We start from the raw sequence: 54,533 nt of genomic DNA on the forward strand, positions 1-54,533 counted from the left end.
CGATCTGGCTGTGCTCCACCCAGTTCTGGTGCATGCCGAACGTGGTCCGGACGCCGGTCGCGACCAGGACGACAGCGCCGAGCGCGGCGATGACGACCGAGTCGAGGTGGGCGGTGGCCGCCACCGGGATCGCGGCCGAGCCGGTGAGGGCGACGACTTCCACGACGCCGTACCGCAGCCGGTCTCGCCGGGCGCCCTTCTTGTACCACCGCCACTTCGCGACGACCGTCATCGGCAAGGCTTGGCCGTCGCGTTCGGCGGTGACCATCCAATGCTTGCCGAGATTCCGCATTCCGAACCTCCCGGACCGAGCCGACACCTGGCGGGTGCCGACCTTATCGGCACAGGGGAGACGCGAAAGGAGGTACTCGCCGGGGCGAGCCGCGCGGCCCGCCCCGCCGCTGAAGCCGGGGCGGGCGGAACCCGCCCCGGCCGGACGTCAGTAGCCGAGCGCCTCGTTCACGGCCTTGGCCGACGGCGGCACGGTCGCCTTCGGGCCGATGTGGTTCTCGACCGCGTCGAGGGTCTTGAGGCCGTCGCCGGTGATCAGGAGCACCGTCTCGGCGTCCGGGTCCAGCTTGCCGGTCTCGACCAGCTTCTTCGCCGTCGCGACGGTGACCCCGCCCGCGGTCTCGGTGAAGATGCCTTCGGTGCGGGCCAGCAGCCGGATGCCTTCGACGACCTCTTCGTCGGTGACGTCCTCGATCGCGCCGCCGGTGCGGTTGACGATGTCGAGCACGTAGGGGCCGTCGGCCGGGTTGCCGATCGCCAGCGATTTGGCGATCGTGTCCGGCTTCACCGGCTGGACCACGTCCAGGCCGGCGCGGAACGCGGCCGAGACCGGCGAGCAGCCGGTGGCCTGGGCGCCGAACACCTTGTACGGGCTGGCGTCCACGAGACCGAGCTGGCCCAGCTCGCGGAAACCCTTGTCCACCTTGGTCAGCTGCGAACCGGAGGCGATCGGCACGACGATCTGCGGCGGGATGCGCCAGCCCAGCTGCTCGGCGACCTCGAAGGCCAGCGTCTTCGAGCCTTCCGAGTAGTACGGCCGGACGTTCACGTTCACGAACGCCCACTTCGGGTGCTCACCGGCGAGCTCGGTGGCGAGGCGGTTGACGTCGTCGTAGTTGCCGTCGACGGCGATGAGGTCGCCGTCGTAGACCGCGGTGGTGAGGATCTTGGCGCGCTCGAGGGTCTTCGGGATCAGCACGACCGACCGCCAGCCCGCGCGGGCCGCGGCGGCGGCCGTCGCGTTGGCCAGGTTGCCGGTCGACGGACAGGCGAGCACTTCGAACCCGAACTCGCGGGCCGCGGCCAGCGCGACGGCGACGACGCGGTCCTTGAACGAGTGCGTCGGGTTGCCGGTGTCGTCCTTGACCCAGAGGCGCTTGAGGCCGAGCTCCTTGGCGAGGCGGTCGGCGCGGATGAGCCGGGTCGCGCCGGGCTCGGTGTTCGGGATCTCTTCGACGTTGGACGGCACCGGGAGGAGCTTCTTGTAGCGCCAGATGTTCTTGGGGCCGGCCTCGATGTCTTCACGGCGGACGCGGCCGAAGTCGTAGGCGACCTCGAGCGGCGAGAAGTCCTCGGCGGAGACGAACTCCGGGGCGAGCGGCTGCCGGTGGCCCTCTTCCTTCGACACCAGTTCGACGGCCGGACCGAGATCCGGGGTCTTCGTGGTGGAGGTCGTTCCGAGGGTGGCGGTCATCGCGAGGTTCCTTTCCTCATCTGCCCCGCCGAAGCGGGCCGGAATTGGCACCGTGGTCGTCAGCTACCCCGCGATCGCGGGATGACAGGCTGTACGCCGGTTGCCGGGGCTTCGTCGGGCCGTTCCCTCTGCCCCTCTGGATGAGCGGTATTCAGTTGTCGGCGCGCGCCGTTCAGCGCGCCGCCTCGCTGACACCGTACGACATGGCGCTCGCGCCGTGCCATGCCGGCCGCTCGACATCACCGGAGCGGGCGCACGGCACCGCGAGTGAGAGGATTCCCCCGTGACCGTCCAAGCCACCGCCCCGGCCCCGCTGCACCTGGTCCTGGGTGAGGAAGAACTGCTGATCGAGCGCGCCGTCCGCGAGGCGCTCACCGCGTCCCGCGCGATCGACGCCACGGCCGAGCTGACCCGGGTCCGGGTGTCGGATCTCACAGCCCCCGAGCTGGCCGAACTCGTCAGCCCGTCGCTGTTCAGCGAAGGTCGCGTGATCGTCCTGGAGTCGGCGCAGGACATCTCGCAGGAGCTGGCCGACGCCGTGGCGTCCTACCTGAAGGACCCGGCGGACGGGATCGTCCTGGTCGTCGTGCACACCGGCGGTGGCCGCAGCAAGGCGGGCAAGACGCTGCCGGCGGTGCTGAAGAAGGCCGGCGCCGAAATCACCGAGTGCCCGAAGCTGACCAAGCCCGCCGAGCGGGAGCAATTCATCCGCCACGAGGTGCGCCGGGTGGGCGGCAAGATCGACGCGGCCGGGGTTGCCGCGCTCCTCGAGGCCGTGGGCTCCGACCTGCGGGAACTCTCCTCGGCGGCGACGCAGCTGGTGGCGGACGCCGGCGGGACCGTCGACGCGGACGCGGTCCACCGCTACCACCGCGGCCGGGCCGACGTCACCGGGTTCGCGGTGGCGGAGAAGGCGGTCAGCGGCGACCGCTCGGCGGCGCTGGAGTCGCTGCGCTGGGCGATGCAGCTGGGCGTCCCGCACGTGTTGGTCGCGGACGCACTGGCCGACGCGGTCCGCACGATCGCCCGGGTCTCGGGCGCGGGCCGGGGCAACCCGAACCAGCTGGCGGGCGAGCTGGGCATGCCGCCGTGGAAGATCCGCAAGGCGCAGGGCCAGGTCCGGGGCTGGAACCAGGACGGCCTGGCGACGGCGATGCGCGTGGTGGCGAGGCTGAACGCCGAGGTCAAGGGTGTGGCGGCGGACCCGGGTTACGCACTGGAGCGCGCGGTCCTCCAGGTGGCGGCCGCCAAGGGCGAACGCTGAGGTCCGTGCTGCCGCCGGCGAGGACCTTGCGGTTCCTGCCCCGAGGGCGACCGCCGATCTCGGCGAGTTCTCCGCCGGAGCCGGCGACAGCCGCGAACGGCCGCCCCGGAACATGAAGAAAGCCCCGGCCGAAGCCGGGGCTTTCCCAGAAATCAACCAGCTCAGAGCGCGTTGACGCGCTTCGCCAGCGCCGACTTCTTGTTGGCGGCCTGGTTGGCGTGGATGACGCCCTTCGAGACGGCCTTGTCCAGCTTCTGGGCGGCGTCGCGCTGCAGCTCGGCGGCCTTGGCCTTGTCGCCGGCCTCGGCGGCCTCGCGGACCTTGCGGATCGCGGTCTTCACCGAGGACCGGATCGCCTGGTTGCGCTGACGCGCCTTCTCGTTCGTCGTGATGCGCTTGATCTGCGACTTGATGTTGGCCATAGGGCAACTCCTGTTTCACTCGGTGAGATTCGCCGCCGCGCTGAATTGGCCCCACTCGCGAAGAGCGGGCTTCCTCCATGACGGAATGCCGCACGGGCAGCGAGCGACAACTCTAACAGCCCAGCTCGGACGGCCCGCGACCGCGTCCGGCGAACACCGATCACCAGGGGTACGGTCGACAACGGTAGTGCCTAGGGTTCCGTCGCCGGTCCGCGCACCTCGCTCTCCACAACCAGGACCGGCGGGTCTGGTCCGAGCGGCACCATCGGCGGGTCCGGGTGGCCTGCCGTTCATCTGACGGGGCAAAAGCCTGGAGGACCCGGTTTTCGCGCGTGCGAAAACCCGTAAGGGGTCCCATGAACACCACCGCGCTGTCCTTCGTCCTCGTCGCCGCCGTCGTGCACGCCGCGTGGAACCTCGCCGCGAAGCGCATCTCCTCCGGGGGCACGCAGTTCGTCTGGCTCTACTACACGGTTTCCGCCGTCGTCCTGCTGCCCGTGACGGTCGTGCTGCTGGTCGTCGAGCCGGAACGTCCACAGTGGAGCTGGCTGCTGGCCGCCGCGGGCACGTCGGTGCTGCACGTCGCCTACGGCGTCGTCCTGCAGCGCGGGTACCGCGTCGGCGACCTCTCCGTCGTCTACCCCGTCGCGCGGGGCACCGGGCCGCTGCTGTCGGTGCTGGCGGCCGTCCTGGTGCTCGGCGAACGACCCGGTTGGCTGGGGCTGCTCGGCGCGTTCCTGGTGATCACCGGGGTGCTGGTGATCAGCACCGGCCGCACCGGCGCCGCGCACGACCCGGCCGCCGCGAAGGCACGGCGCGCGGGCATCTTCTACGGCCTCCTGACCGGCGCCACGATCGCCGGCTACACGCTCTGGGACGCGAACTCGGTGACCGGCATCGGCATGCCGCCGGTCGTCTACTTCGGCCTCGGGTCGGTGCTCCAGAGCGTCCTGCTCGTGCCCGGCGCGCTGGCCGGCCGCGACGAGGTGGCCCGGATCTGGCGCGAGCAGCGTCGTGAGGTGCTGATCGTCGCGCTGCTGTCGCCGCTGGCCTACATCCTCGTGCTGTTCGCCCTCACGATGGCGCCGGTCAGCCTGGTCGCGCCCGCCCGGGAGCTGAGCATCGTGCTCGGCGGGCTGGCCGCCTGGCTGGTGCTGGGCGAACGCGACGCCGTCCGGCGGCTGGCCGGCTCGGTGATCGTGCTGTCCGGAATCGCCGCGATTGCGGCCGCCTGAGCGCGTCCGGTAGGGATGGTCGGATGGAAGTCCTGAAGAGCCGGCTGCTGATCCGCCCGCGCGACGTCGGCGCCGCCACGGCGTTCTACCGCGACACCCTCGGCCTGGCCGTGGAGCGTGAGTTCCCCGGCGGCACCGTGTTCTTCCTCGGGCACGGCTCCCTGGAGGTCTCCGGCGCGGGGGAGACGGGCTCGTCGCCTGACCTGGTGCTCTGGCTGCAGGTCCGGGACCTGGCCGGCGTCATGGCCGAGCTGAAGGCGAAGGGCCTGGAGCCGGTGCGGGACGCCCAGCGCGAGCCCTGGGGCCTCGACGAGGCCTGGATCGCCGACCCGGACGGCACGCGCATCGTGCTGGTCGAGGTGCCCGAGGGCCACCCGATCCGCACGGACACCCGCTAGGCGGGCTTGACGGCGCGCAGCTGCGCGGCCAGCGCGGCGAAGCCGGGCGGGTCCCAGGTCCAGGTCTGCAGGTCGGCGAAGCCCGCGGCGGCGGCTTCGTCGGCCAGGACGTGCCTGCTCACGGGCAGCCACTTCTCGTGCGCGGACAGCAGCAGCCGCCCGCCGGGGCGCAGCACCCGGACCAGCTCGGCGAACCCGGCCGCGCGGTCGTCCCAGAGCATGACGTTGTTCACGGTCAGGACCACGTCGACGGACCCGTCGGGCTCGCCGGTGTGCGCCGCCGACCCCTCACGCAGCTCGACGCGGTCGCCGCAGCGCTCCTGGCAGAGCCCGAGCATCTCGGGCGAGGGGTCGACGCCGATGGTGCGCCCGGCCAGCCGCGCGGCGGCGTCCAGGCCGACGCCGGGGCCGGGCCCGACGACCAGGACGGTCTCGTCCGGCTCGATCTTCGCCAGGTCGACGACGCGGTGTTCGGTGGCGGCGTTGCCGCGCGCCATCACCCAGCCGCCGAGGCGGCCGAGGGGTCCGGAGGGGTGACCGAAGGCACGGTCGAGGACGCGGCCGAAGCCACCTGGATCCGGCTGGGGAGGGGGTGCCGGCTGGTGCGAAGTGCTCATACTTCGAGGGCACCACGGATCAGATCGGCTCGCATCGGGGATGACCCCCACCCGCACCCGGAGCGCCGTGGGAGCATAGAGGTGGCCATCCCCGACTTTCCGAGGACTCATTCGAGTGACAGCGCTCAACAAGTTCGCCGACACGACCTTCACGCCTCCGGAGCTCATCCGGAACTTCTGCATCATCGCGCACATCGACCACGGCAAGTCCACCCTGGCCGATCGCATGCTGCAGCTCACCGGCGTCGTGGAAGAGCGGGCCATGCGCGCTCAGTACCTCGACCGGATGGACATCGAACGCGAGCGCGGGATCACGATCAAGGCGCAGAACGTGCGCCTGCCCTGGCAGGTCGAGGGCAAGGACCACGTCCTGCACATGATCGACACCCCGGGCCACGTGGACTTCACCTACGAGGTGTCCCGGGCGCTGGAGGCGTGCGAAGGCGCGATCCTGCTGGTCGACGCGGCGCAGGGGATCGAGGCCCAGACGCTGGCCAACCTGTACCTCGCCCTCGAGAACAACCTCCAGATCATCCCGGTGCTCAACAAGATCGACCTGCCCTCGGCCGACCCCGACAAGTACGCGGGTGAGCTGGCCCACATCATCGGCTGCGAGCCGGACGACGTGCTGCGGGTCTCGGCCAAGACCGGCATCGGCGTCGGCGCGCTGCTCGACGAGGTCGTGAAGTCGGTCCCGGCGCCGGAGGGCGACGCCGACGCGCCGGCCCGCGCGATGATCTTCGACTCGGTGTACGACACCTACCGCGGCGTCGTCACCTACATCCGGGTCGTCGACGGCAAGATCACGCCGCGCGAGCGCATCAAGATGATGTCCACCGGCGCCACGCACGAGCTCCTCGAGGTCGGGATCATCTCGCCGGAGCCCAAGCCCAGCAAGGGGCTCGGCGTCGGCGAGGTGGGCTACCTGATCACCGGCGTGAAGGACGTCCGGCAGTCGAAGGTCGGCGACACCGTGACGTCGGAGCGCAACGGCGCCAAGGACGCGCTGGCGGGCTACCGCGAACCGAAGCCGATGGTCTACTCCGGACTGTATCCGGTGGACGGTTCGGACTACCCCGAGCTGCGCGAGGCCCTGGACAAGCTGCAACTCAACGACGCCGCGCTCGACTACGAGCCGGAGACGTCGGTGGCGCTGGGCTTCGGCTTCCGCTGCGGCTTCCTCGGCCTGCTGCACCTGGAGATCACGCGCGACCGGCTCGAGCGCGAATTCGGCCTCGACTTGATCTCCACCGCGCCCAACGTGGTCTACGACGTCGTCTTGGACGACGGCAAGGAAATCCACGTCACCAACCCGTCGGACTGGCCCACCGGCAGCAAGATCGACAAGGTGCTGGAGCCGCTCAGCAAGGTCAGCGTCCTGGCGCCGTCGGAGTTCATCGGCACGATCATGGAGCTGTGCCAGAACAAGCGCGGCCAGCTGCTCGGCATGGACTACCTGTCCGAGGACCGGGTCGAGCTGCGCTACAACATGCCGCTGGGCGAAATCATCTTCGACTTCTTCGACACGCTGAAGTCGCGTACGCGCGGCTATGCGTCGCTGGACTACGAAGAGGCCGGCACGCAGGCGGCGGACCTGGTCAAGGTGGACATCCTGCTGCAGGGCGAGGGCGTGGACGCGTTCTCCGCGATCGTGCACAAGGACGACGCCTACAACTACGGCAACCGCATGGTGAACCGGCTTCGCGAACTGATCCCGCGGCAGAACTTCGAGGTACCGATCCAGGCGGCCATCGGCGCGCGGATCATCGCCCGCGAAACGATCCGCGCGATCCGCAAGGACGTGCTGGCGAAGTGTTACGGCGGTGACATTTCGCGGAAGCGCAAGCTGCTGGAGAAGCAGAAGGAAGGCAAGAAGCGGATGAAGACCGTCGGCCGGGTCGAGGTCCCGCAGGAGGCCTTCGTCGCCGCACTGTCCACTGAGGACTCGGGCAAGAACAAGAAGTAAAGTGTTCCACTGATGTGACAGCGGCGCCCATATTCACGCCACCGCGTGAATATAGGCGCCGAACCCGTGTTCGATCTGGTTTCTGTCGGTGCTCTCTGGTTTCCTCTGGTGCGAAGAGCGAAAGGAGAGCACCATGACGGTCATGGCAGACATCGAGCTTCCCACCGATTCGGGCCCGCTGACGGTGCGCGACCTCGAGGGGATGCCTGACGATGGCCGACGTTACGAACTCATCGACGGGGTGCTCATCGTGAGCCCCGCGCCCGGTCGAAGACACCAGAAGATCGTGATGAAACTCGCGAGAGCCCTCGAGGACGCGTGCCCGGCAGAGTACGACGTACTCGTCGCGCCGTTCGCAGTGCACTCGGGGGACAAGATCGAGCTTCAGCCGGACGTCCTGGCCGGCTTGGACGAGGACTTCACGGACAAGGATCTCCCGGCGCCCCCGGTGCTGGCGGTCGAAGTGCTGTCGCCTAGCACGGCGATCTACGACCTGAACCTCAAGAAGGCGGCCTACGAGCGGCTTGGGACGGGCAGCTACTGGGTGATCGACCCGGAGGAGCCTGCGCTCACGATGTTCGAACTCGACGAGGACGGCTGCTACCAGCAGGTGGCCAAGGCCGCAGGCGACGAGGTCCTCGAGGTCGAGCGGCCGTTCCCGGTGCGGATCGTGCCGCGGGAGCTGCTGGGCCGGCTCCGCTGACCGTGGTCACCGGATGCGGGGCGTGCCACGGAGCTGGGCGTGCAGCTGCCGGTGGCGGAGTTCCTTCCGCACCCGGTCGACCACCGCGTCGAACAACGCCGGGTCGAGGATCGCCGTCTGGTCGAACTGCCGTCGCTGAGGCGGTGCGGGCGTGAGCCGGCCGCGGGGTGCGTACCGCTGCACCGAACTCTCGACGCCTTCGCCGGTGACCAGGTCGACCCAGAGCGCGTCGCGCAGGTAGCCGTCGCCGAACCGGGCCGAACGGCGGGTCGAGACGTCGGCGATCTGCGACCACGGGATCAGCCGCGTGCTGAGCGTGCCCGCGGGCACGCGGAGGCCTTCTTCGCCGACTGTGAGGTCGCGGAGACCCGCGAAGCCGCGCTTGAGCGCGCGGGCTCGCGAGAGGCGGAAGGCCACGACGGCGAGGAGCACGGTCGCCGCGTAACCGCCGCCGATCAGCCACGGCGAGAGGCCGCGCACCAGACCGGCGGCGAGTGCCGCGCCGAAGCCGGCGTCGGCGACGAGGAGCACGCCGATCAGCACCTTGACCGGCGTGGTGACGCGGGCGGGGGACTCGGACAACGGGTCGACTCCTGGGGCCGGGCGGGTCAGGGGTTGCCGATGATCCGGTCGGCCGTCACGAACACCGCGACCCGCCGCTCTTCGGCCATCACGCGGTCGTACTCGGCCCAGTCGTCGTGGGTGCCGGTGGCGGCGACGAAGACGTCGCGCAGGAGCTTCGGCAGGCCCGCAGGATCGAAGGCGGGGTCGGGGTCGTCCGGCCCGACGAGGCGGGTGGCGCCGGTGACGGAGACCCAGTTCCAGCCGCGCCGGAAGGTCACGGTGGCGTGCCCGGCCCGCCGCAGCAGCGCGAGCTTGTGCGCCCGCCCGACGGCGACGTACGCGACGCCGGGCGCACCGGTCACCGGGTCGTCGAAGACCCCGGCGTTGACGACGGAGGAGTGCACGGTGCCGTCACCCCGCGTGGTGGCGACGGTGGCCAGGCCGTTCTCCTGCAGCGACAGCGCGCGAACCTGCTCGAGATCAACGGTCATGGCCCCAACCTAACCCGCCGGGCGAACCGCGTGGTCCGGTTTCACCGGGTGAAGTGCGGTGCTGACCGTCCGCACAGCCCGGCCGGCCCCACGCGAAGGCAGACCCGGGTAAAGGGAAGCGCCTCCCGAAGCCAGGGGCAGCGCGGCTGAGGCGCCGTGGTCCAGGTAGGCCGGACGTCTTGAATGACTCATTCCTGTCGTGGGACGAGGTGAATGGGTCATTCACGGCACCGCGGCCGCGTGACCACGGCGGCCGGCGCGCTGGAGCCGGGCCCACGTGATGGCAGGCCCGGCCGGCGACGTCAGCAGGCGCCGTTGTCCGTCCACACTCCCCACTGGCCTGTCGTTCCCGGCTCCTCGCCCTGCGTCCACCAGCCCGCCGTCCACTTGTGGCCGTTGTGCGACACCACGTTCCCGCCCGTGTACACCTGCGACGCGGTCCAGGCCGGGGCCGTGCACGTGCCCGGGTTGGTCGTCCCGCCCGTGTCCCACGCGACCTGCGAAGACCGGTAGAAGCCGATCGACTGCGCCACCCAGCGCGGGGCCTGGGCGCCCAAGCGGGTGCGGAACGTCGTCCAGTCGTGCGTCGACCAGGGCGACCAGCCCAGCTCGGCGTGCGCCGCCAACCGGGGGAATGCCAGGTAGTCGATGTCCGAGGGCGTCACCACCGTTTCCGACCACAGCGGCGACTCCACTCCGCGGACCGCGGACTCGCCCACCCCCGACAGGTACGCACCCGGGTTCCAGCCGTACGCGTCCTGGACCTCGATGTATCCCGCCCACGACAGGCCGATCGGGCTGGAGCTGTTGTACTTCATGTCCAGGTACGCCTTGTTCGCCGGCGACAGGATCACCTTGCTGCCGCGGGAAACCGCCGCCGACACGCCCGCGTCCGATGTGGACGTTCCCCAGAACTGCGGCGACGCCGAGGCCGGCAGCGTGGCCTTCGCGATGTCGTGCCAGCCCACCACGGACTTGCCCGTCGCCGCCACCAGGGGGAGCACCTTGTTCACGAACGTCACGTAGTCCGCCGCCGACGTCGATTGGGCTTCGTCGCCGCCGATGTGGAGGTACGGGCCCGGGGTCAAGGCCGCCAGCTCGCGCAGGACGTCGGCGATGAACGTGTACGTGATGTCCTTCGAGATGCACAGCGAGCTGTAGCCGACCGCCGTGTCGGTGCGCAGCGCCGGCGCCACCCCGGTGCAGTTCAGTTCCGCGTACGACGCCAGCGCCGCGTTCACGTGCCCCGGCATGTCGATCTCCGGGATGACCGTGATGTGCCGCGAAGCCGCGTAGTTCACGATGTCCGTGTACTGCGCCTTCGTGTAGTAGCCGCCCGCGCCGCCGCCGACCTGCGTGCTGCCGCCGTAGGTCGTCAGGCGGGGCCAGCTGTCGATCTGGATGCGCCAGCCCTGGTCGTCGGCCAGGTGCAGGTGCAGGGCGTTGATCTTGTACTGGGCGAGCTGGTCGAGGTACCGCTTGACCGTCGAGACCGGGTGGAAGTGCCGGGCGACGTCGAGCATCGCGCCGCGGTAGCCGAAGCGCGGGTAGTCCACGATCGTCGCGCCCGGGACGGTCCACGGGCCCGTCTGGGGAGACGGGCTTTCGATCCGGCCCGGCAGCATCTGCCGCAGCGTCTGGACGCCGGCGAAGAGCCCGTCGGCCGTCTGGGCGCGCACGGTGACCGAGGACGCCGTCGACACGAGCTGGTAGCCCTGCGCGCCGACGGAAGCGGGCGCACCGCTCAGCAGCAGCGCGATGCTGTCGGCGGGCACGGACGCCGGCGCGTCCGACACCGGCAGCGCGAAGCCGGTCGACGGCCGCAGCACGCCGGCCAGGTAGTCGCCGACCTGCTTGGCCGGCGCCGAACCGGCTTCGGTGACGATCTTCGTCGTCGAGACCAGCGGGAAGGTGACTCCGGCCGCCGGGGTCACCGAGGCCGGCACCGGCACGATCGACTGCAGGGCCGGGGTGGCCGCCGCGGCCGGCGCCAGCTGGGCGGCGGTCGTGCCGGCGCCGATCAGCGCCAGCACGGCGAGCGCGCGGCCGAGACGCCGCGCGAGGGGAGTCTTCACCGGGGACCTCCTGGCGGGAAGGGCGCGACATCGCCGTCGCACCTGCCCGGATCGTCGCATCTCTGCCGACGATGGTCTAGACCAAGGCGGGTGGTTAAGCTCGCGCCGTGCCGCGGGACTTCGAGCCGGGATCGCCGTTCGCGCTGCTTTCCGGCGGCGAGACGGCCGTCTGGTACGCGTACATGAAGGTGCACCTCCGCCTGGAGTACGAGCTGAACCGGCAGCTGCGGGCGGACAGTGGCATCTCGCTCGCCGACTACCACGTGCTGGTGGCCCTGACGAGCGAGGCCAGCGGCCGGATGCGGGTCACCGACCTCGCGATCCGCATCGGCTGGGAGCGCAGCCGGCTTTCGCACCACCTGAAGCGGATGCGCGAGCGCGGCCTGGTGGAAACCGGCGCCAGCGCCGAGGACCGCCGGGCCGTCGACGTGGTGCTGTCCGAGGCCGGCTGGGAGACGCTGCGCCAGGCCGCGCCGGACCACGTCGAGTTCGTGCGCAAGGCCTTCCTGGACGCGCTCGAGCCCGGCGAGCTGGCGCGGCTGGCGACTTCGCTCGAGCGGGTCTACGACGCGCTCGTCGAGCACGGCAGCCTGCCCCGGCCGGCGGACCACCCCTGACCCAGTTGCGTGATGTTTCACGTAATGTGGTGGTCGGTCCGCTCGAGAAAAGGGGTGCGCGATGGCGACGGTGGCCGAGCTGATGGAAGCCAACCTGCTCCGGGTCTTCAACGAACGTGACGACGATCGACGCGCGAAGGCGATCGCCGCGACCTACGCGGCCGACGTCACGTTCGCCGATCCCGAAGGGGTGGCGACCGGGCACACCGAGCTCGACGCCAAGGCCAAGGGCCTGCTGGACCAGTCGCCGGGGTTCGTCTTCTCGGCCGCCGGTCCGGTGCTGGTCAACCACGATCTGGGCCACCTGGCCTGGGCGTTCGGCCCGGAGGGCGCGCCACCGGTCGCGCGGGGGATCGATGTCGCCCTCGTCGAGGACGGGCGCATCAAGAAGCTCTACACCATGCTGCTGCCGGACTGAGGCCGTTAGGGTCGGGGTATGTTCGACGAGCTGACGTTCCCGGTCATCGCCGCCCCGATGGCGGGCGGCCCGACCACCCCCGAACTGGTCGCCGCGGTCACCGAGGCCGGCGGCTTCGGCTTCCTCTCCGCGGGCATGCTCACCCCCGCGGCGCTCGCCGCGCAGATCGAGCGCACGCGCGAGCTGACCGGCCGCGAGTTCGGCGTCAACCTCTTCGTGCCGCAGCCCGACACCGGGGCCGACATCAGCGCGCACCGCGAGCGGCTCGAGGTGTTCGCCCGCGAATACGACGTCGAGCTCGGTGAGCCGAAGTGGGACGACGACGCGTACCCCGCGAAGCTGGACGTCGTGCTCGAGAAGCGGGTTCCCGTGGTGTCGTTCACCTTCGGGCCGCCCTCGCCGTCGGACGTGCTGCGCCTCAAGGAGGCCGGCAGCGCGGTCGTCGTCACCGTGACCACCCCGGAGGCCGCGCAGCGGGCCGCGGACCTCGGCGCCGACGCGCTCGTCCTGCAGGGCTTCGAAGCGGGCGGGCACCGATCCCTGTTCACCGACGACGCGGACCGGCCCGGCGGCGGCGCGGAATACGGCGTCCTCGCGCTGCTGCGGCTCGTCGCCGCCCGCGTCGACCTGCCGCTGATCGCGGCCGGCGGCCTGGTGCACGGCGCGGACGTCGCCGCCGTGCTCGCCGCCGGAGCCGTCGCCGCCCAGCTGGGCACGGTCTTCCTGCGCGCCGACGAAGCCGGGACGTCCGAAGCCCACCGCAAGGCTCTCGCCCTCGCCGAGCGCGAGACGGCGTTCACGCGCGCCTTCAGCGGCCGCCCGGCGCGCGGGCTGGTCAACAAGTTCATGGACGCGCTGTCCGAAGGCGCGCCGGCGGCCTATCCGCAGCTGAACAGCCTCGCCGGGCCGGTGCGCAAGGCGGCGGCGAAGGCCGGCGACCCGGAAGCGATTTCACTCTGGGCGGGCCAGACCTACCCGCTCGCCTACGACGCGTCGGCCGCCGTCATCCTCGAGCGGCTGAAGGTCGAGGCGCGCGACGCGGCCGCACGCCTCGACCGCATCCGCTAGTCCGTCTTGTCGGCCTCGACGCCGGTGCCGGGCGTGCGGTTCAGCAGCGAGTGCCGCCGGCTGTAGAGGAAGTAGATGACCAGGCCGATGACGAACCAGACGGCGAACCGGAGCCAGGTCGCCGGCTGCAGGAACGTGATCAGCCAGATCGAGAACACGATGCCGATCGCGGGCACCACCGGCATGCCGGGCGTCTTGAACGTCCGGGGCAGGTCCGGCTGCTTGTAGCGCAGCACGATCACCGCGACGCAGACGACGACGAACGCGAGCAGGATGCCGATGTTCGTCAGCTCCGCGGCCTCGCCGATCGGCAGTACGCCGGCGATGATCGCCGACGCGGCCCCGAGGATCCACGTCATCCGGCTCGGCACCTGGCGCTTCGCGTTCGTCTTGCCGAACCACGACGGGAGCAGGCCGTCGCGGCTCATCGAGTAGCCGATGCGGGTGGCGCCCATCAGGAACGTGAACAGCACGGTGAGGATGCCGACGATGGCGCCGATCGCGATCACCGTGGCCAGTCCGGAGAGGCCGACCGACTTGAACGCCGTCGAGAAGCCGCTCTTCGGGTCGATCTCGGTGTACTTCTGCATCCCGGTCAGCACCAGGCAGGCCAGCACGTACAGCACCATCGAGATGGCCAGCGAGTAGAGGATGGCCTTCGGCATGTGCCGCTGCGCGTCCTTGGACTCCTCCGCGGCGGTGCTCATGGCGTCATAACCGAAGACCGCGAAGAAGACTGTCGCCGCGCCGGTCACCGCGCCGCCGAAGCCGGCCGGGGCGAACGGCGTGTAGTTGCCGGTCTTGACGTAGAAGAAGCCGACCAGGATGACCACCAGCACGATCAGGACCTTGATCCCGACCATCGCCGTCTCGAACCGGGCGGCGGCGCGGATGCCGCGGTTGAGCAGGTACGCGATCAGCAGGCACAGCAGCATGGCGAACAGGTCGACCTTGTGGCCCGGCCCGGTGCCGGGCGCGCCGAGCATCCAGGCGGGCAGGTCGAGGCCGAGCTGGCCGAGCAGGAAGCTGAAGTAGCCGGAGATGCCGATGGCCACGACCGACACGATCGCCGTGTACTCCAGCAGCAGGTCCCAGCCGATGAACCAGCCGACGACCTCGCCGAGCACCGCGTACCCGTACGTGTAGGCCGAACCGGCCTTCGGGATCAGGCCGGCGAACTCGGCGTAGGAGAACGCGGCCGCGGCGCTCGCGACGCCGGCGATGAGGAACGAGATCAGCACGGCCGGGCCGACGCCCGGGATGCCGGCCGCGTCGTCGCCGTGCGCGACACTCCCGGCGAGGGCGAAGATCCCGGCGCCGATGATGCCGCCGACACCGATGGCGGTCAGCTGCCACAGGCCGAGTGTGCGGTTGAGGCCGCCTTCGCCCTTGTCCTGGATCTGGTCGATCGGCTTGCGCCGGAAGATGCCGGAGCTGCTGCCCAGGCCTCCTGGAGCGGACATCATCGTCTCCCGAACGGTCGGTGGAGGGTCCGGGTCACGGACCCAACGCCGGAACCTACCGCCAACTCCGCGTGAAGACAGTGTGAGCCGCTCAGCCCGCCGCGGTGTCTTCGCTCACGGCCTCCGACGCCGTCGCCACGGCGCGCTTGGCCTGGGTGGTCCGGACCGCGCTCGCCGCGAAGTAGGAGAGCAGCTCCGCGATCTCCACCGGGTCGTCCAGCTGCGGGCAGTGCCCCCAGTCTTCGCGGACGAGCAGGCGGCTGTGCGGCACGAGCGTGTGCAGCTGCCGCCCGGACGCCGCGGTGACGAGCTTGTCCTTGCCGCACGCGACGACCAGCAGCGGCACCTTCACCGAGTCGAGGCGGTAGGCGTCGGCGAGCTCGGCGACGAGCTGGCGGGCCTGCTCGAGCCGGCTCTTGGTCGCGCGGTAGTCCGGGAACAGCGCGGTGAAGCGCTGCACCTGGGTCGCGTCCGCCGCGCCCGAGTTCGCGTAGAGGAGCCGCGGGACGAGCTGCTCGGCGACCTTGCGCACGAGGAAGCCCGGCACCGGGACCGGCAGGGACGAGTACAGCCGCAGCGGCAGCGGGTAGCGCGCCACGGTCCGGATCAGCCACGAGTCGACGAACCCGGGCGCGGCGATCGACACGACGCCGGAGATCGGCGACCTGCTGTTCTGGGCCGCCCGCAAGCTCATGGTGCCGCCGAGGGAGTTGCCGGCCAGCACGACCGAGCCGAGCACGGCCTGCTCGCGGACGACGGCGGCGGTGAACGCGTCGAGCTGCGGCAGCATCGGGCCGGGCCGCAGCGGCTGCGCGTCCCCGAACCCCGGCAGATCCACCGCGACCGCCGGGATCCCGGCGGCCGCGAGCTGCTCCAGGGCGGGGCGCCACGTGTCGGCGCTGTCGCAGTAACCGTGCAGCAGCACCAGGCGCGGTGCGCTCGGCCGGACGTGGGGCGTGGCCGCGCGGCGGCGCAGAGAACGACGGGGGAGCTCCGGGTCCGGGAGGACGTCCCCGACCTCCAGGACCCGGGTGCGGACACCGGCGTAGCGCCGGAAGGAGACCCGGATCGGGTCCGGGTCACTGCTGGACCGGCCGCCCGGTCCAGCCGAGTCGGGCCGCTTCGTCGCGGTCATGACTACAGATTACCTTGCGACTATTGGGTTTTGGTCGATTTCAGGTGCTAACGACCAGATCTCGAACTGAGTACGTTGGAGATTCACCAGATGCCGGGCTGGGCGGAACGAGACGATCCGCCCAGCTCAGCGGGGTTCTAACGGGTGAAGACGATCTTGCCGGCAGTGTCGCCTTCGAGCATCGCCCGGAACCCCTTAGGGGCCTCGGCGAAGGGCAGTTCGGCGCCGATCTGCGGCCGCACCCCGGTCAGATCGAGGTAGGCGAGCAGATCCGCGAGCTCGTCGCGGGTGCCCATGGTCGACCCGGCGACGCGCAGCTGGAGGAAGAAGACGCGCTGCAGCTCCGCGTTCGCGTCCGGGCCGCTGGTCGAGCCGGAGACCACGATGATCCCGCCCGGCTTGAGCGATTTGACCGAATGCGACCAGGTCGCCTTGCCGACGGTCTCGAACACGGCGTCGACGCGCTCGGGCAGCCGTGCGCCCGACTCGAACGTCTGGTGCGCGCCGAGGCTCGAGGCGAGCGCGCGCTTCTCCTCGGTGCGGCCGGTCACCCAGACCCGGAACCCGGCCGCACGGCCGAGCTGCACCAGCGCCGTCGAGACGCCGCCGGAGGCGCCCTGCACGAGCATCGTCTGGCCGGGCCGCAGCCCCGACTTCACGAAGAGCATCCGGTAGGCGGTCAGCCAGGCCGTGCCCATGGTCGCGGCCTCGGCGAAGCTGAGCGCGGCGGGCTTCGGGACGACGTTGCGGGCCGGCACGACGACCTGGTCGGCGAAGGTGCCCTGGTGCTTCTCGGTGAGCAGCGTCCGCTTCGGGTCGAGGGTGTCGTCACCCTGCCAGCCCGGCGCGTTGATCACGGAGTGGAGCACGACCTCGGAGCCGTCGTCGAGGGTCCCGGCACCGTCGCAGCCGAGGATCATCGGGAACTGGTCGGGCTTGATCCCGACCCCGCGCAGCGTCCAGAGGTCGTGCATGTTGAGGCTGGCCGCCTTGACGTGCACGCGGACCCAGCCGTCCGGCACGTCGGGTTCGGGTCGCTCGCCGACGACGAGCGAGTCCAGGGGGCTGTCGGCGTTGGGTTCCTGCGCGTACACGGCGAACATGCTTGGCAACGTACCGCCCCTGAGGCGCGGGGGCAGCGGAGCGCGCGTAGGCTCACACCGTGTTCAACGGGCTTGCCGACTGGTGGGACGGGGTTGAGCTCTGGCTCGCCCAGGCCTGGTTCCCGGTCCAGTTCGTGCTGGTCATGGTGGTCGTCGTGCCGCTGTGCCTGGCCGCCGCGTGGGTGCTCGACAAGCTCGTCGGGCTGTTCGCCCGCAGGCTTGCTCCGGGGCGTGACGACGACCGCTCCGACACCCCGTCCTAGGCTGGCGCACCATGTTCAACCGTAGGCGGATCACCGCCGCCCTGATCGGCCTCCTCGTCCTGGTGCTGGGAGGCTGGCTGGTCAAGGACGCCGTCGGCGGCGACTCGCCCGCGTCCCCCACCTCGAGCAGCTCGGCGAGCGCGCCCCCGAAGGGCTCCGCGGCCGTCCCCGGCACGGACTCCGGGCTGCCGGTCAAGGCGCTGTCGACCTTGCCGCCGCAGGCCGGCGACACGTGGAAGCTGATCGAAAAGGGCGGCCCGTACCCGTACCCGCGCAACGACGACGTCGTGTTCGAGAACCGCGAAAAGCGGTTGCCCGGCAAGAAGTCCGGCTACTACCACGAGTACACCGTGAAGACCCCGGGCAGCGCCGACCGCGGCGCACGGCGGCTCATCACGGGGCAGGCGCACGAGCTGTACTACACCGGCGACCACTACGGGTCGTTCGTCGTCGTGGACCCGGCCCGATGAGCGCCTCGGAGCAGGTGAAGGCCGCCGCGGAGGCGGCTTTCGCGAGGGGTGCGTACCCGCACCTGGTGAACTCGCACCCGACCGTGGACAAGGCCGGCACGCTCAGCGCGTTCGCCGAGGCACTGTCCTTTCCGGACTACTTCGGCCACAACCTCGACGCGCTGTACGACTGCCTGACCGACCTGTCGTGGCTGCCGCCGGGCGAGCACGTGCTGATCTGGCCGGGGTCGGAGGCGTTGCGCAAGGCCGAGCCCAAGACGTACCTGGCGATCCGCAGCGTCCTCTCGGACGCGCAGCGCGCGCTCGGGCCGAGCGGCCGCAGCGCCGGCTCGTGGCGGCTCACGGTCGTGCTGCCGGACGCCTGAGCGGCGTCCCCGCGCGCTTGACCGTGCGGATGACCGGCGCGCTCTCGAGGGTCTGCACGCCGCGGATCCCGGCGACGCGCTCGGTGAGGTAGCGGTAGAGATCGCGGCCGTCGCGGCAGTTCACCATTGCCGTCAGGTTCGTGGTGCCGGTGGTGGCCACGGCGAACGACGTCTCCGGGTGGCTTGCGAGCGCCGCGCCCGCCTCGGCCAGGTTCACCGGCGACACCGTCAGCCACAGCCGCGTTTCGGAGCGGAAGCCCAGGCGGGCCGGAGAGACGTCGAGGTGGTAGGTCAGCGTGCCGTGCCGCCGCAGCACGTCCATCCGGCGCCGCACGGTCGAGTCGGACCAGCCGGTCGCCGCCGCCAGCGCCGTGTACCCCGCGCGCCCGTCGTGCGCGAGGGCGTCGAGGAGAGCCTGGTCGCCGGCCTCCGGGGCGATGCCGGGGCCTTCGGGCGGCGGCGGGCGCAGCCGCGCGACCTGCTCGGGGGACAGGCAGTGCAGCCCGCTCCAGCCGTCCGGGAGCGCGAACGTGTGCAGCAGTTCGTGCGCGGAGACGGCGGTGACCCGGTTGGCGCGCGGCAGCTTGCGCAGCAGGAGGTCGTCGCGCCCGGCCGTGTCCGGGGCGTGGACGGTGCAGGAGATCTCGGTGCCGCCGGAAAGCAGGTGCACCCATGAGGCGTCGGGCCGATCGGCGAGCGCGTCCGCCACGGCGGCTCCGGCGTCCGGCGTCGTGCGCAGTCTGAGGGTCCACGTCGTGTAGCCGGCGTCGCCGCCGCTGACCGCGCCGGTGACGCGGAGGACGCCCGCGGTCCGCAGCCGCCGGTAGCGCCGGGCGACGGTGTTCTCCGAGACGCCGAGGACCTGGCCGAGCGTGCGCATGGAGGCGCGGCCGTCGACCTGCAGGGCGTGGACGAGCCCGCGGTCGACGTCGTCGAGCGTGACGGTTTCCATGCCTTGAAGCTAGTGGATGACGGTATCCGGCGGTTTTGTCGACTTCTCTGGTGGCCATCGACGCGGCAACCGCACTCTTCGGAGCACACGAAGGGAGTTTCGATGCGCAAGTGGTGGCCGCTGATCGCGGTCTGTCTGGGTTCTTTCCTGTTCCTGCTGGACACCACCGTCGTGACGGTGGCGCTGCCCAGGATCGGTGCCGGCCTGGGAGCGTCGGTCGGGCAGTTGCAGTGGGTGCCCGACATCTACACCCTCGTCTTGGCGGTGCTGATGCTGGCGGCGGGTTCGCTCGCCGACCGGTGGGGACGGCGGCGGGTGTTCCTCGCCGGGCTGGCGGTGTTCGGCCTGGCGTCGCTGGCCTGCGGTTTTTCCTCGGACATCGGGATGCTGATCGCGGCGCGCGGGGCGCAGGCGGTCGGTGGCTCGGCGCTGGCGGTGACCGGGTTCGCCATCCTGGCCGTGTCGTACGAAGGGCGCTCGCGGGCGACCGCAATCAGCGTGTTCTTCGCGGTGAACGGGCTCGGCGCTGCCGCGGGTCCGGTGGTGGGCGGCGTGCTGACCGAGTACTTCGGTTGGGCGGCGATCTTCTTCGTCAACGTGCCGTTGGCGTTGGCGACGGGCGTGTTCGCGCTGGTGGCGGTGCGGCCGGACACTCCCGCGCGCCGGGGTCGGTTCGACGTCGCGGGTGCGGTGTGGTTCGCGGTCGGCGCGGCGAGCCTGGTGCACGGGCTGACCCTGGGCGGTTCAGGACGGTGGACGTCGCCGATGACGGTGGGGGCGCTGGTCGTTTCGGTGGTTGCGTTCGCCGCATTCGGTTTCGTCGAGCGGCGCCCGGAGCCGTTGCTGGACCTGCGGTTGTTCCGCGACGGCGGGTTCACGACACTGGTGGCGTGCGCGGCGGCGTCGACGCTGACCTTCGCGGCGCTGGTCTACGTGTCCTTGTGGCTGCAGACGGATCGCGCGCTCGGTCCGCTGGCGGCAGGACTCGAGCTGGCGCCACTGGCCGTGGCGTCGTTCTTGACTTCGACGTTCTCGGGTCGCATCCTGCCTCGGTTCCCGCCGCGGGTCCTGCTGGGCGCCGGTGTGCTGCTGGGTGCGGCGGGGTGCTTGCTGCAGCTGGGTTTCACGGTGACCGGCGGCCTCGCGGTGACGGGCATCGGCGTGGGGATCGCGGGGCCGGCGACGGGATCGGCGATCGCTGCCGCGGCGCCGCCCGAGCGGGCGGGGATGGCCGCGGGAATCCTGACGACGACCCGGCAGTTCGGGCAGACGCTCGGGGTCGCGGTGCTCGGGATCGCTTACCAGGCTGGGGGTTTGAAGCCGGTGTACGTGGTGGCCGCGGTGTGCGGCGGAGTGACGGGCCTGCTTGCGCTGGTTCCGGGCAAGCAGGCCCGCGTCCCGGCTTGACGCCACCTTGGTGCTCCACCGATGCCCCCACCGCCACCCTCAACGGAAAGGCTTCGGGCCGCAGTGTTGATTCAACGCAACCAAGGCCACCTTGGGGCGCTTCAGTCCTGGGGCACCCAGCTCGGCTTGCGCTTCTGGGCGAAGGCCAGAATCCCCTCCTGGCCTTCCTCGCTCGCGAAGAACTTGGCCGACAGCCCGAGCATCTCCTCGAACCCTTCCGACGGCGTCGCCGGGCGGGGGCGGCTCAGCAGGGCCTTCGTCTCGGCCAGCGCCGTCGGTCCGCCCGCCGCCAGCGCCTTCACGAAGCGGGCCACCTCCGCGTCCAGCTCGGCCGCCGGTACCGCCGAGTTCAGCAGGCCGATCTCCACCGCGCGGCGTGCGTCGAACGTGTCGCCCGTCAGGAACAGTTCGTGCGCCGCCCGGGGGTTCAGCCGCGGGAGGACCGTCAACGAGATCACCGCCGGGACCACGCCGATGCGGACCTCCGAGAACGCGAACGTCGCTTCCGGCACCGCCACCGCGATGTCGCACGCCGCCACCATGCCGATGCCGCCGGCGCGGGCGGGGCCGGCCAGGCGGGCGACCACCGGCTTCGGGCTGGTCCACAGCTGCTCGAGGATCTTCGGGAACTCGTTCACGCCCCGGTCGCCCGCGCCGGCGCCGCGGGCCTCCTTGAGGTCCATCCCCGCGCAGAACACCGGGCCCGTGTGGGTCAGCACGATCACGCGGACGGCGTCGTCCGAAGCGGCCTTCTCCAGCGAGGACGACAGCTCGCGGCGCAGCTGCGCCGACAGCGCGTTGCGGTTGTGCGGGGAGTCCAGGGTGATCGTGGCGGTGCCGCCCACCACGTCGTAGTGCACCAGTTCGTCAGCCATGACCGACACCTTCGCACACTCCCCGCGCGCCACCGGTGTTACGCCGGGCACAGCCAGTCGGGCTCGCCTTCGCGGGCCTCGACGGTGGCCGCGTCCGGGGCCGGGAAGTGCTGCTTCAGCGTGAACGCCTCGGGCGTCGGCCCGTGGCCGCGCAGGTGCTTGATCTTCTCTTCGGCGTCGGCGGGCGTGGGCCGGTACCCGGCGGGCACCCACCAGAGCGCGGTCATCACGTCCTTCACGCGGTGGAACCACTCGCGGCGGCGCTTGAGGATCGCGAGGTGCTCACCGGAGAACGTGAAGGCGGCCAAGGTGTCCACCGACGTCCAGACGGACATGTTGATCAGGAGGCCGGACGTGCCGCGCACGTCCCATTCGAAGGCACGGATCGAGAGCGCGTTGTCGTCCTCGGTCTGCAAGCGCCAGACGAAGCCGGGCGCGGCGTCGGCGAGGGCGTTGACGGGCTCGAGCGCGTCGACGAAACCTTTGAAGGACGGGTCGTCGATCGGTGCTTTCATCCGGGCGATGTTGACTTCTGCGAGTTCGTACCCCATGCGGCCACCCTACGGGCGGAGCCCCGCCCGCAGGGTGGCTCGCGGTCAGCCGATCGTCGTCGTGGTGAAGACCGGGCTGGGGTTGGGGAAGCAGGCGGTCGGGGCGGTGATGTCCCCGATGATGGTGCCCGCCACGGCCTTGAAGGTCAGGCCGGGATCGCTGTAGCTGGTGCCGGACAGCTTGGTCTCGATCGTGCCCGACTGGCCGGCGGTCAGGTGCGCCGTGATGGTCGGCAGCTCGAACGTGGCGCCGCCGGCGATCGGGCCGGGGAAGCTCAGGGTCGCGACGCCGTTCGCGACCGCGATCGTCGGCGCGGTGTCGCCGAGGCCGGAGCCGCCCGCGAGGTCGGCGCCGACGTAGGTGGAGTTCGCCGGGATCGGGAACTTCAGCGCGAACGTGTTGATGTTCTTGACGGTGTTCCCGCTGACCTCGCCCGGCACCTCGTTCGGCGCCGGGTCGATGACGACGTCGAAGGCGCCGCCGGGCGCGACCGTGGCGGGCGCGGTGACGTCGGCGTCCTGGTTGAGCGACACCTGCTGCGGCCCGATGATCGGCGCGTCGGCCTGGCAGTCGAAGGCGATGGTGGTGGCCGCCGAAGCCGGGGCGGCGAGGGCGATCGGAAGGGCTGCGGCCGCGGTCAGGGCAGCCAGCCGGGAAAAGTGAAGCGCTTTCATCTGTATCCACCTACCTGCGGTTTTGGAGGAGAGGAAAGAGAGCCGCGCAGCGCTTAGATAGTTACCGGCAAGTTAACTAGCACGTCAAGGATTTACCGTTCCCATGCGCGCAGCGTCACCAGAATGTGAATGAAACTCATCTTTTAGCGGTGGTGTGATCGCCCGCGCTACGGAGAGTGTCTCAGCCCACGGGACGCTGCACTGGCGCAGGAGGCCGAACGTCAGAACGAACCGGTGGGCGCGCAGCAGTCCGGGCGCTGTTGTCGCGGCCGGGGGCCCGCTCGACCGCTCGAACGCCGGGTTGTGGACCGCGCGTTCGGTGAACTCCTTCGCCCAGGGGGCGCTCGAGCGCTCCACCGAAGTCTCGCGCAGGTGGCCGGGCGAGCCGCAGCCGGTGGTTCCGGCGGCGGGCGGCGGAACGGAGTAGGTGAGGGCGGGCACGAACTCGGCGTCGATCGGGGTGCCCTCGCGGCGACTGGTCTCGTAGTAGTCGAGCGCGGTCCGGAGGCGGCCGTCGTCGTCGGACCAGCCGAGCTTGCGCGCCGCGACGTCGACGGCGCGGAGGAGGTCCGGCAGGTCACCGTCGAACCCGGCCTGGCGGGAGTAGTTCGTCTCGCACGTGATCGTCCCGGGATCCGGGGAACCGAACGAGGTCGGGTGGTCGGCTTCGCACACTTCGCGGACGCGGGCTTCGGTCCACTGGCCGCCCGGGAGCTCGTGGCCCAGCTGTGCGAGCGGGGTCGCGGCCCACCGGTCGTCGATCTCGCGGTTCGCCCGCGCGGCCGCGGACTGCGCGGCGGCCTCGTACTCGGCCGGCGTGTACGACGGCCCGCATACCGTTGCCGCGCTCGCACACACGACGAAACCGCCGCACCGAAGACGAAACGCCCCCACGCCATGGGTTCAGCATGGCACGGACCGCCGGGCTAGGCGTACTGGCGGAGCAGCCCGCTCACCGCGGTGGCGTACCGGCTGATGACGACGTCGGCGACGCGGGGATCGTCGGCCAGTGGCGCCGCGACGAAGGCGCGGGGATCGGCCTCACGCGCCAGCCGCTCGATGCGGTCCGGCAGCAACCCCGGCGCGAGGAACCACGACGCCACGACCAGGTGCCGCGCGCCCCGCGAGCGCAACCGGGCCGCGGCCGCGGGGATGTCCGGCTGGGTCGCGGACGCGAACGCTTCACTCACCGGGACACCCAGCCGCTCTTCCCAGCGGGCGGCGAGAGAGGCGACGACAGCGTTCGCCGAAGCGTTGGACGAGCCGACCGCGCTCAGAAGCACGCCCGTTCCGCCCCGGCGAGGCGCGGCCGCCAGCCGGTCGAGCGCCACCGCCTCCAGACCCGGGTCCGCGCCCAGGACGTCCGACACCTCCACGCGGAAGCCCGAGCACGAATCCGTCACCGAGCCGACCAGCGCCGGCAGGTCGACCCGGGCGTGGAACGCGCTCCCGAGCAGCAACGGCACCACGACCGCCGTCCGGTGGCCGGCCTCGTACAACGATCGCAGTACATCGGTCACGTTCGGCGAAGAGAGGTCCAGAAAGGACTCGTGCACCGAGAGTCCCGGCGCCTGGGCGCGCACGACGTCGACGAGCGCCCGCACGGTCGCGGCCGAGCGGGGGTCACGACTGCCGTGCGCGACGGCGACCAGGGGCGGCGTCACGAGAAGCGCTCACCCACCAGGCCCGCGGCGAGGGTGTCGCCGTCCTTCGGGTCGATGACCAGGAACGCGCCGGTGCGCGGGCTGACGCCGTAGTCGTCGACGCCCAGCTCTTCGGCCAGGGTCAAGGTGACCAGCCCGATGTCGTTGAGCTCCAACGAGGGCGGCGAGGCCACACTGGACAGCTTCTGCTCGTCGAACCGCGCGTGGAGCTCGCCGACGAGCGCCTGCACCGTGCGGGCGCCGTGCTTGACGAGCACGCGCGCGCCCGGCTTGAGCGGCTTCGACGACAGCCAGCACAGCGTGCCGGTGATCTCGTCGGTGATCCGCGGCGGCGCGTCCGCGGCGGCGATGAGGTCACCGCGGGAGATGTCGATGTCGTCGGCGAGCAGCAGTGTCACCGAAGTCCCGGAGCCGGCTTCTTCGAGGGGCCCGTCGGCGGTGTCGATGCGCTCGACGCGGCTGCGGATACCTTGGGGCAGCACGACGATCTCGTCACCCGCGCGGACCGTGCCCGCGGCGATCTGGCCGGCGTAACCGCGGTAGTCCGGGTACTCCGGCGTGCGCGGCCGGATCACGTACTGCACCGGGAACCGCAGCGCCTGGTCGTGCGGGTCGGGCGCGACCGGCACGTCCTCGAGGTGTTCCAGCAGGCTGGGGCCGCTGTACCACGGCGTGCGCGAAGAGCGCGTCGCGACGTTGTCGCCCTCCAGCGCCGAAACCGGGATCGCGAGCACCGAACCCCGTGCGTAGCCGAGGGATTCCGCGTGCGCGGCGAACTCTTCGGCGATCACCGTGAACGTCGCCTCGTCGTAGCCGACCAGGTCGATCTTGTTCACCGCGAGCACCAGCTGCGGCACGCCGAGCAGGGCCAGCACGGCCGCGTGCCGCCGGGTCTGCTCGATGACGCCCTTGCGCGCGTCGACCAGCAGCACGGCCAGCTGCGCGGTGGACGCGCCGGTCACCGTGTTGCGCGTGTACTGCACGTGCCCCGGGGTGTCCGCCAGCACGAACGACCGCTTCGGCGTCGCGAAGTACCGGTACGCGACGTCGATGGTGATGCCCTGCTCGCGTTCCGAGCGCAGGCCGTCGACGAGGAGCGACAAGTCCGGTGTGGACAGTCCCTTGTCGACGGACGCGCGCGTGACGGCGTCGAGCTGGTCGGCGAGCACCGACTTCGTGTCGTAGAGCAGGCGCCCGACGAGGGTGGACTTCCCGTCGTCCACGCTCCCGGCGGTGGCCAGGCGAAGCAGCGAACTCATCAGAAGTACCCCTCACGCTTGCGGTCTTCCATGGCCGCCTCGGACATCCGGTCGTCGGCGCGGGTGGCGCCGCGTTCGGTGAGCCGTGACGCCGACACCTCGGCGATGACGTCTTCGACGGTGGTCGCGGTGGACTCGATCGCCCCGGTGCACGAGCCGTCGCCGACGGTCCGGTAGCGGACGGTCAGCTCGCGGACCTCTTCACCGGGGCGCGGGCCGCCCCACGGGCCTTCGGCGAGCCACATCCCGTCGCGCAGGTACACCTCGCGCTGGTGCGCGTAGTAGATCGACGGCAGCTCGACCTTCTCGCGGGCGATGTAGTTCCAGACGTCGGCCTCGGTCCAGTTGGACAGCGGGAAGACGCGGACCTGCTCGCCCGGGCGGTGCCGGCCGTTGTAGAGGTTCCACAGCTCGGGGCGCTGGCGCCGCGGCTCCCACTGGCCGAAGGAGTTGCGGAGGCTGAAGATCCGCTCCTTCGCCCGGGCGCGCTCCTCGTCGCGGCGCCCGCCGCCGAACACGGCGTCGAACTTGTTCTCCGCGATGGTGTCGAGCAACGGCGTGGTCTGCAGCGGGTTGCGCATCCCGTCGGCGCGCTCTTCGAGGCGCCCGTCGTCGATCCAGTCCTGGACCTTCGCCACGACCAGGCGCAGGCCGTGGCGCTCGACGACGCGGTCGCGGAACTCGATGACCTCGTCGAAGTTGTGCCCGGTGTCGACGTGCAGCAGCGGGAACGGCACCGGCGCGGGCCAGAACGCCTTGATCGCCAGGTGCAGCAGCAGGGTCGAGTCCTTGCCGCCGGAGAAGAGGATCACCGGCCGGTCGAACTCGCCCGCCACTTCGCGGAAGATGTGGATGGCTTCGGACTCGAGCGCGGCCAGGTTGTCCTGGGCGGCGTCGGTCGCGGGCTCCAAGGTCGTCATGCGTCCCTTCCTCAGCCGTGCAGTCCGCACTCGGTCTTCGACTGACCCGCCCACCGGCCGCTGCGCGGGTCCTGGCCGGGCTCTACGCGAGCTGTGCAGGGCGCGCAGCCGATCGAGAGGTAACCGATCGAGACCAGCGGGTTCTCCAGGATCCCGTGCTCGGCGATGTAGGCCTTGAACTCGTCGTCGGTCCACGGCGCGATCGGGTTGACCTTCACCAGGCCGTTGCGGTCGTCCCAGGTGACGATCGGGGTGTTCGCCCGCGTCGGCGCGTCCACGCGGCGGACGCCGGTGACCCACGCCGAGTAGTGGGAGAGGGTCTTGCGCAGCGGCACGACCTTGCGCAGGTTGCAGCACAGCGTCGGGTCGCGGTCGTGCAGCTTCTCGCCGTACTCCGCGTCCTGCTCGGCGACGCTCTGCTCGGACTGGGCGTTCACGATCTTCACGCCGGGGTAGACGGCCTCGACCGCGTCGCGCGTACCGATCGTTTCCGGGAAGTGGTAACCGGTCTCCAGGAAGAGAACGTCCACATCGGACTTCACCTTCGTGGCGAGGTCGATCAGCACGGCGTCCTGCATGTTGGACGCGACGATGAAGTCGTCGCCGAACGTTTCGGCGGTCCAGCGCAATGCTTCTTCCGCGCTGGCGTCGGCGAGCTCTTTCGACGCGCGCTCGGCGAGGGTCTTGTAGTCGGCAGTGGCGGTCATCGGGACACCTCCGGAAGGGACAGTCCGAGGAACTTGACCGAGAAAACCCGGCGACAAGCCGAACACAGCCAGCTGCCGTTCTCTTCCGGCCGCAGGTCCTCGTCGCCGCAATAAGGGCAGTAGTACGGCACCGCGCGTTCGGTGGAGGTCACTGGAGGGCGCTTTCCTCGGCGCGCCCGGCCCACTGCGCGAACCGCTCGCCGGGTTCACGCCCGCCGACGTAGTTGCGCACGACGCGCTCGACGTATCCCGTCAGCTCCGACGCGGTCACCTTGTGGCCGCGCAGCTTCCGGCCGAACCCGGCGTCGAGGCCGAGCCCGCCGCCGAGGTGCACCTGGAAGCCTTCGACCTGGTTGCCGTCGGCGTCGGTGACGATCTGGCCCTTGAGGCCGATGTCCGCGGTCTGGATCCGCGCGCAGGAGTTGGGACAGCCGTTGAGGTGCACGGTCACCGGCGTGTCGAGGCCGTCCTGGATGTCCGCGAGGGACTTCTCCAGGTCCGCGACGAGCTGCTGCGCACGGGCCTTCGTCTCGACGATGGCGAGCTTGCAGAACTCCAGCCCGGTGCAGGCCATCACGTTGCGCCGCCACGGCGACGGCTTCGTCTCCAGGCCCAGCTCGGCCAGCTCGGCCTGGAGCGGCGCGACCTGCTCCTCCGGGACGTCCAGCACGACGAGCTTCTGCTGCGGGGTGAGCCGGACCCGGCCCGAGCCGGCCCGCTCGGCGGCCTTGGCCACGGCGACCAGCGTGCCGCCGGAGACGCGGCCGGCGATCGGCGCCGCCCCGACGTAGAACTTGCCGTCGACCTGCGGGTGCACGCCGACGTGGTCGATCGGGACGGCCGGGTCGATCGGCGGCGGCCCGTCGATCAGCTCACGCTTGAGGTATTCGTCCTGCAGCACCTGGCGGAACTTCTCCGCGCCCCAGTCCTTGACCAGGAACTTGATCCGGGCCCGCGAGCGCAGCCGCCGGTAGCCGTAGTCGCGGAAGATCGAGATGACGCCTTCCCAGACGTCCGGCACCTCGTCCAGGGGTACCCAGGCACCGAGCCGCTGCCCGAGCATCGGGTTGGTGGACAGGCCGCCGCCGACCCAGACGTCGAAGCCGGGGCCGTGCTCCGGGTGGTTCACGCCGACGAAGGCGACGTCGTGGATCTCGTGCGCCACGTCGGGCTGGCCGGAGACGGCCGTCTTGAACTTGCGCGGCAGGTTCGCGAACTCCGGCTTGCCGATGTAGCGGCGCTTGATCTCGTCGATCGCCGGGGTGCCGTCGATGATCTCGTCCGCCGCGATGCCCGCGACCGGCGAGCCGAGGATGACGCGCGGGCTGTCGCCGCAGGCCTCCATCGTCGTCATGCCGGCGTTCTCGAGCGTCGCCCAGATCTTCGGCACGTCCTCGATCCGGATCCAGTGGTACTGGATGTTCTGCCGGTCGGTGATGTCGGCGGTGTCGCGCGCGTACGCCTGCGAAATCTCACCGAGCACAGTGAGCTGCCCGGTGCTCAGCACGCCGCCGTCGAGCCGGACCCGCAGCATGAAGTAGCGGTCGTCGAGCTCTTCGGGCTCCAGCGTCGCGGTGCGGCCGCCGTCGATCCCCGGCTTGCGCTGGGTGTAGAGGCCGAACCAGCGGAAGCGGCCGCGCAGGTCGCCCGGGTCGATCGCGTCGAACCCGCGGTGGGCGTAGATGTTCTCGATCCGCGCCCGCACGTTCAACGGGTGGTCGTCCTTCTTCGACCGCTCGTTCGGGTTCAGCGGCTCCCGGTATCCGAGCGCCCACTGCCCTTCCCCGCGCTTCTGCTTGACGCGCGCGGGGCGGGCGGGGGTCTGGGGCGTGGCCATGGCGGCGTCCTCCGAGAGGCTTTCGTGGCAGCGGAGGACCACCGGCTCGCGGGTGTGTCCTCCGGCGCCGGCTGTCCAGAATTCGTGGCAGGTGGTGGCGACGGCAGTCAGCGAGCAGGTACGCAGAGGGCGCTGGCGACCCGCAGGAGGTCGACGTGGCGGCGGGCCACGAGGAGAACACCGGCATGAGTCACGGCGTCAGCGTGCCACGCGTCCACAATGTGGTCCAGGGGTGCCCGGATCGTGGGAGAAGGGTCACTCGCCTGGGAGAATGCGGTCGACCAGCAGGCCCACGACCTGCGCGTCCGAGTACCCGGCGAACGCTTCGGGCAATGTCAACCGCTCGACGGTCAGGCCGGTCAGGGCCAGATAGAGCAGCAGGACCTCGTCGCGTCCGCCGGGCAGGCCGGCGGCTTCGTGGAAGCCCGCGCTGAGCTCGAAGCTCTCCCGCACGGTCGCGGTCAGCGCCGCCGCCAGCCCGGGCCGCCGGTTCGCTTCCAGGCGCAGTTCGAGCAGGGCGAGGTAGGCGCTGCGACGCGTGGTCAGCCGGGTCATCAGGTCGCCGAGCAGGGCGGCGACCCGTCCGGTCGACGGCTCCTCGGCGCGCGGATCGGCCAGCACCTCCGCCGGTGCCGACAGCCGGACGTGCACGCGTTCCCCGGCCTCGGCCAGCAGCTGGTCGCGGTCGCGGAAGTAGTTCGACGTCGTACCCGGTGGCACGCCGGCCTCGGTGTCCACCGCGCGGTAGGTGAGCCCGCGCGCGCCGTCCCGGGCGAGGACCTCGATGGCCGCGTCCGTCAGAGCCGTCCGCCGTTCGGTGTTCTGCCGCACGAATCCTCCTTGCCCGATTCAAACCACTGTGGATAGAGTACTACGGACATAGTGGTTTGACGGAGAGGAACTGGGGATGCAGGTCAAGGGGTTCGGGGCGGGCTACCTGGTCGACGACGTCGCCGCGACCACCCGCTTCTACCGGGACGTGATCGGGCTGCCGGTCACGGTCGAGCTGGACTGGTTCGCCAGCGTCAACGCGGGCGCGCCCGGCTACGAGATCAGCTTCGTCCAGCGCGGCCACGAGTCGGTGCCCGCGGGCTACCGGGCCGCGGAAACGGCGGGGCTGATGTTCGGGCTCGTCGTCGAGGACGCGGCCGCGGAGGCGAAGCGGCTCGTCGGCGCGGGTGTGGAACTGGTTACGCCGGTCGTCGACGAGGCCTACGGGCAGCGGCACTTCTACGTCGCCGAGCCGAACGGCGTGCTGCTGGACGTCATCGAGATGATCCCCGTCGACCCGGAGTGGGCGGCGGCGAACACCCCGGCTTCGTAGGGGACAATCGGGGAATGCCCGATTCCTCGACCGACCTCACGCTGCCCGAAAGCGCGCTGAAGGGCGTCGGCAGCCGGCCGTTCGGGGTTTACGTGCACGTCCCGTTCTGCGCGACGCGCTGCGGCTACTGCGACTTCAACACCTACACCGCGGGCGAGCTCGACTCGGACTCGTCACCCCAGTCCTGGCTCGAAGGGCTGCGGCGCGAGCTGGAGCTCGCCGCGAAGGTGCTGGTCGTGCCGCCCGCCGCCGACACGGTGTTCGTCGGCGGCGGCACGCCGTCGCTGCTCGGCGCCGACGGCCTCCGTTCGGTGCTCGACGCCGTCCGCGATGTCTTCGGGCTCGCCCCGGGCGCCGAGGTCACGACGGAGTCGAACCCGGAGTCGACGTCGCCGGAGTTCTTCGCGGGGATCCGCGAAGCCGGCTACACGCGGGTCTCGCTCGGCATGCAGTCGGCCGCGCGGCACGTGCTGAAGATCCTCGATCGCGTGCACACCCCGGGCCGGCCGGGCCAGGCCGCCGCCGAAGCCCGCGCGGCCGGGTTCGAGCACGTGAACCTCGACGTGATCTACGGCACGCCCGGCGAGCGCCCGGACGACCTGCTCGCGACGCTCGACGCCGTGCTGGCCGCGGGCGTCGACCACGTGTCGGCGTACGCGCTGATCGTCGAGGAGGGCACGGCGCTGGCCCGCCGGGTGCGCCGTGGCGAGCTGCCCGCGCCGGACGACGACGTGCTGGCCGCGGACTACGAAATGATCGACGCGACGCTGTCGGCGGCGGGCCTGCACTGGTACGAGGTGTCGAACTGGGCGGCGTCCGACGCCGCCCGCTGCCGCCACAACCTCGGCTACTGGCGCGGCGACGACTGGTGGGGCGCCGGGCCGGGCGCGCACAGCCACGTCGGCGGCGTGCGCTGGTGGAACGTGAAGCACCCGGCGCGCTACGCGGCGCTGCTGGCCGCCGGGGACTCGCCCGCGGGCGGGCGCGAGGTGCTCACCGACGACGACCAGCACCTCGAGCGGATCATGCTCGAACTGCGCGTCGCGGAAGGACTTCCGCTGGACGTGCTGGACGAACCGGGGCTCGCGGAGGCCCGGGCGGCGGCGGCCGAGGGCCTGCTCGATCCGTCCGCTTTGGACTCCCGGGGCCGCGCGGTGCTCACCGACCGCGGACGGCTGCTGGCCGACGGCGTGGTCCGGCGGCTCGCGGGCTGACGCCGGGCTTCGAGGACCGCCGGGCGTCGCCGGCCCGGTTCGAACGCAGTGAATGACTCATTCCTGGCGTCCGGCGCCAGGAATGAGTCATTCACTGCACCGGAGGCGACCCTGCTCCGGTCGGCGGCTCGCGGGCTGACGGGATTAAAACCGGGGACCCGGTCGTTGCTTGTATCGAGCAACGACTTCGAGGAGGGCCCATGGCGCGCGCGATCAGGTTCGACGAGTACGGCGACGTGGACGTCCTCCGGGTCGAGGACGTCGAGCGGCCGGCACCGGGACGGGGGCAGGTGCTCGTCGAGGTCCGCGCGGCCGGGATCAACCCGGGCGAGGCCGCCATCCGCCGCGGCTTCCTGCACGAACGCTGGCCGGCGACCTTCCCGTCCGGCCAGGGCAGTGACTTCGCCGGCGTCGTCGCGGAGCTCGGCGAGGGCGTCGAGGAGATCGCGGTCGGCGACGAGGTGATCGGCTTCGTGCACACGCGCTCCAGTCACGCGGACTACGTCGTGGCGGAGGCGTCGGACCTCACCCCGCGGCCGGACGGCGTTTCGTGGGAGGCTGCGGGCGCTCTGTTCGTCGCCGGCACCACCGCCTACGCCGCGACCGCCGCGGTGTGCCCGCGCGAGGGCGACACGGTCGTCGTTTCGGGGGCCGCCGGCGGCGTCGGGTCGCTGGCCGTCCAGCTCGCGAAGCTGGCCGGCGCCACCGTGATCGGCCTGGCCGGGGAAGCGAACCACGACTGGCTGCGCGAGCTGGACGTCATCCCGGTGTCCTACGGCGACGGTGTGCTCGAGCGGATCAAGGAAGCCGCGCCCGGCGGCGTGCACGCGTTCGTCGACACCTTCGGCTCCGGCTACGTGGAACTGGCGCTGCACCTGGGCATCCACCCCGGGCGGATCGACACGATCATCGACTTCGAAGCAGCCGCGAAGTACAACGTGAAGGCCGAAGGCAACATGGCCGGGGCATCGGCCGAGGTGCTGCGCGAGCTGAGCCTGCTGGTGGGCAAGGGACTCCTGGACGTGCCGATCGCGCGCGTCTACCCGCTCGACGAGGTGCGCGAGGCCTATCGCGAGCTGGAGCAGCGGCACACGCGCGGCAAGATCGTCCTGCGGCCCTAGTTCTTCGCCGCCACGACCTTCAGGCCGGCGAGGTAGACGTCGAGGGCGAACTCCAGGCGCTCGGTGGCGGTTTCGGCGGAGAAGAACTCGCCGATCCGCAGCATGTTTGGGAACGCCTCGGGCGGCAGTGACCGCATGTACGCCACCATCTGCTCGCCGCGTTTCGCCGTCTCGGCTGCGTCGATGTCGCCCCAGGTCCAGCCGCTCGCCTCGTAGGCGTACGCCTTGGCGTAGAGCGCCAGCGCGTCGCCCGCGAACGTCGCCTGCTTGAGGGTCAGGCCACCCGCGCGCAGCAGGGCGAGCATCGCCTCGCCCAGCCGCAGCGAGCTCGGCGTGACCGGCACGGCGACGTCCCACGCCACCCGCGCGATCCCGGGGTGGGCGACCATCACCCGGATCTGGCCGCGGACGAGCTCCTTCACCTGCTCGTCCCAGCGCGCCGGGTCCGGGTCCGGGATCGGCGCTTCGGCGAGCACGGCGTCGAGCATCAACTCCGCCAGTTCGTCCTTGTTGGCCACGTGCGCGTAGAGCGACGCGGGCCCCGTCTCCAGTTCCTGCGCGACCCGCCGCATGGTGATCGCTTCGAGCCCTTCTTCGGCCAAGACCTCCAGTGCCGTCTTCACGACGAGTTCCTGGGAGAGCGCGGGTTTCGCGGCGCGCCGGCGCGGGGCGCTGCGCCACGGCGGTGGGGGAACGGTCACGCGAACACTGTACTTGACGCGAACAACGTTCGTGAGTAGAACGGTGTTCGTAAAACGAACGACGTTCGTGAAAGGGATCCCATGACCACCACCACCGCCGAAGCCGGCGTCCGCGCCGTGCTCGACCGCCTCGCCGAGGCGTGGAACTCCGCCGACGCCGCCGCGTACGGACGGCTCTTCACCGAGGACGCGGACTACGTGACGTTCTTCGGGCTCAACTTCCCGGGCCGCGAGGCGATCGAGAGCTCGCACCGCGCCCTTTTCGAGGGGCCGCTGAACGGGTCGAAGCTGACCGGGCGGCTCGGCGCGTCGGCGAAGGTGCGGTTCGTCCGCCCGGACGTCGCCGTGGTCGTCGTGGGCGGTGGTTCGTCGCTCACCGGGGCGGACACCACCGACGAGGGCCGCGAGTCGACCGTCAGCTTCGTGCTCGTCGAAGAGGACGGCGAGTGGCTGATCACGGCGTTCCAGAACACGCGCGTCTCGGATCCGCGCGGGTGAAAGCGCTTGCGGAGGTGTCGGGGGTCGTCGCGCGGCCGCCGGCCGCGGTGTTCGAGGCGGTGCGGCGCCGGGTGACCGGGAGCGGCCACCCGATGCGGACGGAGGTCGACGCCGAACGCGGGTTCGTCGCGGTGCAGGGCGGCTGGTGGTACCGCGGGGAGTACCGCGTGACAGCCGATCCGGGCGGCGCGCGCGTCGAGCACCGGGTGGTCAACGCGGCGACCTGGGGACGCTGGGGAGTCCCGCTGGCCAACCGGTTCTTCCTCGGGTTCCGCGCGCGGACGGCTGCCGCTTTCGCCCGGATGCTCGAAGAACTGGCCACACCTGAGTAGGCGGCGGCCGGTCCGGCGCGTAGGCTGAGTTAGGTAAGCCTTAGTGCCGGAACCCTGTTGGAGTTGTCGAATGGCTGAAGCACCCCGTCGGTCCGGGCGTCCCGCGGTGCGGCTGCGGGTGCTGCGCACCGAGCGCCTCACCCCGCACATGATCCGGATCGTCGCGGGCGGCGAGGGCATCGCCGATTTCACGCCCAACGAGTTCACCGACGCGTACGTGAAGGTGCTGTTCAAGGTCCCCGGCGTCGAGTACCCGGAGCCGTTCGACGTCCAGGAGTGCCGGGCCACACTGCCGCGGGAGCACTGGCCGCGCATGCGGTCCTACACGGTCCGGGCGTTCGACCCGCAGGCCGGCGAGCTCGTCTTCGACTTCGTCCACCACGGTGACGAAGGCATCGCCGGCCCGTGGGCGGCCGCCGCCCAGCCGGGGGACGAGCTGCTGCTGTCGGGCCCCGGGGGCGCGTACGCGCCGGGCTCCGAGGCGGACTGGCACCTGCTGGCCGGGGACGAAAGCGCGTTGCCGGCCATCGCGGCGTCGCTCGAAGCGCTCCCGGCCGGCGTCCCGGCGCAGGTCGTGATCCTGGTCGAGAACGCCGACGAGCAGCAGCCGCTGACGACGAAGGCCGATGCGCAGATCACGTGGCTGCACCGTGCGTCCGGTGGCGACGTCGCCGCGGCGGTGCGGGAGCTGCCCTGGCGCGAGGGCGTCGTCCAGGCGTTCGTGCACGGCGAGGCGGGGTTCGTCCGCGACCTGCGGCGGTACCTGCTCGACGAGCGCGGCATGCGGCGTGACCTGCTGTCGATTTCGGGGTACTGGCGCGTCGGGAAGAACGACGAAGCCTGGCGTGAAGAGAAGGCGGCCGAACGGGCCCGCGAGAAGTAATCTCGCGGGATGGCGAACCTCAAGGTGGACGTCGACCCGGCGGAAGCCGGATTCGACGCGGCCCGGCTTTCCCGGATGGACACCCATTTCGACCGGTACGTCGAGGATGGACGGTTACCGGGCTGGCTCGCGGTGGTGAGCAGGCACGGCCGGATCGTGCACGTCGGGCGCGGCGGCTACAGCGACGTCGAAGCGGGCACCCCGGTGGAGACCGACACGCTGTGGCGGATCTTCTCGATGACGAAGCCGATCACGTCGGTCGCGGCGATGATGCTCGTCGAAGACGGCCTGCTGGAGCTGGACGACCCGATTTCGCGGTGGCTGCCGGAGTTCGCGTCGCCGCGGGTGTTCGTCAAGGGGTCGGCGTTGAAGCCGTTGACGGAACCGGCGACGGAGCCGATCCGCGTGTGGCACCTGCTGACCCACACGGCGGGCCTGACGTACGGCTTCCACCACGGCCACCCGGTGGACGCGATCTACCGGGCGGCCGGGTTCGAGTGGGGGACGCCGCCGGGCCTCGACCTGGCGGCGTGTTCGGAGCGGTGGGCGTCGCTGCCGCTGCTGTTCCAGCCGGGCACCGAGTGGAACTACTCGATCGCGACGGACGTCCTGGGGCGGCTCGTCGAGGTGGTTTCGGGCCAGGCTCTGGACGAGTTCTTCTCGTCGCGGATCTTCACGCCGCTGGGCATGGCGGACACGGGGTTCGTGGCGTCTTCTCTTTCCCGCTTGGCTGCGCTTTACGTGCCTGATCCCGCTACGGGCCGTGCTACGCGCAATGACGCGTTCGGCCGGCTGGGGTCCACGCCTCCGGATTGCCTGTCCGGCGGCGGTGGACTGGTGTCGTCGGCCTCGGACTACTGGCGTTTCACGGAGATGCTCCTCCGCGGCGGCGAGCTGGACGGCGTGCGGCTGCTGTCGCCGCGAACGGTGTCGCTGATGGCGAGCAACCACCTGCCGGGTCACGTGGACCTGGAGGAGTTCGGACGTCCCCTGTTCGCGGAGATGCCGTTCGACGGGCACGGGTTCGGGCTGGGGTTTTCGGTGCTGGAGGACCCGGTCAAGGCGCGGACGCTGTCGTCGGCGGGGGAGTTCGCCTGGGGTGGGGCGGCTTCGACGGCTTTCTGGGTGGATCCCGATGAGGACCTGACGGTGGGGTTCTACACGCAGCTGTTGCCGTCGAGCACCTATCGGCTGCGGTCGCAGCTGCGGCAGCTGGTGTATCAGGCGCTGGTGGACTGAGCGGGGTCGTCGGCGGCCCCGGGCCCGGCAGCTAGCCCGCGCCGTACCCAGTCGACGGTGGAGAGCGCGGAGACCAGCAGTTCCTGGCCTTCATCCGGGAAAGGCGGCAAACGTTCCGTCGCCGTCTCCAGTGAGAAACGGATCGCCTCGAGTGCCGGAGCATTCTCGGCTGCAGCCAAAGCAAGCACGTTGGCGGCCGCGGTGCTCCGCGCACCGCGGGCGAGGTACCGGTAGCGTAAGCCGTCCAGCGAAAATCGACTGGTCAGCCAGGCGGTGCGGACGACATCGGCCGAAGGCGTGACCGCGGTTGCCTGCGTCCACAGGATGGCCGTGGCGTCTTGGGCCCAAAACCGGGCCTCCGCCGTCACCTCGTCCGCGGTGGGCCACCGGATACCGGTCAGTTCCCCCAGCACCAGGCGGGATTCGGTGAGCAGACGGGCGCGTACGAGTGGGGCGTCCCGAAGAGCAGCCAACGTGGACACGTTGACCCGCAGGCCGGCCAGCTGCCGATGCAGTGACGTGGCGAGACCGAGCCAACGGGAGCCGTTCTCGTCGACGACGATCGTGAGATCGATGTCGCTGTAGCGCGTATACGTTTCCGGAGAGAGCACCGAACCGGTGATGGCCGCCGCGCGCACTCCGGTGATTCCTCGAAACTGCTTTCGGGCCCAGGCCACCACCGCGTCGGCATCGGGTTCACCTCCCACGACCGTGGGCGCTCCGCCAAGCGGTGCGGTGGGTCCCTCGGTCACCGTTTCGGCGCGGAGCACGTCGACTACCGTGGCCGGGCCCAAAAGCCCACGGATCGACGCGGCAACCGCGGTGGCCGTCGTTTCCGGCAACGGAGAACCGCGGTAACGGACCACAACCCGGTCGGGCTCCTGCACGATTTCCACCGCGGCCACAGCCAGCTGCGCCAGCAATTTTGCGACGTCCACGGAAGTGAGCTCCCTGGCACCGTGCCGGGCGAGCACCCGGACCGATCGGGCGCGGGTCAACCGCAGGAGCGGTTTCGGTGCCGCACAGGAGCAGGCGTGTTCGTCCCAATCGCCGAGATCACCGGTGTCGTAGCGCAACAGAGGCATGGCACGGTTGGTCAACGACGTCAGGGTGACGCGATCACCGGTGAGTTCGGCCACGACGTCGTCGCTGACGTGGTAACCGCCGCTGGTGCCGCATTCGATGCCGGCGATGCCCATTTCGGCGAGGGTGTACATGGAGGTGACCGGGCAGCCGAAAGCTTGGCCGACCCGTTCGCGCAGCGACTCGGTGATCACTTCTCCGGACAGAACGATCAGTGCGGGTCTGGCGCTCCGCACCCGGTCCACCAGGGTCGCGGCTACCGAGGGCATCATGGTGACCACCTGGCCGTCGACCGCGCGCAGCCGATCCGCGAACTGTTCGTCGGATAGTGGCCAAGCCTGACTGAGGTTCCATTTCACCAGCCGGTTTCCTGCCTGCCCGGCGACTCGCGATCTCGCGGCGGCGTGCAACGTCAGGTGGAACACCGAATAACCGGACTCGTCGAGCCGGGGCACGAGCTCGGTGACGTGCCGATGCAGTGCGTTCCGTTCGGCCTCTCGAGCCGCCGAGTCGATCGCGACTTCGACCGGGTTGCCTGTCACACCGGTGGTGCGGGCAGTCCGCCAGCCGGTCGGATCGCCTTCCAGCGACCACAGGCGGGGCCGGTCGGCTTGGACGTCCTGCCGGGTGAGTACGGGCAGGACGCGCAGCACCGCGAACGCATTGCCGCTCGTGATGGGGCCGACCGGCAGCAAGGCCTGGTAGTAGGGCACGTGGTCACGGGCGTAACGGAGCTGCGCGGCCAGGCGATGCGCTGCCGGAGTGGCATCCTCGGCGCCGGGCCGAGCGTCGGAGGAGGTCATTTCGGGAGCCAATCACCGGCTTCGAGGTCCAGTTCGGACAAGAATTGTCCCAGCTCGGTCAAGTCATGGCCGCTGGTCACCCAGAAGGTTTCCAGTTCGACGAACGGGTCCGGCTCCTGTATACCGGCCGAAAACGTGGACCGCCGGACGCGAGACCGGTGCTCGCACATCACCAGGAACTTGACCAGATCGCCGACCGAACCACCCTCGGCTGTCCACCGAGCCGTCAAGTCGAGTCCCGGCCCGCTGCTGGTGAGGTCGGGTTGGAGGGCCGCGGCGCGGAGGCTCCGCCGGTGCCGCAGGTACCGGATGACCGCTTTTCGGGTTTCGGAGGTGAAATCCGGAGGAGCGATCCGAGCGAAGAAGGTCTGCAGATGACGGCTGAGGTCGGGCAGTTCGAACAGGTCGCTGTCCGGCCAGCCGTCGGACTCGCTCATGGCCGTTTGCCGTACTGGCCGACGGAGAGGTCGCCGAACCGCTCGAGCCGCCGGACGGTCCGTGCGATCGCTTTCCGCACCGCCGGGTCGCGAGCGTCCGCGTCGGCCGCCTGGCGGGCCAGTTCCAGCGCCTTGGCGGGAAGGCTCCGTCGATCGGCGAGCAGAGCCGCGGTGAGCAGGGCGCGCGGCCGTTCGGTGTGCGGGCTGAGGTTCGTCTGCGCCAGCACACGATCCAGCCGTTCGCTCGCTGCTTCGAGCCGGCCCAAGCGGAGTTCGCAGTGCGCAAGACTCACTTCCGCTTCGAGCCGAGGCCCGGCCACCCCGGAGACATCGACCGTGAGCGCCGACGTGAAACACTCCGCCGCGTCCTCGTGGTCGCCCATGCGGAGCCTGATGTTGCCCTCCAGCTTCCGAGCCATGAAAATCGCCACCGGATCGCCACTCACGGTGGTCAACGCCCTGCTGCGCTCCAGTTCCTGCAAAGCGTAGGCGGAATCACCCGTGAGGTGGGCCAGGAACGCGCGATGCGAATGCAGATTCGTGCGCGCTTCAGCGGAGGCGTCTTCGCCGATCAGCGCGGCTGCTTCGCGAAGGAGGGCCCAAGCGAGCTCGAGATCGCCTTGCTGGGCGACCTTGCGTGCCAGGCGGTAGCGCGCCGACACCGCATCGGACGGCTTTTCCCGCTGATCGAGGGCGTCGATCAGGACACGGGTCAGGGCCACGTACTGCGGCCAGTGGCCCTCGGCGTTCAGCTGTTCGGTCACGCCGGCCATGTCCAGCCGGTCGAGGACCCGCAGGGCCAGGCAGTTCTTCGCGAGAACCGGCAGACAGGCTGCCAGGGCGGGCCCCATCGGAGAGTGGGCAACTTCGCGGACGCGGTCCCCGAGGGCCTGCGCGGCCGCCGAGCGTGCGGGGAGAGGCAGTGCGTCGACGACGACAGCCGGGACGGTCACTGCTCCTTCCTGCAGGGTGACCACGCACATCTTGGCCAGGTTCGCGAGGGTCGATCCAGCCCGGGCGCGATCGAGGAGATCGGCTTCGAGCAGTTGGCCGAGCGGCGCGCCTTCGAGCAACGCGAACGTCGCCAGCGCGGCCAGGTCGTCGTCGCGGAGTCCGGTGACGAGGGCCGCCACCGGCGCCACCTCCGCGGCGACGGCCGCCGGCATCGGCGACGTCGACAGGAGTTCCGGGGGCGTGTGCCGCATCTCCGCCACGTAAGCGCAGAGCGCACCGGGCAGGGACAACGGCCCGGGAGGAAGCAGGCGGAGGACGGCTTCGGCGTCCACGTGCAGGTCGTGCCGGGTGAGTTCGTGCTCCAGCAGAGCCAGGCTCTCGTCGCGGGACAGCGGCGGGACGGCCACCAGCCGGGCTGTCGTGCTGCTGTCCGGGTGGCCGTGGGAAGAGTCCAGCACGACGTCCTGGAATCGATCGCCGCGGAGCGCCTCGGCGGCGGTGGATTTTCCGGTGCGCGGCAACCCGTACAAAACCAGGTGGCGTTCCCCTTCCTCGATGGCGCGGCGCACCGTGCCGACGAGCGGGCGCTGCCACGCGCCGGTCGCGCGAGGAACCGGTGTGGCCTCGGCGGCCGTGTCGAGCAGTCCGAGCAAATGGCTCCGCAGCGTGGTGAAAGACCGGTGCTTCGCCGAATCGGGCCGGACGATGCCCGAGTGGTCGCCGGGCAGGGTTCCGGCGTCGGGGAAGACGCTGCGCGCTGACTCCGGCTTGACGATGTTGTCGGCGTCGCCGGCATAAACCTGGATCCGCACCGGGTACTCGTGCGCGCTGGCGCTCTTCGCGTGCACGACACGGTTGAGAACGGCTTCGCGGGCCTCGATGATGGCCTTGTTGATCGGGATGAGGTCACGTTCCTGGGTGCTGCGCGACCATCTCGGCACCAGCCCTCGGAGCGAGCGGGCGAACTCGGATCCGTCGTTGGGGCAGGCGAACATGACGACCTGACGGACCCGGGCCAGCTCGTGGCCGCGGCCACGGGAAACGAGATGGGCTAGGCAGCGCTGGACCACGAGGCCACCCTGACTGTGCGTGACCAGGGCGACCGCCGACAAGTCCGCCGCTTCGTTGCGCAGGTAGGTCGCCAAGCTGTCGCCGAGGTCGTCGAAGTCCGGGATCCGGCGCAGCGGATTGATTCGGATTTTCGGTGAGCTGTACTCGAAGAATCGAAGATCGAAGCGGGCCAGGCCGGGATCTCCGCCGATCAGCCGTTCGAACTCCGACCAGACAGCGCGTGAGGAAAACAGCCCGTGCACGAAAACGACACCGACCGACGCCACAGCCACCTCCCTCCCCGTGAACCGATCGGCTGATACTACCGGCGGTGCGCGGACAGCGAAAAGGAACGCGGAACCCGACGATTCCGTGCGGGGAGGGCGGGCAGCGAGGCCGGTGCTACCAGGCGCTGGTGGACTGAGCGGTTGCGACCGGCTCCGGCACCTGCGCGCCTCCGGCGGTGAGGTATCTCGCCACCGTGCTTCGCAGGTGCCCGGCGTGCTGGTAGATGTCCTCGACCGTGGTGATCGGCAGGCGGGTCTCGACCTTGTTTTCGTCGAACACGCCGAGGTACTTCTTCGACCGGTTGAACCAGAGCCGCGCGATCGGCTTGCGGTTGTTGTCGTCCAAGAGCACGCCGAAGTAGGTCTTGGTGTCGCGCGCGGCAATGCGCGCCGCGGGTACCTCGGCACAGACAATGGCGCGGACGATCCGGTAGCCCTCGAGTTCTTCCTCGGTCGTGACCACTCGTTCCTCGTCGGTCGAGGCGGTTTCGACAGCCGGCTCCTGCGGCGACTGGGCGGATGGCGCGGTGCTGCCGCCCGACACGCTCACGTAGGCGTCGGGCGCACCGAGCGCGTTCTTCAACCGGTCGTTGACCTGCTCGTTCAGGAACTGGCGGGTCGCCTTGACCACCAGCGGGCCGAACTGGTCCCGGACCCGCTGGGTGATCGCGCCTTCGTAGACCCGCGACGTCAGGAACTTGACCCATTCGTCCTCGGGTTCCTTGAACTGCGCCGCGAGGATGCGCTTCAGCTGCCCGATGTACTTCAGCTCGCCAGCCGCGCTGATGACCGAGTCGAGGTCGAAGGACTCCTTCGTGAGTTTGGCCAGTTCGGGCAGCAGGGTCTCGTCGATGTCGGCGAAGTCCAGCACGAGGAACGGCTTGGCGTCCATCCGGTTCGGCGCGTCGAGGTCGGTGTAGAACTCGTACACCTGGCCGTTCGTCAGGACGGCGATCCGGGCGTTCGTGACGGCGAAGTAGCGGAAGAGCTGGGAAGCGTGCTCGATCCGCAGCGGGTCGTTGATCTTCTTGGCTTCGACGAGCACCTGCACCTGGCCGTCGTGCACGATCGCGTAGTCGATCTTCTCGCCCCGCTTGGTGCCCACGTCGGCGGTGAACTCGGGGATCACCTCGGCCGGGTTGAACACGTCGTAACCGAGGACAGTGCTGATGAACGGCATCACGAAGGCGTTCTTGGTCGCCTCTTCGGTCTCGATGCCGTCCTTGTGCTTGCGGATCTTGAGGGCGAGTGCTTGCGCGCGCTCCGCGATGTCCATGCCGGTGCCGTTCTGTTGCCGGGAACGAGGTGCCCGGCCTGGATCGGTGCGGTCGCGCGGTCTGTTACGGATTCCGCTGGAAAAAGGAAAAGCTCCCTCTAGCGGCGTCGAGTGGTGCTTCGGGGTGGTCGCGGAGCTGGACCTCCGCCTCCGCGACCCCCTCGGCGATCACCCGGCGGCCCCGTGCGTAGTCCAGCAGCTCCGCCACCGGACGGTTGTCCGCCGAATACACCGCCGTGAAACGCTCGAACCCGCGCTCCAGCGCCGCCAGCCCCAGCATGTGCAGCAGCGCCGAGGCCAGCCCGACGCGGCGCCATGCCGGGGCCACCGCTATCGCCACCTCGGCCATCCGCCTGCCCGTCGCCTCGTAGCGGGCGACCGCCACCCCCGGGCCCTCCGAACACCGGGCCACCAGGGCGAACCGGCGTTCGTAGTCCAGCACCGTCAGCCGCTGCAGCAACTGGGGGGTCACCCGGGGAGCCGAGCCGCAGAAGCGTCTGCGCAGGGTCTCCGGGTCCGCGTTGCGGATGGCTTCGCCCAGCTCCGGCGCGTCCTGCGGGGTCAGCGGGCGGACCCACACCCGGCGGCCGTCGCGGAGGAGGAGCGTGCGGTCGAATCCCGGAGGCGGCTGCGTCACCGGGCCACCCTAGCGGCCGCCCGATCGAGCGTGGGAGAAGTTCACCGAAAACGAGTACGTTGCCAGTAAAGGGTTTCCCGCGGAACCGGTGCCTCCTCCCCCAAGCGGCTTCAGCCGAAGGGACCATGGTCCGGAGTGCAGAGCGCGCCCCGGTCGGGCACCGAGCCGGCGACGAAGTAGCGGTCGAGGGCGGCGTCCACGCAGGCGCTCTTGCCGCGGGAACCGTGGCCGTACGTGTCGAGGCTCAGCAGGTGCGCGTTGGCCAGCAGCTTCTCGGTCCGCTGGGCCCCGGCGTACGGCGTCTCCAGGTCGCCCTGGCGGTTGGCGAGGAGCAGGATCGGTGCCGTCGGCCGGTTCCACGGCCCGGTGTAGCGGCCGGTGTCCGAGACGTCCCACGTCGCGCACGGCAGCGTCTTGTAGACGTCGTACGGCCCGAAGCCCCGGCCGACCTGGTCGGCGCTGCGGGCGTAGTCCCACCACACGGCGGGATCGCGGGGGTTCGCCGCGTCCGAGCAGAGGGTCGCGCCGCCGCCCAGCAGCGAGTCGATGTCCGGCGGGCCGCCGTTCTGCGCTGGTGCCCGGCCGGCCGGGACCGCCAGCGCCCGCAGGAAGGCCGCCAGCTGCGGTGCCGCTTGGGCGTCGGTCAGGTAGTTGTGGATCGTGGCGATCGCGTTCTGGTAGGTGACGACGACCTGCTTCCCGGCCGTGTCCGTCACGGTGATCGGGCCGGCTTCGAGCCGGTCCAGGATCGCGTCGTAGTCGAAGGTGCAGCGAGACGCGCAGGCGTCCAAAAAGGACTGGAGAGCCCGAGGGCCGTCTTCGAAGCCGCGCAGGCGGTAGCTCATCGGGCCGGGACCGGTCGCCCAGCGCATCGGGTCGTCGACGGCGTCGAGGGCGAGCGAGCCGACGCGGCCGGGGAACAGGTTGGCGTAGGTCTCGCCGACGTAGGTGCCGTACGACTTGCCGTAGAACCGCAGCTTCGGCTCGCCGAACGCCGCCCGCAGCCGGTCGAGGTCACGGGCGACCGTGCCGGTCGAGAGGTGGTTCGCCAACGGGCCCGCGTTCTGCTCGCAGAGGTCGGTGACGGTCTTCGTGTCCGCGATCTGCCGCTGTTCGGCCTCGCGGGTCAGCGGGAACGTGCCGAGCGCGCGTTGCAGCACCTCGATCTGCGAAGGATCGGTGAAGCAGTGGATCTTCGAGCTCGCGCCGACGCCGCGCGGGTCGAACCCGACGATGTCGAAGCGCCGGTGCAGCTCCGGCGTCAACGCGGGGGCGAACCGGCCGGACGAGCCGGGACCGCCGGGGTTGTAGAAGACGGTGCCCAGCTTGTGGGCCTGGTCGGTGGCGGGCAACCGGCCGACGGCGAGGGACACGGTGCCGGCGGAGGAGTCCTGGTAGGACATCGGGACGTCGAGCCGGCCGCACTGGTAGTCGGCTTGGCAGGTGTCTTCCCAGACGATTCCGGCGGGGCTCGCCGCGGCCGCGGGCGCACACTCGGTAAGCGAACACAGTGCGACCGCGCTCGCGACGGCCCCCAGAGCCAGCGCAGCACGGAGTTTCGGAGGATTCATGGCCCCGATCGTCCCGCCGCCGGAGCCGGGGGCGCGCTGGTGCGCACCCCCGGAACCGGGGTAGGGCGGGCCCTACGCGGTGAGCTTCGGGATGATCTGCGACCCGTAGGACGCCAGCGTCGCCTCGCGGTCGTCGTGCATCAGGTACAGCGAGAACTGGTCCACGCCCAGCTCCGTCAGCTCCTGCAACCGTTCGACGTGGGCGGACGCCGGGCCCAGCAGGCAGAACCGGTCGACGATCTCGTCCGGGACGAACTCCGTCGACGGATTGCCCGCTTTGCCGTGGTGGCTGTAGTCGTAGCCCTCCCGCTCGCGGATGTAGTCGGTCAGCTCCCGTGGCACCGCGCCCGTGGAGCCGTAGCGCGCCACGAGGTCCGCGACGTGGTTGCCGACCATCCCGCCGAACCAGCGCAGCTGTTCGCGCTGGTGCGCCACGTCTTCCCCGACGTACGCCGGAGCCGCGACGCAGATCGTGATTCCGCCCGGGTCGCGGCCGGCCGCCCGCGCGGCGTCGCGGACCGCGCCGATCGTCCAGCGCGCGATCGCCGGGTCGGCGCACTGCAGGATGAAGCCGTCGGCGTGCTCGCCGACCGTCTTCAGCGCCTTGGGACCGTACCCGGCCATCCACATCTCGAGCCGGCCGTTGCGGATCCACGGGATCTGCACGGCCGTCTCGTTCATCGTCACCGCGCGGCCTTCGGCGAGGTCCTTCACGACGCGCATGCAGTCGCGGACGGTGGCCAAGGTGGACGGTGGTTTCCCGACGACGCGGTGCGCCGAGTCGCCGCGGCCGATGCCGCAGACCGTCCGGTTGCCGTACATGTCGTTGAGCGTGGCGAACGTGGACGCCATCACCGACCAGTCGCGCGTCCCGGGGCTGGTCACCATCGGCCCCACGACCAGCGACGACGTCGCGGCGAGGATCGCCGAGTAGATGACGAACGGTTCCTGCCACAGCACGCAGGAGTCGAACGTCCAGCCGTAGCGGAACCCGGCGTCCTCGGCGTCCTTCATGAGCCGCACGACGTCCCGCGCGGGCGGGTCCGTCTGCAGCACGATCCCGAAGTCCATCCGCCTTCCTCCCCTCCACCACCCTCAACGGAGTGGCTTCGCCACACTGCGCCTTTTGCTCAGTTCAGGTACTGGTTCAGCGAGCGGGACAGGAACTTGCCGTGCGACGTCGACCCGGTGAACCCGTCCGGCGACACGACGACGCGCCCGCGTGAAAGCACCGTGTGCACGCGGCCGGTGATCTCGAACCCTTCGTACGCCGAGTAGTCCACGTTCATGTGGTGGGTCTCGGCGGACAGGGTCTGGGTGGCCGCCGGGTCGTAGAGGACGATGTCCGCGTCCGAACCCGCCGCGATGACGCCCTTGCGCGGGTACAGGCCGAACATCCGCGCCGGCGTCGCCGAGCACGTCTCGACCCAGCGCCCGAGCGTCAGCTGACCCGCGACGACGCCCTGGTGCAGCAGGTCCATCCGGTGCTCGACACCCGGCATGCCGTTCGGGATGGCCCGGAAGTCGCCGCGGCCCAGCTCCTTCTGGTCCTTGAAGCAGAACGGGCAGTGGTCGGTGGACACCACGGACAGGTCGTTGGTCCGCAGCCCGCGCCACAGGTCGGCCTGGTGCGACTTCTCCCGCAGCGGCGGCGAAGCGACGTACTTCGCGCCCTCGAAGTCCGGCTTCGCCAGGTCCTCAATGGACAGGTAGAGGTATTGCGGGCACGTCTCGGCGAAGACGTTCTGACCGTCGTTGCGTGCTTCCGCCACCGCCGCCAGCGCTTGCGACGCCGAAAGGTGCACGATGTACAACGGCGATCCGGTCACCTTCGCGAGCTGGATCGCCCGCGATGTCGCTTCTCCTTCCAGTTCCGGCGGCCGCGTGAGGCCGTGCTGTACCGGGTCGGTGTTGCCCGCGGCCACGGCCTGCGCCGCCAGCTGGTCGATCGCGATGCCGTTCTCCGCGTGCATCATGATCGTAGCGCCGATTTCGCGCGCTTTCTGCATCGCCAGCAGGATTTCCCCGTCCGTGGAGTAGAACACTCCCGGGTAGGCCATGAACATCTTGAAGCTGCCGACCCCGCCGTCGACGCAGGCTTCCATCTCCTTCAGCGACTGGTCGTTGACGTCGGAGACGATCATGTGGAAGCCGTAGTCGATGGCGCAGTTGCCGTCGGCCTTCGCGTGCCACTTGTCCAAAGTGGACAACAGGGACGTGCCCTTGGCCTGCACGGCGAAGTCGATGATCGTCGTCGTGCCACCCCACGCGGCCGCCGTGGTGCCGGTCGAGAACGTGTCGACCGAATGGGTGCCGCCGAACGGCATCTCCATGTGCGTGTGCGCGTCGATGCCGCCGGGCAGCACGTACTTGCCGGTGGCGTCGATCGTCTCGTCGCCGGTCAGCGTCCCGGGCGCCCCGACGGCGGCGATGGTCTCGCCGTCGACGAGGACGTCCGCCAGGAGCGCGCCGGCCGGCGAGACGACCTGCCCGCCCTGGATCAGCGTGGTCATCAGGCCTCCGTGAGGGGGCCGTAGGTGTCCGGCCGGCGGTCGCGGTAGAACGCCCACAGGTCCCGGACCTCGTCGAGCTGCGCCATGTCGAGGTCGCGCACGACGACCTCGTCGTCGGTGTCGGACGCGGCGTCGCCGATCAGCTGCCCGCGCGGGTCGGCGAAGTACGTCTGGCCGTAGAAGTCGTCGTCGCCCAGCGGTTCCTTGCCGACGCGGTTGAGCGCGCCGACGAAGTACTCGTTCGCCACCGCGGCCGCCGGCTGCTCGAGCCGCCACAGGTACTGCGACAGGCCGCGGCTGGTCGCCGACGGGTTGAACACGATCTTCGCCCCGGCCAGGCCCAGCGCGCGCCAGCCCTCGGGGAAGTGCCGCTCGTAGCAGATGTAGACGCCGATGCGGCCCACGGCGGTGTCGAACACCGGGTAGCCCAGGTTCCCGGGCCGGAAGTAGAACTTCTCCCAGAAACCCTTGACCTGCGGGATGTGGTTCTTGCGGTGCTTGCCGAGGTACGTGCCGTCGGCGTCGATCACCGCGGCGGTGTTGTAGTAGACGCCGGGCTGCTCGACCTCGTACATCGGCACGACCAGCACGACGCCGTGGCGCTCGGCCACCTCCTGCATGAGCTTGGTGGTGGGGCCGTCCGGGATGCCCTCGGTGTAGGAGTAGTAGTCGGTGTCCTGCACCTGGCAGAAGTACGGCCCGTAGAACAGCTCCTGCAGGCAGACGACCTGGGCGCCCTGCGAAGCGGCGGTGGCGATGTGGTCGACCGCCGCCTTGATCATGGACTCCTTGTCACCCGTCCACCGCTGCTGGATCAATGCGGCTCGGACCACGCTCACTGGCTTCCTCCTTGTTAGCGGACAGAGAGAGGGCGGCGAAGACGACGAACGCGCCGACGAAGCCGACCACCCAGTTGTAGTCGTAAAGCGGCTTGAGGAACGGGATGAGCCCGTCCGCGGGGAACGGCCCGCCATAGGCGCCACCGACCGAAAGAACGGCTCCCACCAGCGTCGCGACCAGCGCGCGCCAGTTCCAGCCGCCGCTGAACCAGTACACCCCATCGGGTGTGTAGAGGTCCTTCAGCTTGAGCTTGGTGCGGGCGACCACCCAGTAGCCCGCGACGAGCACGCCCGCGACCGCGCCGAGCAGGCCGCCGTAGAAGCCGAGCCAGGCGAAGATGTAGATGTTCGGGTCGGAGTAGAGCCGCCACGGCTGGATGAGGATGCCGATGACCCCGGTGATGCCGCCGCCGACCGCGAACGTGATCTTCTTCGGGAAGGCGTTCGAGAAGTCGTAGGACGGGCTGACGACGTTGGCCGCGAGGTTCGCCGAGATCGTGGCCAGCACCAGCGCGACCAGCGCGACGACGACCACGATCGGGCTCGAGAACCGGTCGGCCAGCTGAGCCGGGTCCCAGATGTCCTCGCCGTAGAGGACGTGCCCGCCCGACGTCGTCAGGATCGCGACGATCGCGATGAACGTCATCGTGGTGGGCAGGCCGAGGATCTGCCCGCGGACCTGCTTGCGCTGGCTGCCGCCGAAGCGGGTGAAGTCCGGCATGTTGAGCGACAGCGTCGACCAGAACGCGATCATCGCCATCAGCGACGGCGCGAACACCTTCCAGAAGTCCGGGCCCCAGCCGAGCTTGCCGCCGTCGGACAGGATCGGGCCGAACCCGCCCGCCTTGACCAGCACGTACCCCAGCATGATCAGGAAGCCGACCGACACGAGCGGCGCCGTCCAGTTCTCGAACCGGCGGACCGCGTCCATGCCGCGCCAGATGATCAGCATCTGGCCGATCCAGAAGACCACGAAGGACAGCCAGAGCGTCCAGTGCTGGCCGGCGATCTCCGGGGCATCGCGCCACCACGAGCCGAGCAGCCGCCCGAGGATGACGTAGATGGCCTCGCCGCCGACCCACGTCTGGATGCCGAACCAGCCGCACGCGATGAACGCCCGCAGCAGCGCGGCCAGGTTGGCGCCGCGCAGGCCGTAGAACGCGCGGGCGAACACCGGGAACGGGATGCCGTACTTCGTGCCCGCGTGGCTGTTGAGCAGCATCGGCGCCAGCACGACCAGGTTGCCGATCGTGATGGTGAGCAGCGCCTGCACCCAGTTCATGCCGAGCGCGATCAGGGACGCGGCCAGTGCGTAGCTGGGGATGTTGTGGGCCATCCCCATCCAGAGCGCGAAGTAGTTGTAAGTGGTCCAGGTCCGTTTTTCGACGGGGACGGGGGCCAGCTCTTCGTTGAAGAACCGGCTGCCTTCGAGAGACCCGACGTCGGCGGGGTTCAGCTCGACCCGGCCGTCGTCGTGCACGCGCTGGTCTGCGGGTGTCGGCGCCATTGCGGAATCCTGCTCGCCGGGTCGCGGCCGGGGCAACGGCAGACTGTTCACTCTTCCCTGATCAGGAGTGCAGACTGTCGATTGCGCGAACGGTGCCGGGGTGCATGACCTGCGTCACACATCTCGCCGTCACGAACCGGCAAAACGGCGGAAACGTCTCCACAGGATCTCCACACTTCGCGCGGACCCTCTCCACCGCCGATCCCTAAGGTCGTCCTCATGGAACCAGGAGTGCGGCGAGTGCTCGTCGTCGAGGACGACGTCACGATCGCCGCGTCTATCGCGGCCCGGCTGCGGGCCGAGGGGTTCAGCGTGGACGTCGCCCACGACGGGCCGGCCGCGGTCGAGGCGGACACCTCGTCGGAGCCGGATCTGGTCGTGCTGGACGTCATGCTCCCGGGGTTCGACGGCCTGGAGGTCTGCCGCCGGATCCAGGGGCGGCGCCCGGTGCCGGTGCTCATGCTGACCGCGCGCGCCGACGAGACGGACATGCTGGTCGGGCTGGGGGTCGGCGCCGACGACTACCTCACGAAGCCGTTCTCGATGCGGGTGCTCACGGCCCGCGTGCACGCGCTGCTGAGGCGGGTCGAGCGCTCGTCCCGGTCCGATTCGCACGCGCGGATCGTGCTCGGCGACCTCGAGATCGACGTCGACGAGCGGCGCGTCGCGCGGGCCGGTGTCGCGGCGCAGCTGACGCCGATCGAGTTCGACCTGCTGGTGCACTTCGCGCGGCGGCCGCGAGTGGTGCAGCCGCGGGAACGGCTGCTGTCGGAGGTGTGGGACTGGGACGTCCACAGCACGTCCGCGGGCACGCGGGCGGTGGACAGCCACATCAAGGCGCTGCGGCGCAAGCTCGGCGCGGACCTCATCCGGACGGTGCACGGCGTCGGGTACGCGCTGGAGGCGGGATCGTGAAGACTCTGCTGATCCGAGTGGTCGAGCTGCTGCCGCGGCCGCTGGACGGGATCCGGTCGATCAAGCTGAAGCTGGCGATCCTGATGGTCGCGTCCGGTGGGGTCGCGTTCGCGTTCTTCAACTGGCAGATCGGCTGGCTGCCGCCCAAGACGACGATCACGGCGATGGTGCTGGCGCTGGTGTTGTCGCAGGTGCTGGCGCACGGGATGACGCGGCCGCTGCGCGAGATGACGGGCGCGGTGCGGGCGATGGCGAAGGGCGACTACACGCGCCGCGTCCGCGCCACCACCCGGGACGAGGTGGGTGAGCTGGCGCAGGCGTTCAACCAGATGGCCGGCGACCTCGGCGACGCGGACCGGCAGCGCCGCGAGCTGATCGCGAACGTGTCGCACGAGCTGCGGACGCCGATCACGGCGTTGAGCGGGGTGCTGGAGAACCTGGTCGACGGCGTCGAGGACCCGGACCCGGCGACGTTGAAGACGGCGCTGCAGCAGACCGAGCGGCTGGCGACGCTGGTGGACGAGCTGCTGGACCTCTCGCGGCTCGACGCGGGGGCGATTCCGCTGCACAAGACGTCGTTCCCGCTGGCTTCGCTGTTGTCGGAGGCGGTTTCCGAGGCGGCGCTGGTGCGCGGGGTGACGTTCGAGGTGTCGGTCTCGCCGGCGGACGCGGTGGTGGTCGCCGACCGCGGGCGGCTGTTCCAGGTGGTGGCGAACCTGCTGGAGAACGCCGCCCGCCACGGCCCGGCGGGCGGGTCGGTGCAGGTGCTGGCCGAGGTCCGCCCGGGCGAGATCCGCATCGACGTGTGCGACGAGGGGCCGGGGGTCGCGCCGGCCGACCGGGAGCGGGTGTTCGAGCGGTTCACGCGGGGGGAGCGGCCGTCCGGCGGGGGGACGGGGCTCGGTCTGGCGATCGCGCGGTGGGCGGTGGAGCTGCACGGCGGGACGATCGGGGTGGTGGAGCCCTCGGCGGGGGTCGGGAGCCGGATCCGGGTGACGCTGCCGACGGGCTGACTTTCGGGTGGGTCCCGGTGTCTTGAATGAGTCATTCAGGACCTCCGGGGACCTGAATGACTCATTCAAGACCTTGGGGCTTCGGGGCGTTGGGTCCGCCAGCTCGGGAACTGGCGCGGCGGGTGGTGCGGGCGAGGATATTTGCGAACGTGAACGAGAGCTGAGGACGATGCCGAAGAGCAGGATCGATGAGCCCGGCGATTCGGGTGCGGACAAGCGAGTGCCGCGGGGCAAGCGGTCGGCGGGAGGTGGTTCGGGGGCGGCTTCACCGGTAGCTGCAGCCGGCGGATTCACCAGAGCGTCTTCGGCCCGAGCCGCCTTGGAGGCGGCGGGCGGCGGGACACGCGCCGACGGTGCCGGGCGAGCCGGGGCGGCCGGGCCCTCGGGGCCGGTCGGCGATGGGGTGTATGCCGGTGGTGTCGCGGGGGCTTCACCTGGGGCGGCAGGGGAAGCCCGCGCCGGCGGCGTCGCCGTGGCTGCTCCTCCGGTCCTCGTGCGGCCGATTCCGCCGCCGAAGTCCGCCGTCGTTCCGCTGCCGCCCGCCGTGCTGCCCGCTGCCGGGCTGGCCGGGGTGGCCGCCGCGCTCGTCTTGCCCGTCGACCGGCCCGGGGTCGGGTGGCTGCTGGCCGGGCTGGCCGTCACCGTTGCCGTCTTCCTCGCCGATCGGCGGTCGGTGGCGGGCGCCAGTTCCTTGACCTGGGGCAACGCCGGGTGGGCCGTCCTCGCCCTCGCCCTGCTCGGGATGGGCGCCGTGCGGGCGTCCGGGTGGCTGTTCGTCCTCTGCGTGCTCGGGGCCGTCGTCACCGGTTCGCTCGCCGTCGTGGGGAAGCGGACCGTCAACTCCATCCTCTACGACATGCTCGCCGTCCCCCTGGAAGCCCTGCGCGCCGTTCCGTGGGCCGGCCGCGGGCTGGGACGCTTCACCGCCCGCCGCGACGGGGTCGCCCGGAGGATCGGCCTCGCCGTGCTGGCCACCGCCGCGCTCGTCGCCGTCTTCGTGCCGCTGCTCGCCAGCGCCGACGCCGCCTTCGCCGCTGTGGTCAACGCTGTCATTCCCGACCTCAGCGTCGACGTCCTCGTGCGCTGGTGCTGCGTGTTCGTCGTCGCGGCACTGCTCGTCGCCGGAGCCTGCTACTTCCTCGCCGCCCCAGCGCGTCGCGCAGACCTCGACCGTCCATACCGGACGAAGTACGGTCTGGAATGGACGGTCCCCCTCACCGTCCTCGTCCTGCTGTTCAGCGTGTTCGTCGCCGTCCGGCTCGTCGTGCTGTTCGGCGGCACCGAGTACGTCCTGCGCACCAGCAACCTCACCGCCGCCGAGTACGCCCGCGGCGGCTTCTGGCAGCTGTGCGCCGTCACCGTGCTGACGCTGGCCATCGTGTCCGCGGCGTTGCGCTGGGCCCCGAACGTCACGAAGGCCGACCGGCTTCGCCAGCGCGTCCTGCTGGGCGCCTTGAGCGCGCTCAGCCTGGTGCTCGTCGGCTCGGCGTTGAGTCGCATGTGGACGTACCAGGAGGCCTACGGCTTCACGGTGTTGCGGCTGCTGGTCGAGGTCTGCGAACTGTGGTTCGGCGCGGTGTTCGTGCTGGTGCTGGCATCGCTGGCCAAGCTCCGCTCGGCGTGGCTGCCCCGCGCGGCGATCGGCGCCGCCGCCGCGGCGCTGCTGGTGCTCGCCGTCCTCGACCCGGAACGCCTCATCGCCGACGCCAACCTCGACCGCGCGGCCGCCGGCAAACCCCTGGACCACCGGTACCTGGCGGGCTTCTCCACCGACGTGGTCCCGGTGGTGTCGGCCCGGCTGCCGGAACCGCTCCGGACGTGCGTCCTGCGCCAGGTCCTCGCCGGCGACACCCCGGATGCCTGGCCGGCGTGGAACCTCAGCCGTTCGAGCGCCCGCGATGTGACTCTCGGCAGTTGTTGAACCACCGGTGCGAGCTGTGCGTAGTTAAGAGCGGTGCGCGGAAGTCACCGGGTCGTCGTGGGGGCGGCCCGACGGCTTCCGCGCGCCAAGCCGGGTGTTACCGCTTCGGGTGGTAACGCAATGTGTGCCTGTGCGCCGGCTCTGGTGTCGCGGATCTGCGACAGGGCGACGACTGACCTTCGATGAGTGCTTCACGCCTCCAGGTGGAGCCGTCGAGAATCGCTTGGTTGAGCCAGTCGGGGTCGTCGGCGAAGCGGGCCAGGTTGAGCAACCGCGCGTGTTCGTCGGGGGCGACCCGCAGCGCGCCGAGGATCGTGGCGAGCTCTTCGATCTTCGGTACGCGCTTGCCGCTTTCCCAGTTCGAGATGTTCTGGGGTGGCAGGCCGGTCGGGCGATCGCTGTTCCGTGTCGCGAACGCGCGTCAGAACGCGAAGACGTCGTCCGAGTCGCGGTCGGCTTCGCAGCGGTTCGCGTACGTCGTCCGGAACGACACCGGCTTGCCGTGCCACGTTCCGACCGCCGTCACGTCCACCGGGGCGTAGATCAGCGTGCACATCTGGTGGCGCGCGGGGATGCGCGAAAAGTCGCCGCCCGCGCTGGTGAGGACCGCGCACGCCTTGTCGTGCTTGGGGTGCGTGCCGCCGGCCGGGTCGCACGTCAGGACGACCGAGCCGATCCGGCCGGCCGTGTCGTGGGTGGTGAGCTGGAGCGTCGACGCCGGCGGCTGGGCGGGAGCGAGGCAGCTCAAGCCCACCAGGCAGGCGGCAAACGAAAACAAAGCCATATCGGTGTCATCGGCAGCCCGAGGCCGATCACTGTGCTCCACGTCCGGGTGAGTCTTCTTCGCTCGGGCGGGTGAGGTCCCACGCCAGCAGGGCCACGTACAGCGAGAGCATCGACTCCGGGTCCTCCAGCCGGACGCCGAGGACCTGCTCGATCCGGGCGAGCTGCTGGTAGTACGCCGTCCGTGAGGTGTGCGCCGCCGCCGCGGCCGCCGACTTGTTGCCGCCCTGCTCGCAGTAGTGGCGCAACGCCTGCACCAGCCGGCTGCCGGAAGCCGCGTCGCGCTGGAGCAGCGGCCCGAGCTCGCGCGCGGCGAACGCCGTCACCCGCTCGTCGCCCGCCAGCAGGTGCAGCAGGCCGCGCAGCCGGACGTCCGACAGCCGGTGCAGCACGCGCTCGCTGCCCGCCCCCAACGCGGCCGCCGCGACCTGGCCGGCTTCCAG

Annotated in this window: 59 protein-coding genes and 1 riboswitch (2 of these 60 running past the window's edge); of the genes, 22 read left to right on the forward strand and 37 right to left on the reverse strand. The window is 70.6% G+C overall.

Annotated elements, in window-relative coordinates; translation table 11 throughout:
* Both AB0M83_RS15310 and thrC read right to left on the reverse strand, forming a co-directional pair.
* On the reverse strand, positions 1 to 292 hold the 5' portion of the coding sequence (locus AB0M83_RS15310) for a DUF4231 domain-containing protein (RefSeq protein ID WP_364517306.1). It extends 194 nt beyond the left edge of the window; the window shows 292 of its 486 coding nt (coding positions 1–292); it begins with the start codon at positions 290 to 292; the stop codon falls past the left edge of the window.
* A gap of 147 nt (positions 293 to 439) precedes the next feature.
* The gene (gene thrC / locus AB0M83_RS15315) at positions 440 to 1,705 is read right to left on the reverse strand and encodes a threonine synthase (RefSeq protein ID WP_364517308.1); all 1,266 of its coding nucleotides are present in this window, start codon (positions 1,703 to 1,705) and stop codon (positions 440 to 442) included.
* A 13-nt stretch (positions 1,706 to 1,718) separates the two neighbouring features.
* Positions 1,719 to 1,852: riboswitch (SAM riboswitch) on the reverse strand.
* Between the two features lie 136 nt (positions 1,853 to 1,988).
* On the opposite strand from thrC, the gene holA reads away from it, so the two are divergent.
* A complete protein-coding gene (gene holA / locus AB0M83_RS15320; RefSeq protein ID WP_364517310.1) occupies positions 1,989 to 2,969 on the forward strand; it encodes a DNA polymerase III subunit delta in 981 nt (326 codons plus the stop codon).
* 161 nt (positions 2,970 to 3,130) lie between these two features.
* Here holA and rpsT read toward each other — a convergent pair whose 3' ends face one another.
* Positions 3,131 to 3,391: a 30S ribosomal protein S20 gene (gene rpsT, locus AB0M83_RS15325; protein WP_091316168.1), complete on the reverse strand. Its 261-nt coding sequence runs from the start codon at positions 3,389 to 3,391 to the stop codon at positions 3,131 to 3,133.
* Between the two features lie 356 nt (positions 3,392 to 3,747).
* Between rpsT and AB0M83_RS15330 the strand changes: the two genes are divergently transcribed.
* Positions 3,748 to 4,626, forward strand: coding sequence for a DMT family transporter (locus AB0M83_RS15330; RefSeq protein ID WP_364517312.1), 879 nt, complete (start codon positions 3,748 to 3,750; stop codon positions 4,624 to 4,626).
* A 23-nt stretch (positions 4,627 to 4,649) separates the two neighbouring features.
* A complete protein-coding gene (locus AB0M83_RS15335) occupies positions 4,650 to 5,024 on the forward strand; it encodes a VOC family protein (RefSeq protein WP_364517314.1) in 375 nt (124 codons plus the stop codon).
* Here AB0M83_RS15335 and AB0M83_RS15340 read toward each other — a convergent pair.
* Complete coding sequence (locus tag AB0M83_RS15340) at positions 5,021 to 5,641, reverse strand: class I SAM-dependent methyltransferase (RefSeq protein WP_364517315.1); 621 nt, start codon at positions 5,639 to 5,641, stop codon at positions 5,021 to 5,023. The two genes, AB0M83_RS15335 and AB0M83_RS15340, sit on opposite strands and share 4 nt — an antisense overlap.
* A 115-nt stretch (positions 5,642 to 5,756) precedes the next feature.
* On the opposite strand from AB0M83_RS15340, the gene lepA reads away from it, so the two are divergent.
* Together lepA and AB0M83_RS15350 are read left to right on the forward strand one after the other, a co-directional pair.
* A complete protein-coding gene (gene lepA, locus AB0M83_RS15345) occupies positions 5,757 to 7,607 on the forward strand; it encodes a translation elongation factor 4 (RefSeq protein ID WP_364517316.1) in 1,851 nt (616 codons plus the stop codon).
* A 133-nt stretch (positions 7,608 to 7,740) separates the two neighbouring features.
* Positions 7,741 to 8,310, forward strand: a complete 570-nt coding sequence (locus AB0M83_RS15350) for a Uma2 family endonuclease (protein WP_364517317.1) — start codon at positions 7,741 to 7,743, stop codon at positions 8,308 to 8,310.
* Positions 8,311 to 8,316: 6 nt separating this feature from the next.
* On the opposite strand, the gene AB0M83_RS15355 is transcribed toward AB0M83_RS15350, so the two are convergent.
* From AB0M83_RS15355 to AB0M83_RS15365, 3 genes are all read right to left on the reverse strand, one after another.
* On the reverse strand, positions 8,317 to 8,892 hold the full coding sequence (locus AB0M83_RS15355) for a PH domain-containing protein (RefSeq protein ID WP_364517318.1): 576 nt from the start codon (positions 8,890 to 8,892) through the stop codon (positions 8,317 to 8,319).
* A gap of 26 nt (positions 8,893 to 8,918) precedes the next feature.
* Positions 8,919 to 9,365, reverse strand: coding sequence for a pyridoxamine 5'-phosphate oxidase family protein (locus tag AB0M83_RS15360; RefSeq protein WP_364517319.1), 447 nt, complete (start codon positions 9,363 to 9,365; stop codon positions 8,919 to 8,921).
* A gap of 302 nt (positions 9,366 to 9,667) precedes the next feature.
* A complete protein-coding gene (locus AB0M83_RS15365) occupies positions 9,668 to 11,440 on the reverse strand; it encodes a family 20 glycosylhydrolase (protein WP_364517320.1) in 1,773 nt (590 codons plus the stop codon).
* 107 nt (positions 11,441 to 11,547) lie between these two features.
* Between AB0M83_RS15365 and AB0M83_RS15370 the strand changes: the two genes are divergently transcribed.
* The 3 genes from AB0M83_RS15370 to AB0M83_RS15380 all read left to right on the forward strand — a co-directional run bounded on the left by AB0M83_RS15370 (position 11,548) and on the right by AB0M83_RS15380 (position 13,543).
* The gene (locus AB0M83_RS15370) at positions 11,548 to 12,057 is read left to right on the forward strand and encodes a MarR family winged helix-turn-helix transcriptional regulator (RefSeq protein ID WP_364517321.1); all 510 of its coding nucleotides are present in this window, start codon (positions 11,548 to 11,550) and stop codon (positions 12,055 to 12,057) included.
* 61 nt (positions 12,058 to 12,118) lie between these two features.
* Positions 12,119 to 12,475: a nuclear transport factor 2 family protein gene (locus AB0M83_RS15375; protein ID WP_364517322.1), complete on the forward strand. Its 357-nt coding sequence runs from the start codon at positions 12,119 to 12,121 to the stop codon at positions 12,473 to 12,475.
* A gap of 18 nt (positions 12,476 to 12,493) precedes the next feature.
* Positions 12,494 to 13,543: a nitronate monooxygenase gene (locus AB0M83_RS15380; protein ID WP_364517323.1), complete on the forward strand. Its 1,050-nt coding sequence runs from the start codon at positions 12,494 to 12,496 to the stop codon at positions 13,541 to 13,543.
* Here the strand turns inward: AB0M83_RS15380 and AB0M83_RS15385 are convergent.
* The 3 genes from AB0M83_RS15385 to AB0M83_RS15395 all read right to left on the reverse strand — a co-directional run bounded on the left by AB0M83_RS15385 (position 13,540) and on the right by AB0M83_RS15395 (position 17,244).
* A complete protein-coding gene (locus AB0M83_RS15385) occupies positions 13,540 to 15,006 on the reverse strand; it encodes an amino acid permease (RefSeq protein ID WP_364517324.1) in 1,467 nt (488 codons plus the stop codon). The genes AB0M83_RS15380 and AB0M83_RS15385 overlap by 4 nt on opposite strands.
* 91 nt (positions 15,007 to 15,097) lie before the next feature.
* Positions 15,098 to 16,141, reverse strand: a complete 1,044-nt coding sequence (locus AB0M83_RS15390; protein WP_364517325.1) for an alpha/beta hydrolase — start codon at positions 16,139 to 16,141, stop codon at positions 15,098 to 15,100.
* Positions 16,142 to 16,278: 137 nt separating this feature from the next.
* Positions 16,279 to 17,244 (reverse strand): zinc-binding dehydrogenase, encoded by a 966-nt coding sequence (locus AB0M83_RS15395; protein WP_364517326.1) that lies wholly within the window; start codon positions 17,242 to 17,244, stop codon positions 16,279 to 16,281.
* A 59-nt stretch (positions 17,245 to 17,303) separates the two neighbouring features.
* Between AB0M83_RS15395 and AB0M83_RS15400 the strand changes: the two genes are divergently transcribed.
* From AB0M83_RS15400 to AB0M83_RS15410, 3 genes are read left to right on the forward strand one after another with little or no spacing between them, the layout of a single operon-like run.
* Positions 17,304 to 17,507, forward strand: a complete 204-nt coding sequence (locus tag AB0M83_RS15400) for a hypothetical protein (protein WP_086676857.1) — start codon at positions 17,304 to 17,306, stop codon at positions 17,505 to 17,507.
* Positions 17,508 to 17,518: 11 nt separating this feature from the next.
* Entirely contained in the window at positions 17,519 to 17,977 is a 459-nt protein-coding gene (locus AB0M83_RS15405) for a ribonuclease domain-containing protein (RefSeq protein ID WP_364517327.1), read from the forward strand.
* Entirely contained in the window at positions 17,974 to 18,342 is a 369-nt protein-coding gene (locus tag AB0M83_RS15410; protein WP_364517328.1) for a barstar family protein, read from the forward strand. The genes AB0M83_RS15405 and AB0M83_RS15410 overlap by 4 nt, the downstream gene beginning before the upstream one ends.
* Here AB0M83_RS15410 and AB0M83_RS15415 read toward each other — a convergent pair.
* Positions 18,317 to 19,294, reverse strand: a complete 978-nt coding sequence (locus tag AB0M83_RS15415) for an Lrp/AsnC family transcriptional regulator (RefSeq protein ID WP_364517329.1) — start codon at positions 19,292 to 19,294, stop codon at positions 18,317 to 18,319. The two genes, AB0M83_RS15410 and AB0M83_RS15415, sit on opposite strands and share 26 nt — an antisense overlap.
* 102 nt (positions 19,295 to 19,396) lie before the next feature.
* On the opposite strand from AB0M83_RS15415, the gene AB0M83_RS15420 reads away from it, so the two are divergent.
* Positions 19,397 to 20,701, forward strand: coding sequence for an MFS transporter (locus AB0M83_RS15420; protein WP_364517330.1), 1,305 nt, complete (start codon positions 19,397 to 19,399; stop codon positions 20,699 to 20,701).
* A 101-nt stretch (positions 20,702 to 20,802) separates the two neighbouring features.
* Here AB0M83_RS15420 and AB0M83_RS15425 read toward each other — a convergent pair whose 3' ends face one another.
* From AB0M83_RS15425 to AB0M83_RS15480, 12 genes are all read right to left on the reverse strand, one after another.
* Positions 20,803 to 21,576: an enoyl-CoA hydratase family protein gene (locus AB0M83_RS15425; RefSeq protein ID WP_364517331.1), complete on the reverse strand. Its 774-nt coding sequence runs from the start codon at positions 21,574 to 21,576 to the stop codon at positions 20,803 to 20,805.
* Between the two features lie 38 nt (positions 21,577 to 21,614).
* A complete protein-coding gene (locus AB0M83_RS15430; protein ID WP_364517332.1) occupies positions 21,615 to 22,127 on the reverse strand; it encodes a DUF3291 domain-containing protein in 513 nt (170 codons plus the stop codon).
* 45 nt (positions 22,128 to 22,172) lie between these two features.
* Positions 22,173 to 22,802 carry a cyclase gene (locus AB0M83_RS15435; RefSeq protein ID WP_364517333.1) on the reverse strand — a complete coding sequence of 210 codons (630 nt, stop codon included), beginning with the start codon at positions 22,800 to 22,802 and terminating at the stop codon, positions 22,173 to 22,175.
* Between the two features lie 84 nt (positions 22,803 to 22,886).
* A complete protein-coding gene (locus tag AB0M83_RS15440) occupies positions 22,887 to 23,660 on the reverse strand; it encodes a hypothetical protein (protein ID WP_364517334.1) in 774 nt (257 codons plus the stop codon).
* A 68-nt stretch (positions 23,661 to 23,728) separates the two neighbouring features.
* Positions 23,729 to 24,466 (reverse strand): sirohydrochlorin chelatase, encoded by a 738-nt coding sequence (locus AB0M83_RS15445; RefSeq protein ID WP_364517335.1) that lies wholly within the window; start codon positions 24,464 to 24,466, stop codon positions 23,729 to 23,731.
* Positions 24,463 to 25,725 (reverse strand): GTP-binding protein, encoded by a 1,263-nt coding sequence (locus AB0M83_RS15450; protein WP_364517337.1) that lies wholly within the window; start codon positions 25,723 to 25,725, stop codon positions 24,463 to 24,465. The genes AB0M83_RS15445 and AB0M83_RS15450 overlap by 4 nt, the downstream gene beginning before the upstream one ends.
* Positions 25,725 to 26,645: a sulfate adenylyltransferase subunit CysD gene (cysD, locus tag AB0M83_RS15455; RefSeq protein ID WP_364517339.1), complete on the reverse strand. Its 921-nt coding sequence runs from the start codon at positions 26,643 to 26,645 to the stop codon at positions 25,725 to 25,727. The genes AB0M83_RS15450 and cysD overlap by 1 nt, the downstream gene beginning before the upstream one ends.
* 11 nt (positions 26,646 to 26,656) lie before the next feature.
* Positions 26,657 to 27,352, reverse strand: coding sequence for a phosphoadenylyl-sulfate reductase (locus AB0M83_RS15460; protein WP_364517341.1), 696 nt, complete (start codon positions 27,350 to 27,352; stop codon positions 26,657 to 26,659).
* Positions 27,349 to 27,504 carry an Insertion element protein gene (locus AB0M83_RS15465; protein WP_364517343.1) on the reverse strand — a complete coding sequence of 52 codons (156 nt, stop codon included), beginning with the start codon at positions 27,502 to 27,504 and terminating at the stop codon, positions 27,349 to 27,351. The genes AB0M83_RS15460 and AB0M83_RS15465 overlap by 4 nt, the downstream gene beginning before the upstream one ends.
* A complete protein-coding gene (locus tag AB0M83_RS15470; protein WP_364517345.1) occupies positions 27,501 to 29,189 on the reverse strand; it encodes a nitrite/sulfite reductase in 1,689 nt (562 codons plus the stop codon). Before AB0M83_RS15470 ends, AB0M83_RS15465 begins: the two co-directional genes overlap by 4 nt.
* A 107-nt stretch (positions 29,190 to 29,296) precedes the next feature.
* Positions 29,297 to 29,407 (reverse strand): putative leader peptide, encoded by a 111-nt coding sequence (locus AB0M83_RS15475; protein WP_364517347.1) that lies wholly within the window; start codon positions 29,405 to 29,407, stop codon positions 29,297 to 29,299.
* Between the two features lie 37 nt (positions 29,408 to 29,444).
* On the reverse strand, positions 29,445 to 30,020 hold the full coding sequence (locus tag AB0M83_RS15480; protein ID WP_364517349.1) for a TetR family transcriptional regulator: 576 nt from the start codon (positions 30,018 to 30,020) through the stop codon (positions 29,445 to 29,447).
* Between the two features lie 76 nt (positions 30,021 to 30,096).
* Between AB0M83_RS15480 and AB0M83_RS15485 the strand changes: the two genes are divergently transcribed.
* From AB0M83_RS15485 to AB0M83_RS15495, 3 genes are all read left to right on the forward strand, one after another.
* Complete coding sequence (locus AB0M83_RS15485; protein ID WP_364517351.1) at positions 30,097 to 30,513, forward strand: VOC family protein; 417 nt, start codon at positions 30,097 to 30,099, stop codon at positions 30,511 to 30,513.
* Positions 30,514 to 30,527: 14 nt separating this feature from the next.
* The gene (gene hemW / locus AB0M83_RS15490; RefSeq protein WP_364517353.1) at positions 30,528 to 31,727 is read left to right on the forward strand and encodes a radical SAM family heme chaperone HemW; all 1,200 of its coding nucleotides are present in this window, start codon (positions 30,528 to 30,530) and stop codon (positions 31,725 to 31,727) included.
* Positions 31,728 to 31,927: 200 nt separating this feature from the next.
* On the forward strand, positions 31,928 to 32,848 hold the full coding sequence (locus tag AB0M83_RS15495) for an NADP-dependent oxidoreductase (protein WP_364517355.1): 921 nt from the start codon (positions 31,928 to 31,930) through the stop codon (positions 32,846 to 32,848).
* Here AB0M83_RS15495 and AB0M83_RS15500 read toward each other — a convergent pair.
* Positions 32,845 to 33,459: a TetR/AcrR family transcriptional regulator gene (locus AB0M83_RS15500; protein WP_364517452.1), complete on the reverse strand. Its 615-nt coding sequence runs from the start codon at positions 33,457 to 33,459 to the stop codon at positions 32,845 to 32,847. The two genes, AB0M83_RS15495 and AB0M83_RS15500, sit on opposite strands and share 4 nt — an antisense overlap.
* Before the next feature lie 171 nt (positions 33,460 to 33,630).
* Here AB0M83_RS15500 and AB0M83_RS15505 point away from each other — a divergent pair, with 171 nt between their 5' ends.
* The 4 genes from AB0M83_RS15505 (at position 33,631) to AB0M83_RS15520 (ending at position 36,501) form a co-directional block, all read left to right on the forward strand.
* A complete protein-coding gene (locus AB0M83_RS15505; RefSeq protein WP_364517357.1) occupies positions 33,631 to 34,047 on the forward strand; it encodes an SgcJ/EcaC family oxidoreductase in 417 nt (138 codons plus the stop codon).
* Positions 34,044 to 34,379, forward strand: coding sequence for a hypothetical protein (locus tag AB0M83_RS15510; RefSeq protein WP_364517359.1), 336 nt, complete (start codon positions 34,044 to 34,046; stop codon positions 34,377 to 34,379). Before AB0M83_RS15505 ends, AB0M83_RS15510 begins: the two co-directional genes overlap by 4 nt.
* Positions 34,380 to 34,449: 70 nt before the next feature.
* Positions 34,450 to 35,262, forward strand: coding sequence for a siderophore-interacting protein (locus AB0M83_RS15515; protein ID WP_364517361.1), 813 nt, complete (start codon positions 34,450 to 34,452; stop codon positions 35,260 to 35,262).
* A gap of 9 nt (positions 35,263 to 35,271) precedes the next feature.
* Positions 35,272 to 36,501, forward strand: coding sequence for a serine hydrolase domain-containing protein (locus AB0M83_RS15520; RefSeq protein WP_364517363.1), 1,230 nt, complete (start codon positions 35,272 to 35,274; stop codon positions 36,499 to 36,501).
* Here AB0M83_RS15520 and AB0M83_RS15525 read toward each other — a convergent pair.
* From AB0M83_RS15525 to AB0M83_RS15570, 10 genes are all read right to left on the reverse strand, one after another.
* Entirely contained in the window at positions 36,483 to 38,387 is a 1,905-nt protein-coding gene (locus tag AB0M83_RS15525; protein WP_364517365.1) for a hypothetical protein, read from the reverse strand. The two genes, AB0M83_RS15520 and AB0M83_RS15525, sit on opposite strands and share 19 nt — an antisense overlap.
* A complete protein-coding gene (locus AB0M83_RS15530) occupies positions 38,384 to 38,824 on the reverse strand; it encodes a hypothetical protein (protein WP_364517367.1) in 441 nt (146 codons plus the stop codon). The genes AB0M83_RS15525 and AB0M83_RS15530 overlap by 4 nt, the downstream gene beginning before the upstream one ends.
* On the reverse strand, positions 38,821 to 41,115 hold the full coding sequence (locus AB0M83_RS15535) for an alpha/beta fold hydrolase (RefSeq protein WP_364517369.1): 2,295 nt from the start codon (positions 41,113 to 41,115) through the stop codon (positions 38,821 to 38,823). Before AB0M83_RS15535 ends, AB0M83_RS15530 begins: the two co-directional genes overlap by 4 nt.
* A 115-nt stretch (positions 41,116 to 41,230) precedes the next feature.
* A complete protein-coding gene (locus tag AB0M83_RS15540) occupies positions 41,231 to 42,391 on the reverse strand; it encodes a type I restriction endonuclease (protein WP_364517371.1) in 1,161 nt (386 codons plus the stop codon).
* A gap of 64 nt (positions 42,392 to 42,455) precedes the next feature.
* Positions 42,456 to 43,028 (reverse strand): GNAT family N-acetyltransferase, encoded by a 573-nt coding sequence (locus AB0M83_RS15545; protein WP_364517373.1) that lies wholly within the window; start codon positions 43,026 to 43,028, stop codon positions 42,456 to 42,458.
* Positions 43,029 to 43,138: 110 nt separating this feature from the next.
* The gene (locus AB0M83_RS15550) at positions 43,139 to 44,599 is read right to left on the reverse strand and encodes an alpha/beta fold hydrolase (RefSeq protein WP_364517375.1); all 1,461 of its coding nucleotides are present in this window, start codon (positions 44,597 to 44,599) and stop codon (positions 43,139 to 43,141) included.
* Between the two features lie 72 nt (positions 44,600 to 44,671).
* Positions 44,672 to 45,670 carry a TIGR03842 family LLM class F420-dependent oxidoreductase gene (locus AB0M83_RS15555; protein WP_364517377.1) on the reverse strand — a complete coding sequence of 333 codons (999 nt, stop codon included), beginning with the start codon at positions 45,668 to 45,670 and terminating at the stop codon, positions 44,672 to 44,674.
* A 59-nt stretch (positions 45,671 to 45,729) separates the two neighbouring features.
* A complete protein-coding gene (gene hydA, locus AB0M83_RS15560) occupies positions 45,730 to 47,112 on the reverse strand; it encodes a dihydropyrimidinase (protein WP_364517379.1) in 1,383 nt (460 codons plus the stop codon).
* A complete protein-coding gene (locus AB0M83_RS15565; RefSeq protein ID WP_364517454.1) occupies positions 47,112 to 47,894 on the reverse strand; it encodes a nitrilase-related carbon-nitrogen hydrolase in 783 nt (260 codons plus the stop codon). The genes hydA and AB0M83_RS15565 overlap by 1 nt, the downstream gene beginning before the upstream one ends.
* Before the next feature lie 10 nt (positions 47,895 to 47,904).
* The gene (locus AB0M83_RS15570) at positions 47,905 to 49,458 is read right to left on the reverse strand and encodes an NCS1 family nucleobase:cation symporter-1 (protein ID WP_364517381.1); all 1,554 of its coding nucleotides are present in this window, start codon (positions 49,456 to 49,458) and stop codon (positions 47,905 to 47,907) included.
* 240 nt (positions 49,459 to 49,698) lie between these two features.
* On the opposite strand from AB0M83_RS15570, the gene AB0M83_RS15575 reads away from it, so the two are divergent.
* The 3 genes from AB0M83_RS15575 (at position 49,699) to AB0M83_RS15585 (ending at position 53,307) form a co-directional block, all read left to right on the forward strand.
* Positions 49,699 to 50,373 (forward strand): response regulator transcription factor, encoded by a 675-nt coding sequence (locus tag AB0M83_RS15575; RefSeq protein ID WP_364517456.1) that lies wholly within the window; start codon positions 49,699 to 49,701, stop codon positions 50,371 to 50,373.
* Positions 50,370 to 51,386, forward strand: a complete 1,017-nt coding sequence (locus tag AB0M83_RS15580) for an ATP-binding protein (RefSeq protein WP_364517383.1) — start codon at positions 50,370 to 50,372, stop codon at positions 51,384 to 51,386. Before AB0M83_RS15575 ends, AB0M83_RS15580 begins: the two co-directional genes overlap by 4 nt.
* 472 nt (positions 51,387 to 51,858) lie before the next feature.
* A complete protein-coding gene (locus tag AB0M83_RS15585) occupies positions 51,859 to 53,307 on the forward strand; it encodes a DUF4173 domain-containing protein (protein ID WP_364517385.1) in 1,449 nt (482 codons plus the stop codon).
* A gap of 97 nt (positions 53,308 to 53,404) precedes the next feature.
* On the opposite strand, the gene AB0M83_RS15590 is transcribed toward AB0M83_RS15585, so the two are convergent.
* The 3 genes in view from AB0M83_RS15590 to AB0M83_RS15600 are tightly spaced (at most 39 nt apart) and all read right to left on the reverse strand, a layout consistent with a single transcriptional unit that may run on beyond the window.
* Positions 53,405 to 53,689 carry a helix-turn-helix transcriptional regulator gene (locus tag AB0M83_RS15590; RefSeq protein WP_364517458.1) on the reverse strand — a complete coding sequence of 95 codons (285 nt, stop codon included), beginning with the start codon at positions 53,687 to 53,689 and terminating at the stop codon, positions 53,405 to 53,407.
* Positions 53,690 to 53,728: 39 nt separating this feature from the next.
* The gene (locus AB0M83_RS15595) at positions 53,729 to 54,091 is read right to left on the reverse strand and encodes an SSI family serine proteinase inhibitor (RefSeq protein ID WP_364517387.1); all 363 of its coding nucleotides are present in this window, start codon (positions 54,089 to 54,091) and stop codon (positions 53,729 to 53,731) included.
* Positions 54,092 to 54,119: 28 nt separating this feature from the next.
* Positions 54,120 to 54,533, reverse strand: the 3' portion of a protein-coding gene (locus AB0M83_RS15600) for a PucR family transcriptional regulator ligand-binding domain-containing protein (RefSeq protein WP_364517389.1). The gene runs 1,224 nt beyond the window's last position; 414 of the gene's 1,638 nt are visible here — the last part of the coding sequence; its start codon lies beyond the right edge, outside the window; it ends in the stop codon at positions 54,120 to 54,122.

The sequence above is a fragment of the Amycolatopsis sp. NPDC051106 genome, from assembly GCF_040682775.1.
Taxonomy (GTDB): domain Bacteria; phylum Actinomycetota; class Actinomycetes; order Mycobacteriales; family Pseudonocardiaceae; genus Amycolatopsis.

Coding starts and splice junctions, on each gene's coding strand:
- thrC (WP_364517308.1), bottom strand. CDS start 1,705: ATGACCGCCACCCTCGGAACGACCTCCACCACGAAGACCCCGGATCTC.
- rpsT (WP_091316168.1), bottom strand. CDS start 3,391: ATGGCCAACATCAAGTCGCAGATCAAGCGCATCACGACGAACGAGAAG.
- AB0M83_RS15330 (WP_364517312.1), top strand. CDS start 3,748: ATGAACACCACCGCGCTGTCCTTCGTCCTCGTCGCCGCCGTCGTGCAC.
- AB0M83_RS15335 (WP_364517314.1), top strand. CDS start 4,650: ATGGAAGTCCTGAAGAGCCGGCTGCTGATCCGCCCGCGCGACGTCGGC.
- AB0M83_RS15340 (WP_364517315.1), bottom strand. CDS start 5,641: ATGAGCACTTCGCACCAGCCGGCACCCCCTCCCCAGCCGGATCCAGGT.
- AB0M83_RS15350 (WP_364517317.1), top strand. CDS start 7,741: ATGACGGTCATGGCAGACATCGAGCTTCCCACCGATTCGGGCCCGCTG.
- AB0M83_RS15360 (WP_364517319.1), bottom strand. CDS start 9,365: ATGACCGTTGATCTCGAGCAGGTTCGCGCGCTGTCGCTGCAGGAGAAC.
- AB0M83_RS15375 (WP_364517322.1), top strand. CDS start 12,119: ATGGCGACGGTGGCCGAGCTGATGGAAGCCAACCTGCTCCGGGTCTTC.
- AB0M83_RS15380 (WP_364517323.1), top strand. CDS start 12,494: ATGTTCGACGAGCTGACGTTCCCGGTCATCGCCGCCCCGATGGCGGGC.
- AB0M83_RS15385 (WP_364517324.1), bottom strand. CDS start 15,006: ATGTCCGCTCCAGGAGGCCTGGGCAGCAGCTCCGGCATCTTCCGGCGC.
- AB0M83_RS15390 (WP_364517325.1), bottom strand. CDS start 16,141: ATGACCGCGACGAAGCGGCCCGACTCGGCTGGACCGGGCGGCCGGTCC.
- AB0M83_RS15395 (WP_364517326.1), bottom strand. CDS start 17,244: ATGTTCGCCGTGTACGCGCAGGAACCCAACGCCGACAGCCCCCTGGAC.
- AB0M83_RS15405 (WP_364517327.1), top strand. CDS start 17,519: ATGTTCAACCGTAGGCGGATCACCGCCGCCCTGATCGGCCTCCTCGTC.
- AB0M83_RS15410 (WP_364517328.1), top strand. CDS start 17,974: ATGAGCGCCTCGGAGCAGGTGAAGGCCGCCGCGGAGGCGGCTTTCGCG.
- AB0M83_RS15415 (WP_364517329.1), bottom strand. CDS start 19,294: ATGGAAACCGTCACGCTCGACGACGTCGACCGCGGGCTCGTCCACGCC.
- AB0M83_RS15420 (WP_364517330.1), top strand. CDS start 19,397: ATGCGCAAGTGGTGGCCGCTGATCGCGGTCTGTCTGGGTTCTTTCCTG.
- AB0M83_RS15425 (WP_364517331.1), bottom strand. CDS start 21,576: ATGGCTGACGAACTGGTGCACTACGACGTGGTGGGCGGCACCGCCACG.
- AB0M83_RS15430 (WP_364517332.1), bottom strand. CDS start 22,127: ATGGGGTACGAACTCGCAGAAGTCAACATCGCCCGGATGAAAGCACCG.
- AB0M83_RS15435 (WP_364517333.1), bottom strand. CDS start 22,802: ATGAAAGCGCTTCACTTTTCCCGGCTGGCTGCCCTGACCGCGGCCGCA.
- AB0M83_RS15450 (WP_364517337.1), bottom strand. CDS start 25,725: ATGAGTTCGCTGCTTCGCCTGGCCACCGCCGGGAGCGTGGACGACGGG.
- cysD (WP_364517339.1), bottom strand. CDS start 26,645: ATGACGACCTTGGAGCCCGCGACCGACGCCGCCCAGGACAACCTGGCC.
- AB0M83_RS15460 (WP_364517341.1), bottom strand. CDS start 27,352: ATGACCGCCACTGCCGACTACAAGACCCTCGCCGAGCGCGCGTCGAAA.
- AB0M83_RS15470 (WP_364517345.1), bottom strand. CDS start 29,189: ATGGCCACGCCCCAGACCCCCGCCCGCCCCGCGCGCGTCAAGCAGAAG.
- AB0M83_RS15485 (WP_364517351.1), top strand. CDS start 30,097: ATGCAGGTCAAGGGGTTCGGGGCGGGCTACCTGGTCGACGACGTCGCC.
- hemW (WP_364517353.1), top strand. CDS start 30,528: ATGCCCGATTCCTCGACCGACCTCACGCTGCCCGAAAGCGCGCTGAAG.
- AB0M83_RS15495 (WP_364517355.1), top strand. CDS start 31,928: ATGGCGCGCGCGATCAGGTTCGACGAGTACGGCGACGTGGACGTCCTC.
- AB0M83_RS15505 (WP_364517357.1), top strand. CDS start 33,631: ATGACCACCACCACCGCCGAAGCCGGCGTCCGCGCCGTGCTCGACCGC.
- AB0M83_RS15515 (WP_364517361.1), top strand. CDS start 34,450: ATGGCTGAAGCACCCCGTCGGTCCGGGCGTCCCGCGGTGCGGCTGCGG.
- AB0M83_RS15520 (WP_364517363.1), top strand. CDS start 35,272: ATGGCGAACCTCAAGGTGGACGTCGACCCGGCGGAAGCCGGATTCGAC.
- AB0M83_RS15525 (WP_364517365.1), bottom strand. CDS start 38,387: ATGACCTCCTCCGACGCTCGGCCCGGCGCCGAGGATGCCACTCCGGCA.
- AB0M83_RS15530 (WP_364517367.1), bottom strand. CDS start 38,824: ATGAGCGAGTCCGACGGCTGGCCGGACAGCGACCTGTTCGAACTGCCC.
- AB0M83_RS15540 (WP_364517371.1), bottom strand. CDS start 42,391: ATGGACATCGCGGAGCGCGCGCAAGCACTCGCCCTCAAGATCCGCAAG.
- AB0M83_RS15550 (WP_364517375.1), bottom strand. CDS start 44,599: ATGAATCCTCCGAAACTCCGTGCTGCGCTGGCTCTGGGGGCCGTCGCG.
- AB0M83_RS15555 (WP_364517377.1), bottom strand. CDS start 45,670: ATGGACTTCGGGATCGTGCTGCAGACGGACCCGCCCGCGCGGGACGTC.
- hydA (WP_364517379.1), bottom strand. CDS start 47,112: ATGACCACGCTGATCCAGGGCGGGCAGGTCGTCTCGCCGGCCGGCGCG.
- AB0M83_RS15565 (WP_364517454.1), bottom strand. CDS start 47,894: ATGATCAAGGCGGCGGTCGACCACATCGCCACCGCCGCTTCGCAGGGC.
- AB0M83_RS15570 (WP_364517381.1), bottom strand. CDS start 49,458: ATGGCGCCGACACCCGCAGACCAGCGCGTGCACGACGACGGCCGGGTC.
- AB0M83_RS15595 (WP_364517387.1), bottom strand. CDS start 54,091: ATGGCTTTGTTTTCGTTTGCCGCCTGCCTGGTGGGCTTGAGCTGCCTC.